The sequence below is a fragment of the Campylobacter sp. 1569 genome, from assembly GCF_024723675.1.
GTDB classification, from domain to species: domain Bacteria; phylum Campylobacterota; class Campylobacteria; order Campylobacterales; family Campylobacteraceae; genus Campylobacter_D; species Campylobacter_D jejuni_C.
The window spans coordinates 115,344-172,134 of record NZ_JANQDB010000001.1 but is presented as its reverse complement, the minus strand read 5'-3'; the positions used below and the strand labels follow the sequence as shown (position 1 = coordinate 172,134).

General features: G+C 28.9%; 59 protein-coding genes and 1 pseudogene (2 of these 60 only partly in view). 37 read left to right on the top strand and 23 right to left on the bottom strand.

The window, feature by feature from the left end:
- From CAMP5060_RS00915 to CAMP5060_RS08270, 9 genes and pseudogenes are all read left to right on the top strand, one after another.
- Window positions 1-898 carry the 3' portion of a Na+/H+ antiporter NhaC family protein gene (locus tag CAMP5060_RS00915; protein WP_337217728.1) on the top strand. The gene continues 815 nt to the left of window position 1, outside the view, so the window shows 898 of its 1,713 coding nt (coding positions 816-1,713); its start codon lies off the left edge, out of view; it ends in the stop codon at window positions 896-898.
- Window positions 899-1,939 carry a tRNA (uridine(54)-C5)-methyltransferase TrmA gene (gene trmA / locus CAMP5060_RS00910; protein ID WP_337217727.1) on the top strand — a complete coding sequence of 347 codons (1,041 nt, stop codon included), beginning with the start codon at window positions 899-901 and terminating at the stop codon, window positions 1,937-1,939.
- Between the two features lie 54 nt (window positions 1,940-1,993).
- Complete coding sequence (locus tag CAMP5060_RS00905) at window positions 1,994-2,416, top strand: MarR family winged helix-turn-helix transcriptional regulator (protein ID WP_087700618.1); 423 nt, start codon at window positions 1,994-1,996, stop codon at window positions 2,414-2,416.
- 11 nt (window positions 2,417-2,427) lie between these two features.
- Entirely contained in the window at window positions 2,428-3,600 is a 1,173-nt protein-coding gene (locus CAMP5060_RS00900) for an MFS transporter (protein WP_214125467.1), read from the top strand.
- Window positions 3,601-3,668: 68 nt separating this feature from the next.
- A complete protein-coding gene (locus CAMP5060_RS00895) occupies window positions 3,669-4,028 on the top strand; it encodes a CoA-binding protein (RefSeq protein ID WP_192866647.1) in 360 nt (119 codons plus the stop codon).
- A gap of 2 nt (window positions 4,029-4,030) precedes the next feature.
- Window positions 4,031-5,242, top strand: coding sequence for a threonine ammonia-lyase (gene ilvA, locus CAMP5060_RS00890; RefSeq protein ID WP_087700621.1), 1,212 nt, complete (start codon window positions 4,031-4,033; stop codon window positions 5,240-5,242).
- 43 nt (window positions 5,243-5,285) lie between these two features.
- A complete protein-coding gene (gene cetC / locus CAMP5060_RS00885) occupies window positions 5,286-5,777 on the top strand; it encodes an energy taxis response protein CetC (RefSeq protein WP_087700622.1) in 492 nt (163 codons plus the stop codon).
- 85 nt (window positions 5,778-5,862) lie between these two features.
- Window positions 5,863-6,354 (top strand): PAS domain-containing protein, encoded by a 492-nt coding sequence (locus tag CAMP5060_RS00880; RefSeq protein WP_087700623.1) that lies wholly within the window; start codon window positions 5,863-5,865, stop codon window positions 6,352-6,354.
- Window positions 6,355-7,041: 687 nt separating this feature from the next.
- A pseudogene (locus tag CAMP5060_RS08270) lies at window positions 7,042-7,743 on the top strand (methyl-accepting chemotaxis protein); the annotation flags it as partial.
- 17 nt (window positions 7,744-7,760) lie between these two features.
- Here CAMP5060_RS08270 and lon read toward each other — a convergent pair.
- Together lon and CAMP5060_RS00865 are read right to left on the bottom strand one after the other, a co-directional pair.
- Window positions 7,761-10,139, bottom strand: coding sequence for an endopeptidase La (lon, locus tag CAMP5060_RS00870; protein ID WP_337217265.1), 2,379 nt, complete (start codon window positions 10,137-10,139; stop codon window positions 7,761-7,763).
- The gene (locus tag CAMP5060_RS00865; RefSeq protein WP_214125471.1) at window positions 10,139-10,795 is read right to left on the bottom strand and encodes an outer membrane protein assembly factor BamD; all 657 of its coding nucleotides are present in this window, start codon (window positions 10,793-10,795) and stop codon (window positions 10,139-10,141) included. The genes lon and CAMP5060_RS00865 overlap by 1 nt, the downstream gene beginning before the upstream one ends.
- 177 nt (window positions 10,796-10,972) lie before the next feature.
- Between CAMP5060_RS00865 and fliW the strand changes: the two genes are divergently transcribed.
- The 5 genes from fliW to CAMP5060_RS00840 all read left to right on the top strand — a co-directional run bounded on the left by fliW (window position 10,973) and on the right by CAMP5060_RS00840 (window position 13,526).
- Complete coding sequence (fliW, locus tag CAMP5060_RS00860; RefSeq protein WP_012661666.1) at window positions 10,973-11,368, top strand: flagellar assembly protein FliW; 396 nt, start codon at window positions 10,973-10,975, stop codon at window positions 11,366-11,368.
- Window positions 11,368-12,096: a pyrroline-5-carboxylate reductase gene (locus tag CAMP5060_RS00855; RefSeq protein ID WP_214125473.1), complete on the top strand. Its 729-nt coding sequence runs from the start codon at window positions 11,368-11,370 to the stop codon at window positions 12,094-12,096. The genes fliW and CAMP5060_RS00855 overlap by 1 nt, the downstream gene beginning before the upstream one ends.
- Window positions 12,093-12,389, top strand: coding sequence for a hypothetical protein (locus CAMP5060_RS00850; RefSeq protein WP_337217726.1), 297 nt, complete (start codon window positions 12,093-12,095; stop codon window positions 12,387-12,389). The genes CAMP5060_RS00855 and CAMP5060_RS00850 overlap by 4 nt, the downstream gene beginning before the upstream one ends.
- The gene (locus CAMP5060_RS00845) at window positions 12,373-13,101 is read left to right on the top strand and encodes a type II secretion system protein (protein ID WP_337217725.1); all 729 of its coding nucleotides are present in this window, start codon (window positions 12,373-12,375) and stop codon (window positions 13,099-13,101) included. Before CAMP5060_RS00850 ends, CAMP5060_RS00845 begins: the two co-directional genes overlap by 17 nt.
- A gap of 98 nt (window positions 13,102-13,199) precedes the next feature.
- The gene (locus CAMP5060_RS00840; RefSeq protein WP_337217724.1) at window positions 13,200-13,526 is read left to right on the top strand and encodes a hypothetical protein; all 327 of its coding nucleotides are present in this window, start codon (window positions 13,200-13,202) and stop codon (window positions 13,524-13,526) included.
- On the opposite strand, the gene CAMP5060_RS00835 is transcribed toward CAMP5060_RS00840, so the two are convergent.
- The 6 genes from CAMP5060_RS00835 to CAMP5060_RS00810 form a co-directional block, all read right to left on the bottom strand.
- Entirely contained in the window at window positions 13,502-14,143 is a 642-nt protein-coding gene (locus CAMP5060_RS00835; protein WP_087700631.1) for a MarC family protein, read from the bottom strand. The two genes, CAMP5060_RS00840 and CAMP5060_RS00835, sit on opposite strands and share 25 nt — an antisense overlap.
- Before the next feature lie 48 nt (window positions 14,144-14,191).
- On the bottom strand, window positions 14,192-14,452 hold the full coding sequence (rpsR, locus tag CAMP5060_RS00830) for a 30S ribosomal protein S18 (RefSeq protein WP_039618521.1): 261 nt from the start codon (window positions 14,450-14,452) through the stop codon (window positions 14,192-14,194).
- Between the two features lie 11 nt (window positions 14,453-14,463).
- On the bottom strand, window positions 14,464-14,991 hold the full coding sequence (locus CAMP5060_RS00825; RefSeq protein ID WP_087700632.1) for a single-stranded DNA-binding protein: 528 nt from the start codon (window positions 14,989-14,991) through the stop codon (window positions 14,464-14,466).
- A 3-nt stretch (window positions 14,992-14,994) separates the two neighbouring features.
- Window positions 14,995-15,369: a 30S ribosomal protein S6 gene (rpsF, locus tag CAMP5060_RS00820; RefSeq protein ID WP_012661658.1), complete on the bottom strand. Its 375-nt coding sequence runs from the start codon at window positions 15,367-15,369 to the stop codon at window positions 14,995-14,997.
- Window positions 15,370-15,460: 91 nt separating this feature from the next.
- The gene (holA, locus tag CAMP5060_RS00815; protein WP_337217723.1) at window positions 15,461-16,426 is read right to left on the bottom strand and encodes a DNA polymerase III subunit delta; all 966 of its coding nucleotides are present in this window, start codon (window positions 16,424-16,426) and stop codon (window positions 15,461-15,463) included.
- Window positions 16,419-18,359 (bottom strand): ribonuclease R family protein, encoded by a 1,941-nt coding sequence (locus CAMP5060_RS00810; protein WP_337217722.1) that lies wholly within the window; start codon window positions 18,357-18,359, stop codon window positions 16,419-16,421. The genes holA and CAMP5060_RS00810 overlap by 8 nt, the downstream gene beginning before the upstream one ends.
- Window positions 18,360-18,466: 107 nt before the next feature.
- On the opposite strand from CAMP5060_RS00810, the gene ilvC reads away from it, so the two are divergent.
- Genes ilvC through CAMP5060_RS00785 form a run of 5 tightly spaced genes read left to right on the top strand, consistent with a single transcriptional unit; the run spans window position 18,467 to window position 22,572 of the window.
- Window positions 18,467-19,489, top strand: a complete 1,023-nt coding sequence (gene ilvC, locus CAMP5060_RS00805) for a ketol-acid reductoisomerase (RefSeq protein ID WP_337217721.1) — start codon at window positions 18,467-18,469, stop codon at window positions 19,487-19,489.
- A gap of 28 nt (window positions 19,490-19,517) precedes the next feature.
- Window positions 19,518-20,555, top strand: coding sequence for a divergent polysaccharide deacetylase family protein (locus tag CAMP5060_RS00800; RefSeq protein WP_337217720.1), 1,038 nt, complete (start codon window positions 19,518-19,520; stop codon window positions 20,553-20,555).
- Window positions 20,542-21,309 carry a DNA-processing protein DprA gene (locus tag CAMP5060_RS00795; protein WP_337217719.1) on the top strand — a complete coding sequence of 256 codons (768 nt, stop codon included), beginning with the start codon at window positions 20,542-20,544 and terminating at the stop codon, window positions 21,307-21,309. The genes CAMP5060_RS00800 and CAMP5060_RS00795 overlap by 14 nt, the downstream gene beginning before the upstream one ends.
- Window positions 21,306-21,692 carry a Holliday junction resolvase RuvX gene (ruvX, locus tag CAMP5060_RS00790; protein WP_337217718.1) on the top strand — a complete coding sequence of 129 codons (387 nt, stop codon included), beginning with the start codon at window positions 21,306-21,308 and terminating at the stop codon, window positions 21,690-21,692. Before CAMP5060_RS00795 ends, ruvX begins: the two co-directional genes overlap by 4 nt.
- The gene (locus CAMP5060_RS00785; RefSeq protein ID WP_337217717.1) at window positions 21,679-22,572 is read left to right on the top strand and encodes an RsmB/NOP family class I SAM-dependent RNA methyltransferase; all 894 of its coding nucleotides are present in this window, start codon (window positions 21,679-21,681) and stop codon (window positions 22,570-22,572) included. Before ruvX ends, CAMP5060_RS00785 begins: the two co-directional genes overlap by 14 nt.
- A gap of 189 nt (window positions 22,573-22,761) precedes the next feature.
- Here the strand turns inward: CAMP5060_RS00785 and rpsO are convergent, their stop codons facing one another.
- Window positions 22,762-23,034 (bottom strand): 30S ribosomal protein S15, encoded by a 273-nt coding sequence (gene rpsO / locus CAMP5060_RS00780; RefSeq protein WP_039618506.1) that lies wholly within the window; start codon window positions 23,032-23,034, stop codon window positions 22,762-22,764.
- A gap of 179 nt (window positions 23,035-23,213) precedes the next feature.
- Between rpsO and CAMP5060_RS00775 the strand changes: the two genes are divergently transcribed.
- Genes CAMP5060_RS00775 through CAMP5060_RS00755 form a run of 5 tightly spaced genes read left to right on the top strand, consistent with a single transcriptional unit; the run spans window position 23,214 to window position 27,678 of the window.
- Entirely contained in the window at window positions 23,214-23,618 is a 405-nt protein-coding gene (locus CAMP5060_RS00775; RefSeq protein ID WP_214125483.1) for an Rrf2 family transcriptional regulator, read from the top strand.
- Window positions 23,611-25,770 carry a flagellar biosynthesis protein FlhA gene (gene flhA / locus CAMP5060_RS00770; protein ID WP_337217716.1) on the top strand — a complete coding sequence of 720 codons (2,160 nt, stop codon included), beginning with the start codon at window positions 23,611-23,613 and terminating at the stop codon, window positions 25,768-25,770. Before CAMP5060_RS00775 ends, flhA begins: the two co-directional genes overlap by 8 nt.
- A 9-nt stretch (window positions 25,771-25,779) precedes the next feature.
- The gene (locus tag CAMP5060_RS00765; protein WP_214100374.1) at window positions 25,780-26,832 is read left to right on the top strand and encodes a DHH family phosphoesterase; all 1,053 of its coding nucleotides are present in this window, start codon (window positions 25,780-25,782) and stop codon (window positions 26,830-26,832) included.
- On the top strand, window positions 26,816-27,052 hold the full coding sequence (locus CAMP5060_RS00760; RefSeq protein WP_337217715.1) for a hypothetical protein: 237 nt from the start codon (window positions 26,816-26,818) through the stop codon (window positions 27,050-27,052). Before CAMP5060_RS00765 ends, CAMP5060_RS00760 begins: the two co-directional genes overlap by 17 nt.
- Entirely contained in the window at window positions 27,049-27,678 is a 630-nt protein-coding gene (locus tag CAMP5060_RS00755) for a hypothetical protein (protein ID WP_214125487.1), read from the top strand. The genes CAMP5060_RS00760 and CAMP5060_RS00755 overlap by 4 nt, the downstream gene beginning before the upstream one ends.
- On the opposite strand, the gene CAMP5060_RS00750 is transcribed toward CAMP5060_RS00755, so the two are convergent.
- Window positions 27,667-27,798, bottom strand: coding sequence for a hypothetical protein (locus CAMP5060_RS00750; RefSeq protein ID WP_256374638.1), 132 nt, complete (start codon window positions 27,796-27,798; stop codon window positions 27,667-27,669). The two genes, CAMP5060_RS00755 and CAMP5060_RS00750, sit on opposite strands and share 12 nt — an antisense overlap.
- 240 nt (window positions 27,799-28,038) lie before the next feature.
- Between CAMP5060_RS00750 and CAMP5060_RS00745 the strand changes: the two genes are divergently transcribed.
- From CAMP5060_RS00745 to dnaK, 3 genes are read left to right on the top strand one after another with little or no spacing between them, the layout of a single operon-like run.
- The gene (locus CAMP5060_RS00745) at window positions 28,039-28,821 is read left to right on the top strand and encodes an HrcA family transcriptional regulator (protein WP_214100376.1); all 783 of its coding nucleotides are present in this window, start codon (window positions 28,039-28,041) and stop codon (window positions 28,819-28,821) included.
- Window positions 28,818-29,327: a nucleotide exchange factor GrpE gene (grpE, locus tag CAMP5060_RS00740; protein ID WP_087685043.1), complete on the top strand. Its 510-nt coding sequence runs from the start codon at window positions 28,818-28,820 to the stop codon at window positions 29,325-29,327. The genes CAMP5060_RS00745 and grpE overlap by 4 nt, the downstream gene beginning before the upstream one ends.
- A gap of 22 nt (window positions 29,328-29,349) precedes the next feature.
- The gene (dnaK, locus tag CAMP5060_RS00735; protein ID WP_087700645.1) at window positions 29,350-31,212 is read left to right on the top strand and encodes a molecular chaperone DnaK; all 1,863 of its coding nucleotides are present in this window, start codon (window positions 29,350-29,352) and stop codon (window positions 31,210-31,212) included.
- Between the two features lie 31 nt (window positions 31,213-31,243).
- Here dnaK and CAMP5060_RS00730 read toward each other — a convergent pair whose 3' ends face one another.
- Genes CAMP5060_RS00730 through CAMP5060_RS00720 form a run of 3 tightly spaced genes read right to left on the bottom strand, consistent with a single transcriptional unit; the run spans window position 31,244 to window position 33,307 of the window.
- Window positions 31,244-31,897: a DNA/RNA non-specific endonuclease gene (locus tag CAMP5060_RS00730; RefSeq protein WP_047208365.1), complete on the bottom strand. Its 654-nt coding sequence runs from the start codon at window positions 31,895-31,897 to the stop codon at window positions 31,244-31,246.
- On the bottom strand, window positions 31,894-32,337 hold the full coding sequence (locus tag CAMP5060_RS00725; RefSeq protein ID WP_087700646.1) for a GatB/YqeY domain-containing protein: 444 nt from the start codon (window positions 32,335-32,337) through the stop codon (window positions 31,894-31,896). Before CAMP5060_RS00725 ends, CAMP5060_RS00730 begins: the two co-directional genes overlap by 4 nt.
- Window positions 32,338-32,347: 10 nt before the next feature.
- Complete coding sequence (locus CAMP5060_RS00720) at window positions 32,348-33,307, bottom strand: Ppx/GppA phosphatase family protein (RefSeq protein WP_337217714.1); 960 nt, start codon at window positions 33,305-33,307, stop codon at window positions 32,348-32,350.
- A gap of 55 nt (window positions 33,308-33,362) precedes the next feature.
- Here CAMP5060_RS00720 and CAMP5060_RS00715 point away from each other — a divergent pair, with 55 nt between their 5' ends.
- The 3 genes from CAMP5060_RS00715 to CAMP5060_RS00705 are packed head-to-tail and all read left to right on the top strand — an operon-like array spanning window position 33,363 to window position 36,794.
- A complete protein-coding gene (locus tag CAMP5060_RS00715) occupies window positions 33,363-34,130 on the top strand; it encodes a pyridoxine 5'-phosphate synthase (RefSeq protein WP_087700648.1) in 768 nt (255 codons plus the stop codon).
- Window positions 34,127-35,227 carry a 4-hydroxythreonine-4-phosphate dehydrogenase gene (gene pdxA, locus CAMP5060_RS00710; protein ID WP_337217713.1) on the top strand — a complete coding sequence of 367 codons (1,101 nt, stop codon included), beginning with the start codon at window positions 34,127-34,129 and terminating at the stop codon, window positions 35,225-35,227. Before CAMP5060_RS00715 ends, pdxA begins: the two co-directional genes overlap by 4 nt.
- A gap of 46 nt (window positions 35,228-35,273) precedes the next feature.
- Window positions 35,274-36,794: an inorganic phosphate transporter gene (locus tag CAMP5060_RS00705; protein WP_039628409.1), complete on the top strand. Its 1,521-nt coding sequence runs from the start codon at window positions 35,274-35,276 to the stop codon at window positions 36,792-36,794.
- On the opposite strand, the gene mnmH is transcribed toward CAMP5060_RS00705, so the two are convergent.
- The 7 genes from mnmH to CAMP5060_RS00670 are packed head-to-tail and all read right to left on the bottom strand — an operon-like array spanning window position 36,789 to window position 42,042.
- Complete coding sequence (mnmH, locus tag CAMP5060_RS00700; protein ID WP_337217712.1) at window positions 36,789-37,772, bottom strand: tRNA 2-selenouridine(34) synthase MnmH; 984 nt, start codon at window positions 37,770-37,772, stop codon at window positions 36,789-36,791. The genes CAMP5060_RS00705 and mnmH overlap by 6 nt on opposite strands.
- The gene (locus CAMP5060_RS00695; protein ID WP_087700651.1) at window positions 37,765-38,253 is read right to left on the bottom strand and encodes an HIT family protein; all 489 of its coding nucleotides are present in this window, start codon (window positions 38,251-38,253) and stop codon (window positions 37,765-37,767) included. The genes mnmH and CAMP5060_RS00695 overlap by 8 nt, the downstream gene beginning before the upstream one ends.
- Complete coding sequence (locus tag CAMP5060_RS00690) at window positions 38,253-38,855, bottom strand: indole-3-glycerol-phosphate synthase TrpC (RefSeq protein WP_214136017.1); 603 nt, start codon at window positions 38,853-38,855, stop codon at window positions 38,253-38,255. The genes CAMP5060_RS00695 and CAMP5060_RS00690 overlap by 1 nt, the downstream gene beginning before the upstream one ends.
- The gene (locus CAMP5060_RS00685; protein WP_214125501.1) at window positions 38,840-40,075 is read right to left on the bottom strand and encodes a tetratricopeptide repeat protein; all 1,236 of its coding nucleotides are present in this window, start codon (window positions 40,073-40,075) and stop codon (window positions 38,840-38,842) included. The genes CAMP5060_RS00690 and CAMP5060_RS00685 overlap by 16 nt, the downstream gene beginning before the upstream one ends.
- A complete protein-coding gene (locus CAMP5060_RS00680) occupies window positions 40,051-40,422 on the bottom strand; it encodes a YkgJ family cysteine cluster protein (RefSeq protein WP_087700654.1) in 372 nt (123 codons plus the stop codon). The genes CAMP5060_RS00685 and CAMP5060_RS00680 overlap by 25 nt, the downstream gene beginning before the upstream one ends.
- Window positions 40,412-41,104: a tRNA1(Val) (adenine(37)-N6)-methyltransferase gene (locus CAMP5060_RS00675; protein WP_214136016.1), complete on the bottom strand. Its 693-nt coding sequence runs from the start codon at window positions 41,102-41,104 to the stop codon at window positions 40,412-40,414. Before CAMP5060_RS00675 ends, CAMP5060_RS00680 begins: the two co-directional genes overlap by 11 nt.
- On the bottom strand, window positions 41,098-42,042 hold the full coding sequence (locus CAMP5060_RS00670) for an NAD(P)-binding domain-containing protein (protein ID WP_214100388.1): 945 nt from the start codon (window positions 42,040-42,042) through the stop codon (window positions 41,098-41,100). The genes CAMP5060_RS00675 and CAMP5060_RS00670 overlap by 7 nt, the downstream gene beginning before the upstream one ends.
- Window positions 42,043-42,294: 252 nt before the next feature.
- On the opposite strand from CAMP5060_RS00670, the gene CAMP5060_RS00665 reads away from it, so the two are divergent.
- Entirely contained in the window at window positions 42,295-43,545 is a 1,251-nt protein-coding gene (locus CAMP5060_RS00665) for an MFS transporter (protein ID WP_214100389.1), read from the top strand.
- The gene (locus CAMP5060_RS00660) at window positions 43,542-45,551 is read left to right on the top strand and encodes a CocE/NonD family hydrolase (protein WP_263667166.1); all 2,010 of its coding nucleotides are present in this window, start codon (window positions 43,542-43,544) and stop codon (window positions 45,549-45,551) included. Before CAMP5060_RS00665 ends, CAMP5060_RS00660 begins: the two co-directional genes overlap by 4 nt.
- A 29-nt stretch (window positions 45,552-45,580) precedes the next feature.
- Here the strand turns inward: CAMP5060_RS00660 and CAMP5060_RS00655 are convergent, their stop codons facing one another.
- Window positions 45,581-49,093, bottom strand: a complete 3,513-nt coding sequence (locus CAMP5060_RS00655) for an acyl-[ACP]--phospholipid O-acyltransferase (RefSeq protein ID WP_337217711.1) — start codon at window positions 49,091-49,093, stop codon at window positions 45,581-45,583.
- Window positions 49,094-49,162: 69 nt separating this feature from the next.
- Window positions 49,163-49,771 (bottom strand): NAD(P)H-dependent oxidoreductase, encoded by a 609-nt coding sequence (locus tag CAMP5060_RS00650; protein WP_263708170.1) that lies wholly within the window; start codon window positions 49,769-49,771, stop codon window positions 49,163-49,165.
- A 127-nt stretch (window positions 49,772-49,898) separates the two neighbouring features.
- Here CAMP5060_RS00650 and CAMP5060_RS00645 point away from each other — a divergent pair, with 127 nt between their 5' ends.
- The 4 genes from CAMP5060_RS00645 to gltS all read left to right on the top strand — a co-directional run bounded on the left by CAMP5060_RS00645 (window position 49,899) and on the right by gltS (window position 55,625).
- Window positions 49,899-51,032: an efflux RND transporter periplasmic adaptor subunit gene (locus CAMP5060_RS00645; RefSeq protein ID WP_261529705.1), complete on the top strand. Its 1,134-nt coding sequence runs from the start codon at window positions 49,899-49,901 to the stop codon at window positions 51,030-51,032.
- On the top strand, window positions 51,029-52,960 hold the full coding sequence (locus tag CAMP5060_RS00640) for an ABC transporter permease (RefSeq protein WP_214125512.1): 1,932 nt from the start codon (window positions 51,029-51,031) through the stop codon (window positions 52,958-52,960). The genes CAMP5060_RS00645 and CAMP5060_RS00640 overlap by 4 nt, the downstream gene beginning before the upstream one ends.
- Window position 52,961: 1 nt before the next feature.
- A complete protein-coding gene (locus CAMP5060_RS00635; RefSeq protein WP_261529706.1) occupies window positions 52,962-54,302 on the top strand; it encodes a TolC family protein in 1,341 nt (446 codons plus the stop codon).
- A gap of 114 nt (window positions 54,303-54,416) precedes the next feature.
- Complete coding sequence (gene gltS, locus CAMP5060_RS00630; RefSeq protein WP_087699901.1) at window positions 54,417-55,625, top strand: sodium/glutamate symporter; 1,209 nt, start codon at window positions 54,417-54,419, stop codon at window positions 55,623-55,625.
- Window positions 55,626-55,653: 28 nt separating this feature from the next.
- Here the strand turns inward: gltS and nth are convergent, their stop codons facing one another.
- The gene (gene nth, locus CAMP5060_RS00625; protein WP_214136143.1) at window positions 55,654-56,277 is read right to left on the bottom strand and encodes an endonuclease III; all 624 of its coding nucleotides are present in this window, start codon (window positions 56,275-56,277) and stop codon (window positions 55,654-55,656) included.
- A gap of 78 nt (window positions 56,278-56,355) precedes the next feature.
- Between nth and CAMP5060_RS00620 the strand changes: the two genes are divergently transcribed.
- On the top strand, window positions 56,356-56,791 hold the 5' portion of the coding sequence (locus CAMP5060_RS00620; protein ID WP_087699905.1) for a peptidylprolyl isomerase. 380 nt of this gene lie beyond the right edge of the window; only the first 436 of its 816 coding nucleotides appear in the window; it begins with the start codon at window positions 56,356-56,358; the stop codon falls past the right edge of the window.

Genomic DNA, 56,791 nt, shown 5'->3' with positions numbered 1-56,791 from the left:
TCATGAGCAAATTGATAATATAGAAGATAAAGTTTTAGAGCCAAAAGAACATGTAAAATTGCAAGCTTCTAATGCTATTATACCTTTGGCTGTTTTGATTGTATTTTCATTTATAGGTTTTTATTTTAGCGGTTATAACGCCTTAGATGATGCAAGTATTAAAGCACAAATTGATGCAGCACCACTTAGTTTATTTGCTTTTAGAGAAACTTTTGGCGCAGCTGATGCTTCTGTAGTATTATTTCAAGCAGCACTTTTAGCTACCATAGTGGCTATTATTTTGGGAATGTATAGAAAAATATTTACTTTAAAAGAAGCTATTGCAGTTTGGACTCATGGTTGGAGAACTATGATTATGACTGTGATTATTTTACTTTGCGCATGGTCATTAGCTTCTGTGATTAAAGATTTAGGAACTTCTAAATATTTAATTGATTTATTTTCAGATAAAACACCTATTTACTTGCTTCCTACGGCAATTTTTATTTTTGCTTCTATTATTTCTTTTTCAACAGGAACTAGTTATGGGACTATGGGTATTTTAATGCCTTTAGCTATTCCTTTGGCTATGGCTGTTGGGGTTCATAATGAATTAAGCGGAGCAGAGTTGCACCAATATATGATTATTAATATTTCAGGGGTTTTAACAGGGGCTATTTTTGGAGATCACTGCTCACCAATTTCTGATACCACGATACTTTCATCTATGGGGAGTAAGTGCGATCTTTTAGCTCATGTTAGCACGCAAATGCCTTATGCTTTGAGTGTTTGTGCTATTAGTATACTTTGTGGTTATCTACCAGTGGCACTAGGACTTAATGTATGGCTAGGACTTGTTTTTGGAATCTTAGCTATGATAGCTTTACTTTTTGTGGTTGGCAAAAAGGTAGATGCATAGATGCATTTTGAAGAAAAAATTGCTTTAAATAAAGCATTGTTTTCTTCTTTATATGATGGAGAAATTCAGTGCTTTAAATCACCTTTAAAAGCTTATAGAACTAGGGCAGAATTTTCTATATATCATCATGAAAATGGGAAAATTTCTTATGCAATGTTTGAAAATAAGAAAAAAATTCCTATTGAAAAATTTGATATAGCAGATGAAAAAATTCAAAAATACATGCCTATTTTATTAAATAATCTAAATGAAAATTTAAAACATAAGCTTTTTGGAGTAGAGTTTTTAGCTACAAAATTAGATTTAAGTGTAACTTTACTTTTCCATAAAAATATAGAGCTAATTACACAAGATTTACAAAAATTAGCAGAAAAATTAAATCTCAAGCTCATAGCAAGAAGCAGGGGTAGAAAACTTGTATTTAATGGGGAAAATTTAAGACAAGCTCTAAAAATCAATACAAATGAATTTTTATATGAGTTTAATAATGATTGTTTTATCCAGCCCAATACTTATATCAATGAAAAGATGATTGAATGGGTTGTATCTTGTGTAGAGAGTGATTTTAAGCAAGATTTATTAGAGCTTTATTGTGGTTATGGAAATTTTACCATAGCCTTAGCAAGAAACTTTAACAAAGTTTTAGCAACTGAAATTTCTAAAAAAAATATCGAATTTGCTTTAAAAAATTGTGTTTTAAATTCTATTGAAAATATAACTTTTACAAGGCTTTCTAGTGAAGAATTAAGTCAAGCTTTGAAAAAAGAAAGAGAATTTAACCGCTTAAAAGGCATAGATTTAGATAGCTTTAGAATATCTCATGTTTTAGTTGATCCTCCAAGAGCAGGACTTGATCTAAGTGTGATTGAACTTATTAAAAATTATGAAAATATCATTTATATTTCATGCAATCCTATCACTTTAAAAGAAAATCTTGAAATTTTATGTCAAAGTCATGAAATTTTAAATTTGGCCTTTTTTGATCAATTTGCCAATACTCCTCATCTTGAATGTGGGGTGCATTTAAGAAAAAAAGCTTAGTATAAGTTAGAATTTATACAAGCTTTGTTACTATAAAAATAGTTGATTTAATCAATTAATTTTTATAAAGGATTTCTCATTTTATTTCAAAAAATTACCTATACAAATAGAAAAATACTCTATAAAGTCAATGAAATTTTAAAACCCTTTGGATTAAAATCAAGTGATTGGAGGGTTTTTGTGTATTTAAATCAGCATGGTTGTAGCACTTTAGCTCCAATATGTGAGTTTTATCAGATGGATAAAGCTATACTTTCTAGAGTTGTTTCTAAATTAGCAAAACTTGAATATATAGAGTTTTTAAAAGCAGATGATAAAAGAGAAAAAATTATTACTTTAAGTGCTAAAGGTAAAGAAATTTTTTTTGATGCAAATGTTTGTATAAGAAAATATGAAAGAAAGATTTTAGATATCTTAGATGTAAAAGATCAAGAAAGACTTTTAAAATTACTTGATTATATCAATGAGAAAATTTAAAAGGTTTTTTCATGGGATTAAGTAAAAAATATAATTTATTTAATATAAATTTTTTCTGTATTTTTGGGATAAATTTTGCTATTTGTCTTGTTTTTTATATGAGTACTATTTCTAGTACAGATTATGTTTTGGGTGTTTTAAACCTTCAAACTAGCACCGCAGGTCTTATTATGGGGGCTTTTGTTATAGGTGCTTTACTCTCTAGACTTTATTTTGGTTCTATAATCGATGATGTTAATATAAAAAAGGTTATAGTGTTTTCGCTTTTGTTTTATCTTTTTATTAATTTAATGTATTTGAAATTTTATAATGTATATTTTTTGATTTTAATACGCTTTTTAGCAGGGGTTTGTTATGGAATTTGTTCTTGTGCTTGTGGGGCAGCTATTGCTAGGATAATACCTAGCAATAAAAGAGGAGTTGGTATAGGATATTATGCTACAAGCGTTGTTTTAACTTCAGCTTTAGGTCCTTTTTTGGCTATAAAACTTGACTCTATCAATCAATTTTGGCTTAGTTTTTTAATAGCTTGTTTGAGTATTGTCTTTGCATTGGTCTTATCTATTTTTTTAAAAGTAAGAAGATTTAAAAAACATCATCATATAAAAAGAAAATTTAGTATTTATAATTATTTTGAAAAATCAGTTTTAAATTTAGCCTTGGTAACCTTTTTACTCGCATGTCCTTTTGGCGCTATTATAGCTTATATGAGTGCTTATACCCAAAGTTTAAATTTAGCTTTTGCTGGATCTATGTTTTTTGTGGTATATGCTGGATTTTCTATGGTTTTTAGACCACTTGCTGGTAAAGTGTTTGATAAATATGGTGCTAATATAGTGATGATTTTTTCCTTTTTAAGTTTTATAGTGTGTTTGCTTTTACTTACCTTTGCCTCGAGTTTTTATATGATTATTTTAGCTGGAGTTTTTTGTGCACTAGGTTATGCTAATGCTACTTCAAGTGCTCAAGCTTTAGCTATAAAACTTGCACCCAAAGAAAAAATGGGTTTGGCTAATTCTACATTTTTTATAGCCTTAGATTTTGGTATAGGAGTGAGCCCTTATTTACTAGGTATTATAGAACCAAGTATAGGTTTTGCTAATGTTTATGCTTTTTGTGCTTTGTTAGTTGCAATAGCTTTGATTTTATATTATTTGTTGATTGTAAAAAAAGCTTCTTGTTAATTTGATTTTGGATACAATGCTTTAAAAAGGAAAAAGCATTGAGTGATAGTCATAAAATACTAAGTTCTATGAAAAATATAGCCATCATAGGACTTAGCCCTAATCAAGATAAACCTTCTCATTTTGTAAGTAAATATTTACAAGATTTAGGTTATAAAATTTATCCCATCTATCCTAAAGAAGATTTTATTTTAAAGGAAAGAGTTTATAGAAACTTAAAAGATATTCCTTTTGAAGTTGATACTGCTATAATGTTTAGAAAAGCAAGTTTTGCAAATGAAATTTTTGAAGATCTTTTGAGTAAAAAGATTAAAAATTTTTGGATGCAACTTGGCATTATCAATGAAGAAATAATGCAAAAATGTAAAAAATATGGTATAAATTGCGTTCAAGATCGTTGCATTAAAATAGAACTACAAAAAGGATAAACATGGTTGAATTAAATAAAATTTATCAAGCAAAACAAAAAATTGCAGATTTTGTATTAAAAACTCCTTTTGTGCACTCTTCTTTTTTGAGTGAGTTTTTGGAAACTGATGTTTTTTTAAAATGTGAAAATTTACAAAAAACAGGTGCTTATAAAATCAGAGGAGCTTATAATACAATAGCTAATTTAACTAAAGAACAAAAACAAGCAGGTGTAATAGCTGCAAGTGCTGGAAATCACGCACAAGGGGTAGCAATTAGTGCTAAAAAATTTGGTATAGAAGCTGTGATTGTTATGCCTGAAGCTACGCCTTTGTTAAAAGTAAGTGCGACTAAAAATTTAGGTGCAAAGGTGATTTTAAAAGGAGATAATTTTGATGAGGCTTATGCTTATGCACTAAATTACGCCAAAGAACATCATTTAAATTTCATTCATCCTTTTGAGAATGAAAGTATTATAGCGGGGCAGGGTACTTTAATGCTTGAAATGCTTGATGAAATAAGTGATTTAGATATGATTTTGGCTCCAGTTGGTGGGGGAGGTTTGATTAGCGGTGTGGCAAGTGCCGCTAAGCAAATTAATCCTGCTGTAAAAGTTATCGGAGTGAGTGCTAAGGGAGCTCCTGCGATGTATGAGAGTTTTAAAAGTAAAAAAATAATCAATTCAAAAGCTGTTAGAACTATAGCTGATGGTATAGCAGTGCGTGATGTGAATAAAATTAATTTTGATATTATTCTTGAATGTGTTGATGATTTTATTCAAGTTGATGATGAAGAAATAGCTAATGCAGTATTGTATTTACTTGAAAAACATAAAATCACAGTTGAAGGTGCTGGAGCATCAGCAGTTGCTGCACTTTTGCATAAAAAAATAGATTTAAAAAATCATAAAAAAATCGGTGTGATTTTAAGTGGTGGAAATATTGATGTGCAAATGTTAAATATCATTATAGAAAAAGGTTTGTTTAAGGCATTTAGAAAAATGCTTATCAACGTTACTTTGATTGATAAACCAGGTGCTTTAAGTGCTTTAAGTGATGCGATTAAAGAGGCTCAAGCTAATATAGTTAAAATTGACTATGATAGATTTTCAACCAAGCTTGAATATGGCGATGCGATGATTTCAATTACCTTAGAAACTAAAGGAAAGGAACATCAAGATTTAGTTAGAAAAATACTTTATGATAAAGGATTTAATTTCAATGAAATTTTATGATAAATAAAATATAATATTTTGTAAATAAATAATAGGAAAAAAAATGTCGCAAGAAAAAATTTTAGAGCCAGATACTTTAATAACCTCTAAAACAGATTTAAAAGGGGATATTATTTACGCTAATGATGATTTTTTGAAATATGCAGGTTATAAAATGGAAGAAATCTTATACAAACCTCATAATATTGTGCGTCATCCTGATATGCCAAGAACTGTTTTTAAGTGTTTGTGGGATTATATACAAGATGGGAGAGAAATTTTTGCTTTTGTAAAAAATAAAACCAAACAAAATGATTATTATTGGGTTTTTACTAATGTTACAGCTTCGTTTGATGAGCAAGGAAATATTATAAATTATTATTCAGTAAGAAGAAAACCTAAAAGAGAAGCTATACCGACAATAGAGCAAGTGTATAAAATTCTTTTAGAGGCTGAGGAAAAGGGCGGTATAAAAGCTGGAGTTGATGAGCTTGTTAAAATAGTTAGCTCTTATGGTATGAGTTATAATCAGCTAATCTTAGAGCTTCAAAAGTGATTTTTACAAATTTTATTTATAAATTGTTGTTTGTATATAAGATATAATCACTCTCTTTTTTGATTAAAACTGAGGAGATCAAATTATGTCTGTAGAAAAAATTCTAACATCAGATGTTTTGATAACATCAAAAACAAATTTAAAAGGTGAGATTATTTATGCAAATGAGGATTTTTTGAAATATTCTGATTATAAAATAGATGAAATCTTATACAAACCTCATAGTATTATGCGTCATCCTGATATGCCAAGAACGGTTTTTAAATATTTATGGGATAACATTCAACTTAAAAAAGAAGTTTTTGCTTTTGTAAAAAATAAAACAAAATATAATGATTATTATTGGGTATTTGCTAATGTTACTGCTTCGTGTGATACAAACGGAAGTATTTTGAATTATTATTCAGTAAGAAGAAAACCAAAAACAGAAGCCATTAAGACAATGGAAGAAATATATAAGATACTTTTAATGAAAGAAAAGGATAATGGTGTTAAATCCGGGATTGAAGAGTTGGAAACAATAGTGAAATCTTATGGAATGACTTATAATGAACTAATGATGGAAATTCAAAAATAACTAAAAAGGATTTTTATGAAAAATATTATGTTTATCGGTATTATTTTAAGTATGTTAGGCTGTGGAATTTCTTTGTTTTTTACAGAATTTATTTCCTCTGGATTTTTTTTAGTTTTGTTTTTGTTGCTTATATGCAATTTATTTATCTTAAAAAAGGAAGAGGAATTTAGTGATAAAATTTTACATCTCAGCAGAGAGCTAAAAAATGGTAATTTTGATTCAAGAATTGTATATATTAAATGCAATAATAAAAAACTAAAAGAAATTGCGGATAATCTTAACAATACTATAGATGGTTTAGAAGCTTATTTGAGAGAAATTAATACTTCTATTGCTTGTTCGCAAAAAGGAGAATATTTTAGAAGGGCTATTCCTGAAGGTTTAAAAGGAATTTTTGTTCATAATATTAATTTTATCAATAAAGCTTTGGATGATATAGAAAAAACAGGAAAATCTGTTTTTAAAAATGCTTTATCGAGAGAATTGATGGATTTAAGTTTAAATAGTCAAAATAAAAATTTAAATGATTTATCTTCTGCATTAAACGGGATTATTAAATTAATGAGAGAAGTTTTTGGTGATATTAAGATAATATCAGATACTGCTCAAAAAAATGGTCTAGAGGTTGGCAACTTGCAAGATTCAATTTCCTCTATGATGCAGGTAGCTGATGAAAGTAAAAACGCTGTTGATACTTTTGCTTCAAATGCTCAAAGCATTAATGCGATTGTTGAAGTTATTAGAGATATAGCAGATCAAACCAATCTTCTTGCACTAAATGCGGCTATTGAGGCTGCTCGTGCAGGAGAGCATGGTAGAGGTTTTGCGGTGGTTGCGGATGAAGTAAGGCAACTTGCAGAAAAAACTCAAAAAGCAACAGGTGAGATTACTTTAGCAATTCAAGTAATGAATCAGGAAATTAGCTCTATACAAGAAAATAGTGAAAAGGTATTTGATATTGCAAATTCTTCTAATAGTAAAATTGCTGATTTTAGTGAAGCATTTAGGGAATTAGAGGATAAAAGTTCCCATTTAGGAAAAGAATTTGTTAATTTTGCTTCTGATTTGACTTTATCAGCTATGAAAATAGATCATATTTTATATAAATCAGATGTATATTTAACACTTAACGGTTCACAAGAGAAACTTCAAAATTTAGATCCTATTTCTACTTTATGTAAAGATGAAGATGCTAAAAGTATTTTCTGTCCTTTAATTTCTCAAAGCGAAATGGACTCTAAAAGTGAAAAAATACAACATTCTGCAAATAAAGCCATAGAAGTAGCTAAAAAAGAAAATATAACAAAAGAAGATTATGATTCAATTATTAGTGATATAAGAGAGTTAGAAAAAGACAGCAAGTTGATTATGGATAAACTAGAAGCTTAATAAGCTTCTAGTTTTTTTTACACAAGAGCTATTTTTAATACTTCATTTAAAGTTTTTACCCCAATTATTTTCATATTTTCTATTACTTCCTCTGGGATATCTTTTAAGTCTCTTTCGTAATTTTTATGTGGGATTATGGCCGTTTTAATATCAGCTTTGTAAGCAGCAATTAATTTTTCTTTTAAGCCACCTATTGGTAAAACATTACCCATTAAGTCAATCTCTCCTGTCATTGCAACATCAGATCTTACTTTTTTATCACTAAAAATAGAAGCAATAGCTGTAGTAATTGTTATGCCTGCACTTGGTCCATCTTTTGGTGTTGCGCCATCTGGAACATGAATATGAAGATTATATTGATTGTAAACACTCTCATTTTCTTTATAAAAAAGATTTTCAGGTACTATAATTTGCTTTTCATCAATTAAATTTTTAATAAGACTTTGGGCAATTTTTGCTGATTCTTTCATTACATCACCCAAACTTCCTGTAAGAGTTAGCTCGCCTTTACCTTTGATTTTAATAGTTTCTATTTTTAATACATCTCCACCCACTGCAGTCCATGCAAGTCCATTTACTTGTCCGATTTTGTTTTCTTTTTCATGTTTTTCTATTTCAAAGACTTTTTTGCTTAAAAAATCTTTTAAATTTTTAGTATTGATTTGAATGTGTTTAGTATTTTCCTCTAAAAGAAGTTTTTTAACACATTTTCTACAAACTTCAGCAATCTTTCTTCTTAAATTTCTTACACCTGATTCTCTAGTATATTCATTTACTATTAATTCTATAGCATCATCATCAAAGCTAATTTCTTTTTCCTTGAGTCCATGTTTTTTTATTTCATCAGGTATGAGATAGTTTTTGGCTATTTGGAATTTTTCTTGAGGAGTGTAAGAGCTAAGCTCTATAAATTCCATTCTATCTTTTAAAGCAGCAGGTATTAAGCTTGCATCATTTGCAGTAGCTATGAAAATGATTTTACTTAAATCGATGTTGAAATTTAGATAATAATCCCTAAATTTAGTATTTTGTTCAGGATCTAAGATTTCAAGTAAAACCGCACTTGGATCTCCTCTATGGTTGCGACTTAGTTTGTCAATTTCATCAAGCACAACAACAGGATTGCTTTGTTTAGCTTCTATAAGTCCTTGTATAATACGTCCTGGCATAGCTCCTATATAGGTTCTTCTATGTCCTCTTAATTCATTAACATCCTCTAAACCGCCTAAAGCTATGCGCACTAACTCTCTTTTTAGTGCTTTTGCGACCGAATTTGCTAAAGAAGTTTTACCAACACCTGGAGGTCCAACTAAACATAAAATAACTTTAGCACCATCTCTATCTTTGATTTTGCGTTTTTCTAAAAGTTCTTTAACGGCAAAGTATTCTTCAATGCGTTCTTTTGGTTTTTCTAATGCATAATGATCACTGTTAAGCTGTGAAGACACATCTTTTAAATTAAGTTTTTTCTTTGAAGAGTGCTCAAAAGGTATATCTAAAACTGTCTCTATGTAAGTTTGCACCATAGATGCTTCTGAATTATCTTGATGAATTCTTTCATATTTTTGAATTTGTTTTTTGATTTCTTTGTAAGCTTCTTCATACATAAAAGCTTTTTTCTTTTCTAATTTTTTATTATATTCTTCTACTTCACTTTCTTTTTGTATATCACTTCCAAGTTCTCTTTGAATTTGTTTGAGTTGTTCTTTTAAGAAATATTCTTTATTGACTTTGTCTATTTTAGAATGAACTTTGTTTTTGATTTCTTTTTGGATTTTATTTGCTTCAATTTCTTTAGCTAAATGATCAATTAAATTTAAAAGTTTTGTTTCCAAGTTTGTTTCAATAAAAAATTCATATGCTTGTTGCTTTTTGATTTTGATAGAATTTAGTATCAAATCACAAATTCTACTAGGCTCAACATCTTCTTCTATGGTTCTTAAAAGATCAGGTGGAAAATAATGACTCACAGTAGATAAAGCTTTAGCCTTTTCTCTTACTACTTCAATGATAGCCTCTTTTTTTGTGTTGCATAATGGTTCTTGGTGGATTAAATCAACTAGAGCAAATAAAGGATCATCTGAGATCTTCTCAATAATCTTAGCTTTAGCATAACCTTGAAATAAAATTTTAATCCTGCCATCAGGCAGCGGAACCTTTCTCATTATAGTCCCTATTACCCCGCAATCATAAATATCATCAAAACCACGCCCACCTTCAATTTTTGATGGCGCTACAAAAATCATGCTTTCATTTTGCAAAGCAGTATCTAAGGCTTTGATATTTTGCATGTCATTTAAAAAAATCGGTGTTATCATAAAAGGGTATAAAAAAAGCTCATCTTCCACAAGAACAGGAAGTTTTGTTGGATAGTTTTGAGTATTTTCTAATTTCATTACATTATACCTTCTTCAAATATTTTTCTATACCATGGAAGTTCTGGTTTGATCATATCGATTTTATTAAAATCGGAATTTTCTATTTTTTGCTTATAAATCTCATAGCTTTGCTCTCTATTTTTTTTCTCGTACAACTCTGCTATACTTGTATCAAGATAAAAAACTGCAAGATTAAATTTAGTAAGCATGGTGTCAATTAGATCATTATATTGCACATTAGGGTAGTTTTGATTGTATTCATTGATTTCTTCTATTGTTTTTAGCATTAGTGCTTGGTTGCGATTTGGCACAGCAAAAGAGTCGAATTTGGCTTTGATTTTTAAATATCTTATATAAGCTACATTTTTTGAATCACCAAATTTATTTAAGTATTCATCAAGATAAAAATTTGCCATTTCATATTCTTCTTCGCTTATATGAGCTTGAGCTAATATAAGTAAAGTTTGCTCTAATAATGGATCAGCAATATGCTCAGCTGCCATTGAAGTATAGTGTTTATCAGCTGCTTCAAGATTTTTTTCTTGTAAATCTTTTATAATTTGTTGATACCATTCCATTGAGCTTAGATTATATAAATCTTCAGCTTTTTTTGAGCTGCATGCCCCTAAAAATAAACTCGCAATAATAAGTGAAAAAATAAAAAGTTTTTTCATAGTGTTACCTTATAAATTTTTGATAATTTATAATTATAGTGTTTTTATGTTTATGAAAATGTTAATTTTTAAAACTAAAATTATATTCAAAAACTCTTAATTAGTGTAATTTTAAAGTTGGAACTAAAATTGCTTTATGAGTTGTAATTTCTTAGTCAATAGATTTTAGGAGGCAAGATGAACTTAGAGGTTAAATGTCCTATTTTAGGGTTTGAAGATACCAAAAATATGAACTTTTATAAAATAGATGAGGTTTTTTATAGACTTAAAAGCCTTGATGGTAAAGATTTTTCTTTTGTGATGATTGATCCTTATATGATCCGTCCTGATTATGATTTTGAAGTACCTGATTATTATCAAGAATTGCTAGCTTTAAATGAGCAAACTAATTTTGGAGTATTTGTTATCGTAGCTATTAATGAACCATTAGAAGAATCTACGGTAAATTTTTTAGCACCTGTTGTGATGAATTATGATAATAATTCTTTAGTGCAAGTGATTTTAGATACAAGTAAATATCCTAATTATTTTCAGTCTGAAAAGATTTCAGCTTTTATTAAACAAACAAAATAATGTCTGAAATTTATATTTTAGGAAATGGTGCTATGGCAAGTGCTATAGCTAAAGGTTTGAAAGATACTTATAAAGTAGTTGTTGTTGCTAGAGATTTAAAAAAAGCTAGTAGCTTAAATCTAGAAGTTTTATCTTATGAAGAATTTGACATAGAAGATAAAAATGTTATTTTAGCATTTAAACCTTATGCTTTAGAAGAAGTAGCTATAAAATTAAAAGGTAAGGCAAAGTGGCTCATTTCAGTTTTAGCAAATACTACTTTTGAGCGACTTCATTGTATTGATGCGCAAAATTATATAAAAATTATGCCAAATACAGCAGCTGAATTTAAAGCCTCAGCGACTGCGTATTTAATGGAAAATGATTTATATAAAGATGAAATTTTATCTTTGCTAAATACTTTTGGTAGAGCCATAAATTTACAAAATGAAAAAGAATTTGATGTGGCTATGGTTTTAAGTGGTTGTGCTCCTGCGTTTTTGGCTTTGGTCGCAGAAAGTTTAGCAAATGCAGGTGTGAAAAATGGTTTAAAAAATGAACTTAGTTATGAACTTGCTCGTGCAAGTTTTGAAAGTTTTAGCACTTTGTTTAATCATGCACATCCTGCTATTATTAAAGAAAAAATTTGTTCTCCGGCAGGAGTAACTATAAAAGGAATTGAAGCTTTGGAAAAAAGAGCTTTACGCGGTGCTTTTTTTGAAGCTTTTAATGCAAGTTTAAATAAATGAAGCAAGCTTTTAGTCTCCTAGAGCTTGCTTTTTGTATTGTAATTTTATCTTTTATTTTTGGATCTTATTATCTTGTATTTGCAAATAAATTTTTAAATGTTATATGGCAAAATCAAACCCTTTTTAATGAAGAAAAAGAATTATTTATGCAAAATCCTTCATATAAAGCAAAAGAAATACATATAAATACTTATAACTTTTTAGAATACACTAGTAATGAGTTTAAACTTAAATCTTTAAAAATAAAAGATTTATCCTACAAAGAAGCTTTTATAGATGAAAAAAGCTTTTAGCTTGTTAGAGCTTGCACTAAGCCTTGTTATCTTGGGTGTATTGATTACCATCTTAAGCAATCCGGCTATACATCTTTATAATCATAGTTATAAAATTAAAAATTCCAACACAGTATTTTTAAATTTAAACCAAACTTTGCTTAGTATGGAAAAATTTTATCATTCTTGTTTAAATGTGACATTGACAAGTAGCTCTTTTGAATGTTATATGAGTGCAAATGATGATATTTTTTATGATATATCGTTAAAAAAGTTAAATTTTAGTGGTGTTATTTTAGAAAATAATGAAAGTTTTTTTAGTCCAAAAAGCAATTTGCATTTTGTAGAAAATGGAAGTTCTAAAGGAATTTTAAGTAATTATAAAGATATGCATAGTGAAAAAAAGTTAAAAATATATGCTAATGATTATATGTATTTTTATGATATAAAAAATTCAAAAATTTATAAAGTGCTAGTTAGCGATAGAGAGAAAATATATTTTATTAATGATAATTTTAGTGGATTTTATACTATTTTATATGCTTATATTAGGGTGTATTTAGAAAATGAAAATATTTATATACAAATAGATGATTTAAATCATAACAAACGATCTTTTTTGCTAGCTCAAAATATTTCAAAGTTTATTTTCAAGCAAGATGATAAGGCACTAAAAGTTTTAATATGCGATAAAAGTCAAAATGAATGTTTATCTAAGTGGATGTTTTTATGAAAAAATCTTTTGCTATGATTTATACAATATCTTTTATTATATTTATCTCTTTTGTTATGATATTTATAATAAAAATTTCTTCATATTCTCCAAGAATTATGAAAGATTTAACTCTTTATACTCAAGGAAAGATTTTACTCCATGATGCAAAAGAGCTTTCTAAATATTTTTTATATCAAGCTTATTTGGAGGATAAAGAATGTTTAGATGAATATAATTTTGAATATAATAATATAAAAATACGAATTGATTATGCTTATCCTTTAGGTGAGTGTAAAGGATACAAATTGATAGCAAATAATGCTAATGCAAAAAGCATTGTAGCAATAAATATTAGTGTTTTGTTAAATGATAATAAAGCAGTAAATGAAGAAGTGTTTTTGCAAAAAAGTTTTTTTATTTATCCTAAATTAGATTGGATGTAAGTTTGAACCCCAATAGCTATCATTTTCACTCCCATAGCCATAATAAAAACTAAAGCAATGCGTGAAAAAACATAAAGCACAAGCTTTCCTATGACTTTTTCAATGGTAGCTGAAAAGTGGAACAAGGCAAAAATAAAAGCAAAGGTAAGCAATACAGAAGCTACAGCTATGGCTAAATTTTGATCTTCTGAAATAACCACTATAGTAGAAAGTGTTCCAGGACCTACTAGCATAGGAAATGCCATTGGCACTATACTTTTTTTTAATAATTCTTTATGGCTTAATCCTTGATAGTGTTGAAATTGAGAACTTGATGGAGTAAAAAGTAAGTTTTTAGTGCTCATAATGATTAAAATCAAACCACCTGCAACTCTTAAATCATTAATATCTATTTTAAATAAATATTTCATGATAAACGGTCCAGAAAGTAAAAAAACTAAAACAATACAAAATGCAGTATAAATGATATTTCTAAAAAGTTTTTTTCTTGTATCAGCATCTAAGCCCTCAGTCATTGCGAGAAATTGAGGAAGATTTCCAAAAGGATTTAAAACTGCTATAATAGCAACAGAAGCAAGCAAAATAACATAAATTTCAGATTCTATATCTGAAAACATAAAACAACCTTTTATTTTCCCAAGCTAAAAAGCTTGGGATTGATTTAATTATAATCCTTCAAAAGGATTGGTAACAACTTCTTTTCTATCTACGATATAAGGGATCAGTGCTACATGTCTTGCGCGTTTAATAGCAACTTCAACCATTTCTTGGTGTTTTTTGCTAGTGCCTGTTAAACGGCGTGGCATGATTTTAAATCTTTCTGATAAAGCATGTTTTAACAATGCTGTATCTTTATAATCGATGAAATCAACTTTAGCTTCAGTGTATTTGCAATATTTACGTGAATATTTTCTTTTTTCTGCCATGATTTTTTCCTTTAAAATGGTAATTCTGTGTCATCATCATATTTATCAATATCAATTTCCTTCATAGGAGTTTCTTTTTGAGGATTTTGATAAGTATTTGATGGGTTTGTTCTGGTTTGTACTTGAGCATAAGGATCAAAGCTTTGTTGTTGATTAAAATTTTGATTATAACCATAATTTTGATTGTCAAAATTGTTTTGCTGACTATTTTGTACGGTTGAACCTAACATTTCTAAATTCTCAACTTGAATACTGTGTTTTGATCTATTTTGTCCATTTTGATCACTCCACTGCTCAAATCTTAAACGACCTTCAATTAAAACTTTACTACCTTTGTTAAGATATTGATTAGCAATCTCTGCTGTTCTACCAAAAAAACTAATGTCGATAAAGCAGGTTTCTTCTCTTTTTTCTCCTGTATTTGTACTAAATCTTCTTGTTACAGCTATAGCAGAAGAGCCTATTGCACTACCTGATGGAGCATAGCGCATTTCTATATCCCTTGTAAGATTACCTACTAAAACGACTTTATTAAACATTAATTAGCCTTCTGTACTTTCACTAGCTTTGATTTCTTTTTTATTTTGTTTGATACCTTTGCTTAGTTTTTCCCAAGCTGCAATTTCTTTTTTATTTTCATATTTTACGATTAAAAATCTAATTACTTCTTCAGTGATTCTTAATACCCTTTCAAGCTCTGCAATTAAATTTGTAGGAGCCTTGAAATAAATTACAAAATAAGTTCCTCTTTCGTATTTTTTAATTTTGTACGCAAGTTTTCTTGTTCCCATTGGAACTACGCTTTCAATTTCTGCGCCATTTTTTGTAAGGACTTCTTTTACGAATTCCAACTTAGCACTTACTTCTTCTTCTGTAAGTGTTGGTTTTAATATGAATAAAACTTCATAATGTCTCATTTAATTTCTCCTTGTGGATATAAAGCCTAAATTTTTTAGGCAAGGATTTCGCATAAAATGCGAATTTTATTCTACCATAAGTTTTCTTAATTTAACTTTTTAACATGGAGCTAAGTTGCAAAAGTGTTGCGATTAAAAACTCTTTTTTTTCTATTTTAGAATTCTTTTTTAATTCGTATTCGCAATTACAAAGTATTAAAAAGATATTTTTATATTGTGATATTTTGATCATAAGAGCTTGTTTTTGAAGATTTTGTGCCACAGAAATAGGCGGGGTATAGCCTAAAATTTCCTTTAAGTCTAAATTTCCATAAATTTTAATATGTAAAGCTATTTTAAAAAGTCTATAAAAATTTGCATATAAGGCATTAATCAATGCTATTTCATTGTAATTTTCTAAAATATTTTCAAGTTCGTTTCTTAAATCTTTTTTTTGCATTAATTTATCAAAAAAACTTTCAAAACTAATAGTACTTAAACTATAACAATGCTCTTGGATGATTTTTTCATCGATATTTAGACCACTAAATTTATTTAACTCATTAGCCGCTAAATATAAATTTTCATTAAAATTATAAAAAAGAGCATAAAGGGCATTTTGAGTAATGTTAATATTTAATTCTTTAGCTTTTAAAGCTAGTAATTCCATGCCTTCCTTAGCTGAATTTACTTTATAAAATCTACAAAAATTATTAGCAAAAATTTTCTCCGCTTCACTTTGTTTGGAGCTTTCATCATAAATTTCAAGTAAAAAATAATTATCTTGCGAATTTTGACAAAGCTGTAAAAGTTGCTTGAGTTCTTTACTTGGGATTTTCTTTTGAGTTTTGATTTCTAGCAATTTTCTTTCACTAAATAAGGAAGCGCTAGATAAATAATCATATGCTTGCTTAAAATCATATTCTTCAAAATAAAATCTTAAACTCTCATCAAAAGAGTATTTGTCTTTAATAAATTTAGTATAAAGCTCTATTTGGAAATTATCCGCTCCATAAAGTAAGAAATAATTAGGAAAATTATTGCTATTAAGTAAGCTTTGGAGTTGATTTTTATACATTTTGGTTTCTTTCTAAACTAAAATGCTTGGTGATTTTGCCAAAAATTTTAGCACTAATAATATCTACTTCAGTGATTTCCACTTCTATATTTTCTAATAAATTTGCCCTTGAACCTATGATGGTAATCAAAGCTCCCTTAATTTCATCATTTAATTTTACTTGCAATGAACTTTGATTTTCTACCACTAAAGCCTTAAATCTTTTTCCTATATTTTCTTTTGCCCATCTTGCAAATTTTCTATCCATGAAATGCCAAGCAACTTTATCTGCTTCTCTTTCTAATAAGCTTAATTCCTCACAAGTGCTTTGTATGTTTAAAAGCAAATAATTAAACATTTTTTCATCATTGTTGATTTTAGCTTTTAAAAGTCTATGTAATATAAGATCAGAATATCTTCTAATAGGACTTGTAAAATGGGTATATTTATCAAAACCTAAGCCAAAATGCCCTGCATTTTCACTAGAATATTCTGCTTTTTTTTGCGCCTTGATGATGAGTTTATCTACTTCTTCTCTTATATTTAGCTCATTTGCTAAGACTTGAATGTCTTTAAATAATTCTATGACATTATTTTTAGGATCAATATCTATACTAAGTGTTGAAAGATCAGCTAGCAATTGATCTATTTTTTTATAATCAGGACTTAAATGATTTCTAAAAACTCCTATATCAATGAATTTTGCTGCAGCTTTATTAGCTAAAAGCATGCAATCTTCGATTAAATTATGCGAGGCAGTGTCATTTTCAAGGCGTGTTTTTATGAGTTTATTATTTTCATCTAAAGTCATTCTTAGCTCTTGGGTTTTAAACTCACAAGCATTTTTCAGACGTTTTTTACGTAAATTTTGAGTGATTTTAAAAACTTCATAAAGCCAATTGATTGCGCCTAAATCTTCTTGCGTTTGTAAATACTCATCAACTTCATCGTAATTAAAACGGCGTTTTGAGTTGATAATAGCCTCAAAAAGCTCTTCTTTAATCACTTCATTGTTTTGATCTAAACTTATTTTAAAACAAAATGCTAATCTATCTTCGTTAGGTTTTAGTGAGCAAATATTTTCACTCAAAGCTCTTGGTAGCATAGGTATGGCAATATGAGGAAAATAAATCGAAAAACCCCTTGATCTTGCTTCTTTATCAATAGCACTATAAGCATGCACATAAGCGCTTACATCAGCTATGGCTACATAAATGGCATGTTCATTTTTATCATAATAAATTGCATCATCAAAATCTTTTGCATCAATTGGATCAATGGTGCAAAAATTTAAATTTCTAAGATCTTTTCTTGATGGATACATGCTTGCATCAACTTTATCTCCATAAGCTTTTGCTTCATTTTCACATAAATTATCAAAAATTGCATTTTTATTAAAAAGCGCTAAGGAAATTTTTTCATCCACAAAATCATCATCAATATGCCCTATCACTTCAGTGATATTATTATCATGATTTTCTATTTTTAAAATAGTTCCCAAAGGCAGAGCTTTTAAGGATTTTTGAGAGGCTTTTAAGGCACATGTGAGTCCTGTTTGAATATTTACCCCAAGGACTGCTTCGCCGTATTTTTTGGTCATAACTAAAGAAGTTTCATGGGCTCTTTTAAGTATTAAAATAACTTTAGCACTTGGACGCTTTTTTTTAAGAGGGAGTAATTTTGCTACAACTATATCAGCATAATTTGCTCCTTTTAAATTTTTATTTTCTATGAGCAAATCACGCTTAAAAGCAGGATTAAAACTTTCTAAAAATCCCGTTCCATTAACAGAAATATCAATCTTACCAAAAGTAAAGCCATCTTTTAAATAGTACTTGTTTTTATAAAATTTAATAATATCACAAGTTAATAATTCTCTAATGATTTGCTTGTTTTTATTGGTAATTTCATCAGCATTTAGACCATAGCTTAGTTGATTAAATAATTCTTTCATAAGACTCTTTATAGTAATTTTTCAAAACTTAAATTTTATCATAAAAGGATTAAATTTATATTTTTTAGTTATAATCTTTGCTTTAATTTTAATTTTAGGAGTGCATAATGGCTGTGTCAATTTATTATGATAAAGATTGTGATATCAATTTAATAAAATCAAAAAAAGTAGCTATTATAGGTTTTGGCTCTCAAGGTCATGCTCATGCTATGAATTTAAGAGATAGTGGCGTAGAAGTGATCATAGGCTTAAAAGAGGGTGGACAAAGTTGGGCAAAAGCTCAAAAAGCAAATTTTATAGTAAAAAGTGTAAAAGAAGCTACTAAAGAAGCAGATTTGATTATGATTTTAGCTCCTGATGAAATTCAAAGTGAAATTTTTAATGAAGAAATTAAACCTGAATTAAAAACAGGTAAAACTCTAGCATTTGCACATGGATTTAATATCCATTATGGACAAATTGTTGCTCCAAAAGGTATAGATGTGATTATGATAGCTCCTAAAGCTCCAGGTCATACTGTAAGGCATGAATTTAGTATAGGTGGTGGTACTCCTTGTTTAATTGCTATCCACCAAGATGAAAGTAAAAATGCTAAAAATTTAGCTTTAAGTTATGCTAGTGCTATAGGTGGTGGTAGAACAGGTATTATAGAAACGACTTTTAAAGCTGAAACTGAAACAGATTTATTTGGCGAACAAGCGGTGCTTTGTGGAGGACTTAGTGCTTTAATCCAAGCTGGTTTTGAAACCTTAGTTGAAGCAGGGTATGAACCTGAAATGGCGTATTTTGAGTGTTTGCATGAAATGAAATTAATTGTAGATTTGATTTATCAAGGTGGTATTGCTGATATGAGATATTCTGTTTCTAATACTGCTGAATATGGAGATTATATCACAGGGCCTAAGATTATTACCAAAGAAACTAAAGAGGCTATGAAAGGTGTTTTAAAAGATATACAAAATGGAAGTTTTGCTAAAGATTTTATCTTAGAAAAAAGAGCGAATTTTGCAAGAATGCACGCAGAGCGTAAATTAATGAATGATTCTTTGATAGAAAAAACAGGACGCGAACTTCGCGCTATGATGCCTTGGATTAGTGCTAAAAAATTAGTTGATAAAGATAAAAACTAATTTGAAAACTATAAATAAAAAATACAAAGTGCTTTTAGCACTTTGTCTTGTTATATTTGGAATTTTTCTTTTTGCATTTGGAGCTTTGTTTTTAAAAAAAGAAGAAAATAAAGGTTTAGATTACAATCAAACAATAAACAAAAAAGAACCATTATCTATAATAGAACAAGAAAATAATTTTAGTTTTAATGATATAAATTTGACTTTAGAAAATGAAAATTTAGAATTTTTAGATAAAAATATTAGTGAAATTTTAAATTTAAACCCTGTAAATACAGAGTTAAATCAAACCAAAGAAGATAATCAAACTTCAATTTTAGAAGTAATAGATCAAAATATAAGCAAAGAATCAAAAAATGAAGAGCAAAATATATCAGATAAAAGCGAGGATAACAAAACTCAAATTCTAGTACAAAAAAATACCAAGCCTCGTCTAGCAATTATCATAGATGATATGGCAAGTCACACTCATGTAGATATGCTTAAAAAAACAAATTTAAAATTAATCCCATCTTTTTTTCCACCTGATAAACGCCATCCTTATACAGCTGAGTTTGCAAAGGATTTTGACTTTTTTATGGTGCATTTGCCTCTTGCTGCTATAAAATATGACAAGGCAGAATTAAACACTTTACACCCTAGTGATGATATGGAAAAAATAAGCAAGCGCATTGCTTTTGTAAAAGAACAATTTCCAAAAGTAAAATTTATTAACAACCATACAGGAAGTTTATTTACTGCAAATAAGCAGGCTATGGAAAAATTATTTAATGCTTTTAAACAAAATGATTTTATTTTTGTAGATTCAAGAACCATAGGAAATTCTAAAGCTAAAAAATTAGTAAGTCAATTTAATCAGCCTTATATAGCTAGAGATGTTTTTTTGGATAATGAAGATGATATAGCATATATTAAAAATCAACTCAAACAAGCAGTAGAAGAGGCAAGAAAGAAAGGTTTTGCTATAGCTATTGGTCATCCAAGAGAAAAGACTTTTAAAGCTTTGGTGCAAAGTAAAGATTTGTTAAATTCAGTTGAACTTGTATATTTAAATGAAATTTATTGAGAATATTGAAAATTTTAAAAATCTTTTAAATCCACCTTCAAAGATTTATTATAAAGGCAATTTAGAGCTTTTAAATGCTAGAAAAGTAGCTATTATAGGTTCTAGAAAAATGAGCGTTTATACTAAAAATTGTCTCATTGAGTTAGTATCTTTGTTAAAAAAAACTAAGGTTTGTGTAGTAAGTGGTGGGGCTTTGGGTGTGGATATCCAAGCAGCTAAAATAGCTTATCCTCAAACTATAGCTATATTTGCTAATGGACTTGATGAGATTTATCCAAAAGCTAATACAAATGAAATTTTAAATATTTATGAAAATGCATTAGCTTTAAGTGAAAATGAAGCAAAATATAAAGCAAAGCCATATGATTTTTTATTAAGAAATAGGCTTATTATTGCTTTAAGTGAGGTTGTTATAATAGCTCAAGCTGATTTAAAAAGTGGTTCTATGCAAAGTGCAAGGCTTGCTTTGAGTATGAATAAACCTATATATGTATTACCTCATAGAAAAGATGAAAGTGAAGGAACAAATTTGCTTTTAGCCACAAAAAAAGCAAATTTAATTCATAATTTTGAGGAATTTGCAAAAATGTTTGGAGAGCTTTATCAAGAGCAAAGTGAGGATGATTTGTTAAGCTTTTTAAAGCATGAAAATGATTTAGAAAAAGTTTTGAAAAAATTTGGTGATAGAGTTTATGAATATGAACTTGAGGGTCTGGTGGAAATTTCTGGAGTGAAAATAAGAGCTTGCATATGAATACTTTAGCATTAGATATAGGTTTAAAGCGTATTGGTGTTGCTTTGTGTGTTAATAAAAGTATAGCTATGCCACTTGAAGCTATTATTAGAAAAAACCGTAATCAAGCAGCAAATGAAGTAAAAAAGTATATCAAAGAGTATGGTGTAAATACTTTAGTAGTAGGAGTTCCTTTAGGTGGATCTAGCGAGAATGAAATGCGAAAAAGGATAGAACATTTTATATCTTTACTTGATTTTGACAAAGAAATTTTTTTTATTGATGAGAGTTTTAGTTCTAAAAATGCACAAGAACTTGGCATGGTAAATTTAAAGAAAAAAGATGGCAAACTTGATTCTTTGGCTGCATATTTATTTTTAAAGGATTTTTATGGCCTTGCTTGATTTAAATACAGCTTTAGATGAAATTTATACAAAAGAGCAAAAAGAACAAATCCTTCAAAGTTTTAATCAAGAAAAATATGTCAATATTTTTAGAAATTCTTTACTTATTGGTAATGATGAATTAGAAGAAATTTTAAATAATGAAAATATAAAATTTGAAAAAATTGATCCATATTGCTATAAAATACCTAGTATTTTTAAAAGCAAACTAAGCTCAATGAAAGCTTTTAATGAGGGTAAGTTTTATATACAAAATTATTCTTCATATTTATGCGCTAAAACTTTAGGTGTTAAAGCTGGTGAGAATGTGTTAGATATGTGTGCAGCTCCTGGTGGAAAAAGCTTAAATTTAGCTAATTTTATGCAAAATGAGGGTTATTTAGCAAGTTGTGAATTATCTAAAACACGTTTTTTTACCTTAAAAAAAACTATGGAAAATTATCAAGTTAAAATTGCAAAATGCTTCTTAAAAGACGCACGCACTATAGGCAAGGCTTGTCCTTTAAAATTTGATAAAATTTTACTTGATGCACCTTGCTCAACTTTTGCAAAAATGGGTTTTGAAATCCAAAAAAACACAAAAGAAATTAAGCAAATTGCAAATTTACAAAAAAAACTTTTGCATTCAGCATTGCTAGCTTTAAAACATGGTGGAGAGTTAGTATATAGCACTTGTACATTTTTAAGAGAAGAAAATGAGGCAGTTTTAGAAAACGCACTAAGAAATGAAAATTTTAAATTAGAATTGCTTGATTTTGATTTAGCTAATGTTAATTTTATTTACTCAAGAAGTGATGAATTTGATTTATCACTTGCTAAAAGAGTTTTGCCAGATGACTATGCAGATGGGTTTTTTATAGCAAAAGTGAAAAAACATTAAAAATCAATAAATTTAAATGTGAAAAATATTTTTATTTATAAAACTTAAAGTGCTATTTTTAGATACTTAGAAGACAAATTCACATTGTGAAACTCTTGTGAATAAAATATCAAAATTTTGAAAGCTTAAATTAAAGTAGTAGTAAATAAATATAATAAAAAATATATTAAAGACAAATAAGCACGAGGCTTATTTATCTCTTAAGTTTAATTCGCTGATTAATTTAGTGTAAGCTTGATAATCTTTTCTTTTTAGATAAGATAAAAGTCTTTTTCTTTGACCAACAAGCTTTAAAAGACCTAAACGAGAAGAAAAATCTTTTTTGTAGATTTTTAAGTGTTCTGTTAAATCTGAAATTCTTGCACTTAAAAGTGCGATTTGAACTTCTGGAGAACCTGTATCTCCTTCTTTTCTAGCAAATTTTGCAACTATTTCTGCTTTTTTAGCCGAATCTAAAGCCATAATAGACCTCCTGAGCGGTATTTAAATTAAAAGGTGTAATTATAACCAAAAAACCAAAAAAAATGCTGAATTTTAAAAAATATGAAATTTAATATTTATCGATACTTATTTTTGATATAATAAAAATTTTTATTAATAACCAAAAATAATATATTATATTTATAACTTGAAAGGAACAAATGTTATTTACCAAAGCTAGCGAATATGCTTTATTGTCTTTAATTCATATAGCAAAATCCCAAGAACCACAAGATGTAGATACTATGTCAAACGTTTTGGATATACCAAAAAGTTTTTTAGCAAAAATTTTACAAGCTCTTGCTAAAGATGCACTTTTGAAATCTTATAAGGGTGCTAAAGGTGGATTTATGCTTGTTAAAAAGCCAAGTGAATATACTTTAAAAGAAATTATTAATAGTGTAGAGAAAAAATCTATTAATGTATTTGAGTGTAGCAATGGAATTTGTCCTTCTCAAAAAGAAGATAATTGCAAAATTATGCCTATTTTGGTGAAACTTCAAAATAAAATCGATGATTTTTTAGTTTCTATTACTCTAGAGGATATTATTCAAAATAATGGCTAAAAGGGATATTTTTAGCTTAGTATTGCCTTGGATTGCTCCGCTTGTTGCACCTATTTTAAAGGCAAAGAGTCTAACTATAGTAGCTGTAATTATTGCAATTTTAGCAATTATTATAGTGCCTTTACCAAGTATAGTTTTAGACTTTTTTCTTGCTTTAAGTATTGCAATTTCGGTTTTAATTATTTTAATTTCTTTATATATACCAAAACCTACAGATTTAACAACTTTTCCAACGTTGATTTTGATCATCACGCTTTTTAGACTTTCACTTAATATTGCCACAACGCGTATGATTTTAAGCGAGGGTCATCAAGGTCCAACTGCTGTTAGTGATATAGTGGCAAGTTTTGGTGAATTTGTTGTTGGTGGTAATTATGTTATAGGTATGGTTGTTTTTTGTATTTTGGTTTTGATTAATTTTATGGTTGTAACCAAAGGTAGTACAAGGGTTTCTGAAGTTCAAGCAAGATTTACTCTTGATGCAATGCCAGGCAAGCAAATGGCTATTGATGCGGATTTAAATGCAGGTTTGATTGATGAAAAAACTGCACGTGCAAGACGTCAAGAAATCATAGCTGAAGCAAATTTTTATGGAGCAATGGATGGTTCTTCTAAATTTATAAAAGGGGATGCTGTTGCTGGGATTATTATCACTATTGTAAATTTAATTGGTGGGTTTATGATAGGTTATTTTCAGCATGATATGGAGCTTGGAGAATGTGCTTCAACTTATACTATATTAACAATAGGTGATGGACTTGTTTCTCAAATTCCTGGACTTATAACTTCAACAGCAACTGCAATTATCATCACGCGTGCTAGTAAAGATGAGGATAATTTTGCTGAAGGTTCTATTAATCAGCTTTTAGGGGAATATAAAACACTATTAATTGTAGGCTTTGTTTTATTTATTTTTGCTTTAGTACCTGGTTTACCACATTTTTCTTTGGGCTTTATGGCTTTAGTGTTTTTAGGACTTGGTTATATGATAAAACAAGTACAAGAAGGTAAAATTCAAATCAATGCAATTTCAGCTAAAAAATCCCAAGAAGCTGATGATCAAGAGCAAGCTAAACCTCAAAAACGTAGCGAGGAAGAAATTTTAAAAGAAGAAGAAAATAAAATCACAGATATTTTAAAATTAGAAATTTTAGAATTAGAATTAGGCTATGGACTTATTAAGTTAGCAGAAAGTGAATTAACAGAGCGTATTAGATCAACAAGACGCAATATAGCTCAAAGTTTAGGCTTTTTAATGCCAAAAATTAGAATTAGAGATAATTTACAATTAAAGCCTAATGAATATACTTTTAAACTCAAAGGTGTGGGTATAGCTAGTGCTGAAATTTATCCTGATAAATATCTAGCTATGGATAGTGGATTTATCACTGAACCTATCGAGGGCATAGCTACTAAAGAACCTGCCTTTAATTCTGATGCTTTGTGGATAGAATCATCTTTAAAAGATGAGGCAACACTGAATGGTTATATTGTAATTGATCCAGCAAGCGTGATTTCAACCCATATGAGTGAGCTTATAAAAGCCAATGCTTCAGAGCTTTTAACTAAACAAGAGGTTCAAAATTTATTGGATAAAATCAAAAATGATTATCCTATCGTGGTAGATGATTGTTTAAGGGTTGCTAGTATAGGTTTGATTCAAAAAGTTTTAAAAGCTTTACTTAAAGAGCATATTCCTATTAAAGATATGCTTACGATTTTAGAATCAATTAGTGATATAGCTGAAGTAAGCAAGAGTTTGGATATGATTATTGAGCATGTAAGAGCTTCTTTAGCAAGAGCAATTACAAATTTATATGTAGATGAAAAAGGGCAAATTAGCTTTTATATTTTTGATGCAGCTGCTGCTGCAAAGTTAATGGAGCATGTGCAGTTTAAAGATGGTTCGTATCATTTAATGATAAATGTAGCTCAAACTGGTGTTTTAGTGGAGGCTTTAAAAGCTGAACTTGCAAGTGTAGCAAATACAAGAATTAAGCCTTTCTTGCTTTGTGTTGAGCCGCAACTTAGAAAATTTATAGCCGATATTTGCTCTAATTTTGGTATTAATATTACGGTTTTAAGTTTTGCTGAGATTGCAGAAAATACCAAATTTGAAACAGAAGGTATCATAAAAGTTGATAATTTATAAAGGAAAAATATGAAAATTTATCATCTTTCACATACGGATTTAGATGGCTATGCTTGTCAGTATGTGCTAGATTTTTATTTTAAGAATTGTTATTTTTATAATTCTAATTATGGTAAAGAGATTAATGAAAATTTTAATGTGATTTTTAAAAATATAGAGGAAGATTTAAAGCAAAATCCTAATGAAGAATTTGTGATTTTAATCACGGATTTAAATTTAACTTTAAGTCAATGTGAAGATTTTCAAAAAGCTATAGAAGGTAAAAAAATCAAACTTTTACTTTTAGATCATCATCAAAGTGGCTTAGAATGTATGCAAAAATATCCTTGGTATTTTTTAGATGATAAAAGATGTGCTACTAAGATTGTTTATGATTTTTTTAGTAAATGTTATGGCGAAAATAAAGCTTTGTCAGAATTTGTAGATGTGGTAAATGCAGTAGATATTTGGTTGAGTGAAGATGGGAATTTTGAACTTGGAAAAGTATTGCTTGGTATGGTTTCTGGAGCAAAAGAAATCAATAGAGTAATGTTTGCACAAGAAAATATCAAATATCTTTTTTATCTTTTTGATGTTTGTAGAAAATACATTCATCAAAAAAATGCTCATATTAATTTAGATGATGATTTGCATGGCTTAAAAAAATCTTTTTTCAAAAAAGAAAATGATGACACCTTAAGCAATTTAATTTCTAAATTTGTGGTAGAAAGACTAAGTGTAAATAAGGAAAAATTTAGTGTATTCTATAAAGGAAGTAAAGGTTTATTAACTTCAAATATAGGCAATACTTCTGTAATTGGAAATGATTTTTTAATGCAAAATCCTGATTTTGATTTTTTTGTTGATCTTAGTTCAAGAAAAACCTTAAGTTTTAGAGCAAATAATAAAATCGATGTGAGTTTGATGGCTAAAAGCTTGGTCAATGGGGGAGGGCATAAAAATGCTAGCGGTGGATTGTTTGCTGCGTATAAAGATAGCTCTAATTATGATTTCATAAAAGCACAATTTGTGGATTTGATTAAAAGCAAAGAATTAAAGGAAAATAATGAAAACAAATCATGATTTTAAAGAAGAAATAGAAAATTTACAATATGAATTAAGCATAGTTTTAGAGGCAATGCTTTTGTTTGCTGGGGTAAAAAGAGCAAAATTAGAAAAAGCAATTGAGGTTTATATTGATTGTATTGATGAAGTTTGTCATAATACCCAAAAAGAAGGAGTTGATGAGATCTTAGAAGTAGTAGAGTACTTAAAAAATCATCATAAAGATTTATTTGAATGAAAATTTTATTATTGCTTTTTGCGGGAATTTTTTCTTATGCAAATATCTATGAAGATTTAAGTGATTTTGCTTACAATAAACAAAACACGCTAAATTTAAGCTCAAGTCAAGCTTTATTTTTAGAATACAAACAAAACAAACAAGCTTGTGTGGATATAGTGCTTGCTAAAAATAAGGCTTTCGTGGTTAAAATTTATCCATTGTGTGAAAATCTAAACGAAAAAAGTCTAAATGAATACTTAAATACGCAATTTATAAGTTTATACACTAAAGATTTGTCAAAATTAAGAAAAGAAATTATTGATATTAAAAATATAATGCGTGATTTTATGATTTATTATACCTTACATCAATCTTTTGCAAATGAAATTAAGAAAATGAGTAAAAATGATAAACTACAAGCGTATAAACTAGATGAGAAAAAAGGTGGAAAAATTCTTTACAAGGTTAATAATCAAGCTTGTGTAATTTTTGATTTATATTTAGATGAAAATTTGCAAGCTAGTATGCAAGTAAGTGGAATGGAAAATTTGGATAAAACTTGTATGGAATTAATCTCATCCCCTGATTTTAAAGACTTATCTTTCACAAAAGAGGGTATGAGAAAATATAAATTAAAAAACTAATCTAAAAAATCTTAAATAATACAACTTTAAAATTCTACTTAAAGCCATTTTTTTTCTTTCTATATTGGAAAACACATAAGCTTCAAGATCTTGCTTTTCTCTTAAAGTAAGATTTTTCATTATTGTAAACCTTTTAAAAAATATTGCTAGACGCAATTATATTATCTTTTCTTTTAAAAAAACTGAAAAATAAGTTTTTATATATTATATTTAAATGACTAAATAAACTTTAGTTATATAGACTAAATAAATTTAAATATTTTTATTTAAAAATAACTTGACATTATTATACTAAAGTTGTATAATTATTTTGTCACTTAAAAACATTGAGTGCTAAATTAAAAAAACTAAGGTTTTATAGTGAAGTCTTATAGTAAAAAAGATTTAATTTTAAAAACCATCATTGAGACCTATTTAGAGGGTAATAATCCTGTGGGTTCTAATGAGTTAAATCATAAAGTTAGCATACCTGCTTCTACTATAAGAGTTTATTTTAAAAAATTAAGTGATGAAGGTGTATTAACGCAACTTCATATTAGCAGTGGTCGCATACCAACTTTTAGTGCTATGAAGGCTTATTGGTATGAGCAACTTTGCGAAAATGAGATTGTGATTAATGATCTTGCCTTGTTGGAGTTTTTGCTTGATAAGTTTGAAATTTATACCTTAGTTTATGGTGGCGATGAGCTTATTTTGCAAGATATTGCCAAGGTTAATGATAAATTTATCATACTTGATTTTGGACAAAATGAGTTGGTTTTAAGATTTAGTCAAGATGGTTTTATTTTTTTGCAAAGACTTGTAGGACTTGATCTAAAAAGTATTGAAAATTTAGCTTTTAGAGTTGAGTTTAAAGAGTTGTTAGAGAAGATAGCTATGCTAAAAGAAGCTATGGTTTATTATAGATATAATGAGAGCAAAGCTTATCAAATTTATCAAAATGATGAATTTGCTAAGCTTTTATCTCCTCAAATTGGATTTTATTTTAACGATAAATTGCAATTTGATCCTTTGTTTGAAGAGGGTTTTATGGGATTAAAGCTTAAGGGTACATTTTTAGGTAAAGAATCTAATGTGGTTTTTGCTGGTAGTGTGTATTCTGATTTTAAAACAATGTTAAATATTATAAAGGAGGCTGCGTGAGCGAAGAAAAGCAAAATGAGCAAATGCAAGAAGAAGCAGTGGAAAATTCAGAAAATCAAAACAATGAATTAGAAAAACTTCAAGCAGAGTATAATGAGTTAAAAGATACTTATTTAAGAGCAAATGCTGAATTTGAAAATATCAAAAAAAGAATGGAAAAAGAAAAAATTTCAGCAACAATTTATGCAAATGAAAGTTTTGCTAAAGATTTGCTTGATGTAGTTGATGCATTAGAGGCGGCTATTAATGTAGAAGCTAATGATGAATTAAGTTTAAAAATCAAAGAAGGGGTTCAAAACACTTTAGACTTGCTTTTGAAAAAACTTGAAAAACATATGGTTAAAGTTATAGAAGCAAATGGTGAGTTTGATCCAAATTTACATGAAGCAATGTTTCATGTTGAAAGCGCTGATCATGAAAGCAACCATATCGTTCAGCTTTTACAAAAGGGCTATATGATGAATGATAGGGTAATTAGATCAGCAAAAGTTAGTGTTGCAAAATAAAATTTAATAAAAAGGATAAAAAATGGCAAAAGTTATAGGTATAGATTTAGGTACAACAAATTCTTGTGTGAGTGTGTATGAAAGAGGTGAGAGTAAAGTTATCCCAAATAAAGAAGGTAAAAATACTACTCCTTCGGTAGTTGCTTTTACAGATAAGGGAGAAGTTTTAGTTGGAGATAGCGCTAAGCGTCAAGCTGTGACTAATCCTGAAAAAACTATTTATTCTATAAAAAGAATTATGGGTTTGATGATCAATGAAGAAGCAGCAAAAGAAGCTAAAAATCGCTTACCTTATCATATCACAGAAAGAAATGGGGCTTGTGCGATTGAAATAGCAGGTAAAATTTATACTCCACAAGAAATTTCAGCGAAAGTTTTAATGAAATTAAAAGAAGATGCAGAGGCTTTCTTGGGTGAAAAAGTAGAAGATGCGGTTATTACTGTTCCAGCGTATTTTAATGATGCACAAAGAAAAGCTACAAAAGAAGCAGGGCAAATTGCAGGATTGAATGTATTAAGAATTATTAACGAACCAACTGCAGCAGCTTTAGCTTATGGACTTGATAAAAAAGAAAGTGAAAAAATTGTAGTTTATGATTTAGGTGGTGGTACATTTGATGTTACCGTGCTTGAAACAGGTGATAATGTTGTAGAAGTTTTAGCAACCGGTGGTAATGCATTTTTAGGTGGCGATGATTTTGATAATAAGTTAATCGACTTTTTAGCAAATGAGTTTAAAGATGAAACAGGTATTGATCTTAAAAACGATGTAATGGCTTTACAAAGATTAAAAGAAGCAGCTGAAAATGCTAAAAAAGAATTAAGTTCAGCTAATGAAACTAATATTAATTTACCATTTATCACAGCTGATGCAAGTGGTCCAAAACACTTAACTAAAACTCTAACAAGAGCTAAATTTGAAAGTATGATTGATGGTTTGGTTGCTGAAACTATTAGTAAGATTAACGAAGTAGTAAAAGATGCAGGGCTTGACAAAAATGAAGTAAAAGAAATCGTTATGGTGGGTGGTTCTACTCGTGTTCCACTAGTACAAGAAGAAGTTAAAAAAGCTTTTGGAAAAGAGCTTAATAAATCAGTAAATCCTGATGAAGTTGTTGCAATAGGTGCAGCAATTCAAGGTGCGGTTATTAAAGGTGATGTTAAAGATGTATTATTGCTTGATGTTACTCCACTTTCTTTAGGTATTGAAACTTTAGGTGGTGTGATGACTAAAATCATCGAAAAAGGTACAACTATACCAACTAAAAAAGAACAGGTTTTCTCAACTGCTGAAGATAATCAAAGCGCAGTTACTATCAATGTTTTACAAGGTGAGAGAGAATTTAGCCGTGATAATAAATCTTTAGGAAATTTCAATCTTGAAGGAATTCCACCAGCACCTCGCGGCATGCCACAAATTGAAGTAACTTTTGATATTGATGCAAATGGTATTTTAACAGTTAGTGCAAAAGATAAAGCTACAGGTAAAGCTCAAGAGATTAAAATCACAGGTTCAAGTGGACTAAGTGAAGAAGAAATCAACAACATGGTAAAAGATGCAGAGCTTCACAAAGAAGAAGATAGAAAACGCAAAGAAGCAGTAGAAGCTAGAAATGCTGCTGATAGTTTGGTACATCAAGTAGAAAAATCTTTAAGTGAGCTTGGAGATAAAGTAGGCGATGATGATAAAGCAAATATCCAAAAAGCTTTAGATGAGTTAAAAGAAACATTGAAAAATGCTAATGCTTCTAAAGAAGAAATCGAAGGCAAAATGAAAGCTTTAAGTGAAGTTTCTCATAAATTAGCAGAAAATATGTACAAAAAAGAAGAACCAAATGCTCAAAAGAAAAAAGATGATGATGTAATTGATGCTGAAGTTGAGTAAAAACTAAACTAGAGGCCTTGTTGCTTCTAGTTTAATCAATATATTTTTTACAATCTTCCTTAAAATAATTTCTATCAAATCTTGCAAAATTATCATTATTTGGCACTTTATAACATTCGCTGAAATTTTTTGCCTTAAGAATTTTGACATAAAAACTAGGAATGGCTATGTTGTTTTTAATGCGTTTTGGCTTATCATCATAAAGTACTAAATTTAAGACTTCTAATTCTTTATTTTTCTTTGCTAAATATCTTTCTCTTTGTTCGATTTCATTCCAAATTTCTGCATTAATATCTTTTTTTTGCGGAGTTATGTTGCTCATTAAAAAAGTGCTAAGTTGGGCTTGTGGGGTCGCATTCATGGATTGATTTGGCACGACATGCCCTCTTGTATAACCACTTCTTAGATAATCCTCCCAATAAGTTCTGTATTTTTTAGGTATATTGGTATCTTCTTGAAATCTTGGGCGTTTTTTGATGTGTCCTTGATTTAAAATTTTAGCTTCTAGTTTATAAGCAATAGCCTTAGTGCCTTTATAATTATAATCATAACAATTAATATAATAATATTTATCCATTAATAAAGAGCAGTCTTTAAAATAAGCTTTAAAGCTAGGATGCAATTCATATTGGGTATAAGCAAAAGAGCTTAAAGCTAAGGCGCAAAGTGTTAAAACTTTTTTCATGCTAAAAGCTTTCTTACCATTTCATTAAGTCTTTTACCATCAACGCTTACGCCAAAAGCTGCTTTAGCTTCTTTCATCAAAATACCTTGTTCTTTTAAAGAGCTAATTTGTAATTTATCTATAAGTTTTTTTAGCTCACTTTCTAATTCCTCATCGCTAAGTTGTTTTGGCAAATAAGCACTTAAAATAGCTACTTCTTGGAGTTCTTTTTGTGCTAAATCTTCTCTAGAGCCTTTAGAAAAAGCCAAAGCTGCTTCATTTCGTTTTTTAATCTCACTCGCAATGATTTTGTATATTCTTTCATCACTAAGCGTAATTCTCTCATCAACTTCTATTTGTTTAAAGCTAGCATTAAGCGTTCTTAAAGTGTTTCTTTTAAAATCATCTTTATTACGCATAGCTTCTTTAATATCTTCTAAAATTTGATCTTTTAAACTCATTTTTTCTCCTTTAAAATTTGATATTTTTAAAATGTGCTATACACACACCTTCTCTAACACCATCATCAATCACAATGAGCTTTTGATTATTAAATAAAGCAAAAAGTATCATTGAGCCTGCTATGAGGTATTTTTTTCTATTTTCTCCAAGATAAATTTTAGCTTTTTCTTGTTCTAAATTCCAAATTTTTAATGCAAAATCAAAAAAATCTTTGCGTTTGAGTATTTTACCATTTACACTTTCTTCTAGGTAATCTTTGTATTTTATGTTTTGTTTATAAGCACAAAGTGTGGTAGGTACTCCTGAATTTAGTATGAAAAAATTCCCTTTTAATTTTATATTTTTACTAAGATTAAAAGCTTTTAAGGCAAGTTGCTTTAAATGTGCAGGGTAGGGGCTTAGATGAATTTTTAATTTTTCATCTTTAATATGCGCAAGATTTTGTGGATATTTTTTTAAAAATCTTACATAAGCACTTGGTTTTATGGCTTTAAAATGCATTCTTTCATAAAAACTAATAATTCCAAAATCATAACTTTTGCTAAACTTATCATTTGAAATTTCACAAGAAGCACCACCTAAATCACAATAGTTTAGGTCTTTTCTAAAAAGTTTAAGAGCTTTAAGACGCTCTTGCATACCCAAAATACTTAGTTTTGCTTCGGTTTTTGCATCGATTAATTTTACATCAAGTTTAAATTCTTTTTGAATTTTTTCAAAAATAAACTCAGTATTTTTTGCTTTTCTAAAAGCAGCTGTGGCGACTGCTTTGGCTTGGCTTAAGTCATAATTTTTTTCTTTTAAGATTTTTAAAGCGCTAAAAATTCTTTCTATAGCTTCATCACTAATGGTATCATTTTGCATATTTTTAGCTGCCCCTATGATAAATTCTTCGCTTTTTAATTTATTAAAATTCTCATCCATTAAAACAGCTCTTAATGTATTTGAACCCATATCAATACCTAGCACTAGCTCTCCTTAAAAAATTTAAAGTATAATAGCAAAAAACTTATAAGGAAAACTTATGCTTTTAGGGGTTAATATCGATCATATAGCAGTTTTAAGAGAAGCTAGAAAAGTAAATGATCCTGATTTACTTGAAGCTGCATTTTTGAGTGCAAATTTAGCTGATCAAATCACTATCCATGTAAGAGAAGATCGTCGCCATGCTAATGAGTTTGATTTAGAAAATATTTTAAAATATTGCAAGTGTGTAGTGAATTTAGAATGCTCTATTGATATGATAGAATATGCTTTAAAATACAAACCCTCACGCGTTACTTTAGTACCTGAAAAAAGACAAGAGCTTACAACAGAAGGTGGTTTAAATTTAGACAATGAAAAACTACAAGAAGCTATTAATGCTTTAAAGCAAGAGCAAATCGAAGTTTCTTTATTTATTGATCCAAATTTAGAAGATATCAAAAAATCATCTTCTTTAAATGCTGATTTTATAGAGCTTCATACAGGTTTGTATGCTAATATTTATAATGCATTATATACTAATATCAATCAAACTTCTTATGCATTGCCTAAATTAATTTTAAGTAAGAATGAACTCAAAAAGCTTTTAGAAAATGAACTCCAAAGATTAAAACAAAGTGCAAGTTTGGCTAAGAATTTAAATTTAAGAGTAGCTGCTGGACATGGGCTTAATTATAAAAATGTAAAAAATATTGTAGATATTTTAGAGATAGAAGAGTTAAATATAGGTCAAAGCATAGTAGCAAGATCGGTTTTTGTGGGCTTAGAAAAAGCTATATTGCAAATGAAAGCTTTGATTAAAAGATGAAAAAAATTGCTATTAGTATAGGGGATTTAAATGGCATAGGTATACAGATTTTATTAGCTTGTCATGATGAGCTAGTAAAAATTTGCGAACCTTATTATTTTGTACATTATGAATTATTTCAAAAAGCAAGTAAGCTTTTGAAAATAAATCCTAAATCCAAAATCAATTTAGTTGAAATTTCTAATGCTTCAAAACCACAATTTAGTTTTAAAGAAGAAAAAGAAAATTTTTTAATTTATGAGTTTTCATATCAAGCTAGCAAAATTATTGATTTTGATTTTGAGTTAAATCCTGCGAATTTAGACGCTAAAAGTGGGGTTTATTCTTTTTTAAGTTTTGAAGGAGCTAGTTATTGCACGCATTTATTTTTAGATGCTTTGGTAACTTTACCGATTAATAAAAAGACTTGGCAAATGGGGGGAGTGAACTATAAAGGTCATACTGAGGCACTAAGAGATTTTTTCAAACAAGATGCTATTATGATGTTAGGGTGTGATGAGCTTTTTGTGGCTTTGTATACTGAGCATATGGCTTTAAGAGATGTTTATAAAGAGATTAAGGCTTTTGAGCTTGCGCAATTTTTAATTAATTTTTATCAATGCACTTTATTTGAAAAAATTGGAGTTTTGAGTTTTAATCCTCATGCAAGTGATAATGGCGTAATAGGCGGAGAAGAAGAGAGGGAAATAAAAAAAGCTATAAGAATGGCAAATGTATTTTTAAAAGATTACACGTTAAATTTACAAAATTTAGAAAATGAAGATTTTTTAAGTCAAAAAGAAAAAGAGTTTTCTTATAAGGAAAATATTTATTTAAGTGAGCCTTTAGTGGCTGATAGTGCTTTTACCCCTTTTGCGTTAAGTAAATGCAAGTATTTAGTGAGTATGTACCATGATGTAGGCTTAGCGCCTTTAAAGGCTTTGTATTTTGAAAAAAGTATTAATGTAAGTTTAAATTTACCTATAATTCGTACTAGTGTTGATCACGGAACAGCTTATGATAGGGCCTATAAAAATGAAAAAATTAATTTACAAAGTTATATGCAAGCAGTGAAATCTGCTTTGCAATTTTTAAAAATCAAAGAAAAAACTAAGTAAAAGTTACTAAAATTAATTCATTGAAATAAATTCTTAAGGAGAATGCTTGAGTAAAGATAATGCTATTGCATTTTTTATTTTTATTGTGAGTGTTTTATGCTTTTTTGTTTGGGGGTATAATTATATTCCTAATAATTCCATGATATTATTTATCCTTGCTAGTGTATTTGGTATTTTCATGGCCTTTAATGTCGGTGGTAATGATGTTGCAAATTCATTTGGTACTAGTGTGGGTGCTAAAACAGTTACTATAAAACAAGCTTTGATTATTGCAGCGGTATTTGAATTAAGCGGAGCTGTGTTTGCAGGAGGAGAAGTAACAAATACTATAAGAAGTGGTATAGTAGTTTTACCTGATGGAATTAATCCCATGGTATTTGTATGTGTAATGCTCTCAGCTTTGCTAAGTTCAGGAATTTGGCTTTTTGTAGCGACTAAAAAAGGACTTCCAGTTTCTACTACTCATAGTATTATAGGAGGTATTGTAGGCTCAAGTATTGCTATGGGCTTTGTATTTTTTGATCAAGATCAAGCATTATCTATGGTAAATTGGAATGGTATTTATAAAATAGCTATGAGTTGGGTTATTTCGCCTTTGCTTGGTGGGCTTGTGGCGTATTTAATTTATGCTTATATTTATAAAAAAATTCTAAAGCCATCAGAAGAAATAACTCTTGTGGTAAAAGAAATCAAAAAAGAAAAAAAAGCATTTAAAGAAGAATATTTTAAAAATTTAAAAAACAAAAGTCAAGAAGAGCAAATCAAAGAACTTAGTGCTATTGTTTTAGATGATGATGAAAAAAGAAGTGAATATAAGTTAAAAATCAAAGAATTAAAAGAAAAAGAAAAAAACATAGATGTTTTCTCAAGAATGAAATTTCATGTTCCTTTAATAGCAGGTGTAGGCGCATTGACTATTGCTTCTATGTTTTTATTTAAGGGTTTAAATAATGTTTCTACTTTAGATGTAATGCAAAATTTATGGATAGTTTCGATCATTTCTATTTTTGCTTATATTGTTACTTTAGCGGTTGTGAGATTGATGAAAAAAACGCAGGTTAATAAGACCATAGAAAAGATTTTTTCGTGGTTTCAAATTTTTACTGCTTCAAGTTTTGCTTTTTCACATGGAGCTAATGATATAGCTAATGCTCTTGGGCCATTTGCTGCTATTTTAGATGTACTTAAAAATAATACCATTAATCCTAGCTCACCAGTGCCTTTTGCTGTAATGCTTATGTTTGGCATAGCTTTAGTTATTGGACTTTGGTTTTTAGGTAAAGAAGTTATTCAAACTGTGGGTTCAAAACTTGCTGAAATTAAACCAACAACAGGCTTTAGTGCTGAACTTGGTGCAAGTATTGTTATACTTTTAGCCACTCAACTTGGAATTCCAGTTAGCTCAACCCATATTTTAATCGGTGCAATTTTAGGTATAGGAGTGTTTAATAAAGATGCTAAATGGGCTATGATGAAGCCTATTGGTTTAGCATGGGTGATTACTTTACCAGTTGCTGGAATTCTTTCAAGCATTATTTTTATTATCTTTGTAAATACAATCTTATGAGTTTAAACTCATAAGATGTTTTTTAGCTTCATCTAAATTAGAACTATTGATAAAATAATCAATTTTTGCAGGTTTTTTATATACTTTATCATAATATTCAAAAAGCATTTTTACACAAAGTTCTAAATTGTTTTCTTCATAATTTTGACAAAGTTTCATTTTGAAATCTTTACTGATATAAGGTGATATTTTTTCAACACATTGATAAAATACTTTTTTATCCATAGGAGTGTAGTTTTTTAAAACTCTTTGAATGCGTAAATTCGTGTCGCATTCACACCAAATTTTCTTAGCTTTTTGCATGCTATTGTATAAATTTAAAGGAATAGTTAAATTTCCAATTTGTCTGCTTTCAGCTTCTATAAAACAAGTTTTATGAGTATAATCTTTTAAAAAATAAAACAACTCATCTTCAAAAGCTTTTTGACTTGGTTGTTCTCCATAAATTTTACCAAAACTTGATCCTTGGTGGTTAGCTAGTTTTTCTAAATTTAAAGCATTGTCTAAAGTTTGGATTAAATCACTTTTACCACTTGCTGTATTACCACAAAGACATAAAAACTCAATATTTAAATCTTTGGTAAAAAACTCACTCACATAGCTTCTATAAGCTTTATATCCACCTTCTAATCTTACAACCCTATAACCAAGTTCAGCTAAGATTAAAGCAATGGCTTTTGATCTTTTACCACCCCTTGCACAATAAATTCCCACTAAAGAGCCTATTTTATAATTTTGATAAATTTTATTAATATGCTCACTCATATTTTTACAAATATAACTTGCACCTTTTGCTTTAGCTAGGCCTTTGTTTTTCTTATAAAGTGTGCCTATTTCTTCAAATTCATTATCATTGAGTGCGTAGTAGTTTTGCGCAGATTTTATATGAGCAAGTTTGTATTCTTTAGGACTTCTTACATCGATTAAAAGATCAAAATTAAATTTTAAAAAATTTTCAAAATCAACTTCTTTATACATAGTCTTTAAAAGCTTTACATAAGGTGGTATAAACTTTTTCTAAATCACTCCCGCAAACTCTAGTTTGCCCTATGGTAGTGATAAAATTTGTATCGCCTTGCCATCTTGGGATTAAATGATAATGACAATGTGGTGCTATACCAGCTCCTGCTGCACTGCCTAAATTCATACCTATATTAACACCCTTAGCGTGAAAGTTTTCTTTTAAAATTTTAACTCCAATACGCACAAAATGGCTAATTTCTAGCCATGTATCATTACTTAAATCTTCTATATTTTCTAAATGCTCATAAGGGATAATCATAAAATGACCCGGACTATAAGGGTATTTATTCATAATACCAAAACATTCTTTAGCTCTAAAAATCACCCCAAGTTTTTCATCTTCATTAAGTTCATGCTTGCAATGACAAAAAGGGCAAAAATTTTTATCTTTATTGTTAAAATAAACATCCCTCCAAGGTGCGTATAAATACTCCATCAACTCTCCTTTATGCAAGCATGTAGATTTTTAATATTTTTACTTATAAGAGCTTTATTTTTTGGTATCAAAGGCAATAGCTTTTCATCTTCTAATAAAAAAATTCTAGCTCCTGCTAAAATAGCATTATTAAGATCGCTTTTGCTTTCAAGGTAAAAAATAGCCTCTAAGCCAAGATGTATTGTAAAATTATAGAGTTTTTTTAGTTGCATAGTTTTTAGCATTTTAGGAAATACAATAAACGCATCAGCTCCATACACCAAGCTTTCTAAAATTTGATATTCATCAAAAATAAAATCAAATTGCACAATAGGTTTTTCATTATAGCGCCTAAAAAGACTTAAATTTTGTATGTCTTGATGAAGCAAAGGGCTTGTTGGTAAGATGATGGCATCAAAATTTTCATGATTAAAATTTAAATCTTTAGAATATAAAAAATGTGAAAGTTTTCCTTCAAGTAAAAGTGTATAAATATCTTTAGGATAAAAGGCATTAGAAGCTAGACTTCTACCTAGCATATCATAAGGAAAAATTTCTTTTTTATTTTCAAGAATTTTTTGTGTTTTTGAAAAATGATTTTTTAAATCTATTGTTTTAAACATTTTTCAATGGCCTTTAAATGCTCTTTACTTTCATCTGAGCTTGAAAATTCTTTATCATGCAGTGTTTTTTGCAAAATTTCATAAGCCTTTTTGCAATCTTTAAGTTTATAATAGCCCCAAGCTAAAGAATCAAGATAATAAAGATTTTGTGGTTCTTGTTCAAGTGCCCAGCCTACTAGCTCCATACCTTTGGCTATATCAATATCATATTCAATCAAGGCATAGCCATAGTAGTTTTGATATAAAGCATCACTGCGTACATCTACGCTTTGTTCAAATTTTTTCATGATAGAAGCTAGAATTTTTGGGTCCGTGACTTTTTTACTTTTAGGATCCATATGAATTTCAAATTCTAAAACACCTGCCATAGAAAGATATTTTTTATCTTTACTAAGTTCATAATGTTTTAAAGCTATTTCATAAGCTTTTTTATAATCTTTTGTTTGTGTATATAAGAAAATTTTAGTATCAGGATCTATGTTATATTTTTGGGTTAAATTTAGAGCTTGAGTATAATTTTTTTCTTGTACTAGTAATTCTATCATAGCGTAGATGTATTTAATATCATTGTTGAGTTTATATAGCTTTTCAAGGGTTTGAATACTTGCTTTATAATCTTTTTGCTCTTGATAAATTTTTAAAAGTAGGGTGCATGTTTTAAGGGTGCAATGTGAGTTTTTTACAAATTCTTCTAAGGCCTTTTTGGCTTGGTTGATATTTTTATTTTTGATATTAATTTCAACTATTTTAAGTAATAAATTTTCATGCTCAAAAAGCTTATAAGCAAGATTGTATTGCTCTAAAGCTTTAGTGTATAAAGCTTTTTTGGCAAAAATATCGCCTAATATTTCATAATTTCTATAATCTTGTTCCTCTTTAATGAGTTTATAAAGTATAGCTTCAGCTTGTTTATAATCTCCTATTTCAAAAAAATATAAAGCATTTAATCTTGCAATGGCTGTGTGTTCTAAAAAGTCTTTAGAAGCTTTTAAAAGCTCATCTTTTTGTTTTAAATTAGCACTTAAAGCTAAAAGTAAAGCCTTTTGTAAATAAATACTTTCATTATTTTCATGAAATAAATTTGTATAAATATCACATGCTTTTTGAAATTGTCCATGCTCTTCATAAATAAGTGCTTGTAGGATTTTATCTTCTCCTTTAGCTAAAGCAAGGCTTGTTAGGATAAAAACTATAATTAGTGAAAGCAAACCCCTATACATTCTTTTTTTAACTCCTCTTTGTGTGTTTTAAAATACTCCCAAAATGGAAAAGTTCTACATTGTTTTGGTCTATGCTTGTAAATTAAACATTTTTTATACATTGTATCAAAAAAAATACAACGATAGCCATTTTCATACTTTGCTTCTTTAAAGCTATATTTAAACCCAACTTTGATGAGGTATTGTTCTTTAAAGACTTCAAAGCTTAATTTTAAAAAACTAGCAATAGCTTCTAGTTCTTCTTTGCTAGCATAGATATATCCACTTTCTCCAGTGCAACACCTCCCGCCACATTTTTCACAAGCACTTTCATCAAAAGAATAATCAAAACCTTTTTCACACATCATAGCTTATAGTTCCTGTATTTTTATAAATTTCACTAATTTTTGGATTTAAAACATCATTTTCATACATAAAAAGCGTAGGCATTATCGCACAAGGGCTTTTGCTGTTTTTTTTAATATGCATTAAAACAAGTCTTGCGTTAGTTTGTGTATTGGTATGAATGCATTGAAGTGAAACTAGTTTTAGTTTAAATTGTCTTAAATAAGCACAAATTGCATCTATAAAACTTGCCTCATAACACATAAAAAAACTACCATTTGGTTTGATTAAAGTATTTATTTTAGCAAACATCTTCTCAAGTGGCATAAATTCTTGATATCTTGATATACATAAATGTAAATCTTGGCTTTTTTGCGTATTTTTTTTATAAAATGGAGGGTTAGAGATTAAAAAATCAAATTTTGTATTACTTTTATAGTTTAAAAAGTCTTCACAAATGCCTTGAATTTCAAGTTTATTTTCTTTGGCATTTTTATAACTTAGTTTGATATTTTGCTCTTGGATATCTAGTAGATAAACATTTGAATTTGGAAATTTTTGCTTTATCAAAAGTCCTAAAATTCCACAACCACATCCTATATCAAGGATATTTCCTTTTAAATTATATTTAGATAAAAAGTCAAAAAGCAAAAGACTATCGTTATTATAGCGATAGCCTTTTGAATATTGAAAGAGTTTTAGCATTTATAAAGATGATCGCAGATTTTAAATGAATCATTTAAACCCACTACAATAGAAGCTCCGTTTTTACTCGCTATATCACCTGCTACGAATAATCCTTTTACATTGCTTTCTTTATTTTCATCAAAGCTTGGTACACCTTTTTCATCAACTTCTATAGAGCATTTTTGTAAGAAATCAAGTGGAGTTGAACCACCAATAGCATAAATAATACGATCATAAATCTCATTTGTATCATTAGTAAAATTTACTTTAGCTTTACCGCTTTCATCTTCAATGCTAGTTATATCTATGCCAAGTTTTGCTTTTATGCTGCCTTGCTCAAAAGCTTTTTGAATATCTTCAAGATTGATATCGTTTAATCTCGAGAAGGTTTCTCTTCTATAGCAAAGTGTCACATCATTATTTTTAGCTAAATCTATAGCATATTCTGCTGCTGAATTTCCACCACCTACAACTAAGATTTTTTCACCTTGGCTTGTTGAGTTTGCATTAAAATTGATGATTTTAGTTAAAGTTATAGGTAGAGTATAGCTTGGTTTATTTGGTTTACCCATTCTACCTATGGCAATAACTGCATTTTTGCAAATATAATTTTCATTTGCAGTACTAACGATGAAATTTTCTCCATCTTTTTTAATGCTTTCAACTTCACTAGAAAGTTTTACTTCAAGGTTATGTTCTTTAATGGCATTTTGGAAAGTTTCTATTGTGCTTTCTCTAGTCCCATCTTCAAAATTTATATGTCCGTGATTTGTACTATCGCAACCTTTATAAGCTTTGTCTACTCTTTTACCTTCTTTGTAAAATTTTACTAAGGTTTGACAAATCGCATCAGCTTTTTCTAAAACAACAACTTCTTTATTTTTTATTTTAGCTTCTACTCCTGCTGCAATACCTGCAGGACCAGCGCCGATAACTACCATATCAAAAATTTTCATTATTTCCCTTTTTTAGTATTTTTAATATGTAAATGTATCAAAAAAATGATAATGAAATATAAAAATTATCTGTAATTTTTATATTTCATAGAATTTTTATCGTAATTATATTTTATTTAATTAATAATTTTTTTTAAAAAATATCTTAAATGTGTAAAAAAATATATCAATTTTTAATTTTTATCTAAAAATATTTATTTTTGAATAAAAAAATAAAAAAATCATATATAGTATAAAAAAGGAGGTTGGTTGATGTATCAAAATGAAAAACATAGTTTAAAAAATAATTTTTTTACACTTTTACTGTTATCTTTTTGTGGATCTATTATTTATGGTTTGCCTTATTTTAGAAAGTATTATTATGATGATTATATGAGTCTTTATCATTTAAATAATTTTGAAATGGGGCTTTTGGGTAGTGCTTATGGATTGCTTGGTTTGTTTTCTTATGCTTTAGGAGGTTATTTAGCAGATCGTTTTGCACCAAAAAAATTATTGATTTTTTCTTTAATTGCTACAGGGTTTGGTGGTTTGTTGCATTTATATTTTACTTCTTTAAATGCGCTTTTGATTATTTATGGAATCTGGGGAATTACTTCATTATTAACTTTTTGGCCTTCTTTGATGAAGATAGTAAGAAGTTTGGCAAATTCTAAAGAGCAAGCAAAAGCTTATGGAATTTTTGAAGGTGGTAGAGGTGTTGTTGGTGCTGCACATTTGGCTATAGCTACAAGTATTTTTGGATATTTTCAAACAAAAGCTTTAGCCGCACAAGGTATAGAAATGGTTATTATTTTTTATTCTATAGCTCCTATTGCAAGTGCTGTTTTATTATTTTTTCTTTTAAAAGATGAAGTTAATGAACAAAGCGAGAAGATTAAAATCAAAGATTTAGTTTTTCTTTTGAAAAATTCTGCTCTTTGGCTTGTGGTTGCTATTACTTTTTGTACCTATTTTTTTAATATGAGCTTTTATTATTTTACTCCTTATGCAAGTAATGTGATAGGGGCTTCTGCTGTTTTTGCAGCTATTTTAACAGTATTAGCTCAATATATTCGTCCTGTTTCTTCTGTGGTAGGTGGGTTTATAGCAGATGGATATGGAAAGGCTAAAATAATGATGATAGGCTTTATTTTAATGGGAATTGGTGTTATTTTTTTAATGCTTAGTTCAAAATTAAATGGATTTTTGCAAATGAGCGTTTTAACTTCTGCTTGTGTGGTAATTTATGTAGCTATGTATTCTAATTTTGGAATTTATTATTCTTTACTTAGTGAGGGAAAAATTCCTATTCATTTAGCAGGTATGGCCATAGGTATTGTATCTACTTTTGGATATTTACCTGAGGTTTTTGCACCTTTGCTTGCTGGAGATTTATTAGATAGATATCCAGGTGTAAAAGGTTTTCATATATATTTTACTATTATGATAGCTATGGCTATTTTGGGTGTAATGTTTTGTTTGATTTGGATTAAAAAATACAATAAAAAGGAGATGAAATGAAAGAAATTATTTTTGATTTTAAAAATAAGGTTAGAGTGATAGAAAATGAATGGATAGTTTTAAAAGATGGCACCAAACTTTCATCACGAATTTGGCTTCCTCAGGTAAAAGAAAAAGTTCCTGCTATATTAGAATACATTCCTTATAGAAAAAATGATGGAACAAGAGGTAGAGATGAGCCTATGCATGGATATTTTAGCGGTAATGGCTATGCGGTTGTTAGAGTTGATATTAGAGGAAGTGGGGAATCTGATGGTTTATTAGAAGATGAATATTTAAAGCAAGAACAAGATGATGCCTTAGAAGTTATTGAGTGGATAGCAAAGCAAGAATGGTGTAATGGAAATATTGGTATGATGGGTAAATCTTGGGGTGGATTTAATTCTTTACAAGTTGCAGCAAGAAGACCTAAAAATTTAAAAGCTATTATAGTGGTAGGTTTTACTGATGATAGATTTAATGAAGATATTCATTATAAAGGTGGATGTTTGCTTAATGATAATTTTTGGTGGGGTAATATCATGCTTGCATATCAATCACGCTTTGTTGATCCAAAAATTGATCCAAATGGTAGAAATAAATGGCTCAATAGGCTTGAGAATATGCCTTTATGGCCCACATTGTGGCTTGAGCATACTTTAAAAGATGACTATTGGAAGCATGGATCTGTTAGAGAAAATTATGATGATATACAAGTTCCTGTTTTTGCATTAGATGGGTGGGCTGATTCTTATACTAATCCTGTTTTTACTCTAATGAATGGTTTAAAAGTTCCAAAAAAAGCTATCGTTGGTCCTTGGGCTCATGTTTATCCTCATGATGGCTCTCCTTTACCTGCAATGGGCTTTTTACAAGAAGCACTTAAATGGTGGGACAAATGGCTTAAAAATGAAGAAAATGATGCGCTTGAAGCTCCTATGATACAAGCATATATTGAAAATAGCTCTAAGCCAAATTCAAAAACAGAGAAAGTAGAAGGTCGTTTTGTTGGTTTAAATGATTTTAAAAATGATATTAGCTATAAAAAATACTATTTAAATCCGTATAAACTAATATGCAAAAAATCAAGTGAATTTATCAAAATCAACACTCCATTAAATCATGGGCTTTTATCCGGAGAGTGGATGGGGGCTGGTGTTTTAGGAGAAAGTCCTAGTGATCAAAGGCTAGATGATGGGATGGCAGTTGTTTTTGAAAGTGATTTTTTAGAACAAGATTTAGATATTTTGGGTTTTCCAGTTTTAAATGTAAAAATTGCAAGTGATCAAGAAAAAGCTATGCTCTTTGCTCAGCTTAGTGAAGTTAGAGCTGATGGTTTTGTAAAAAGAGTAAGTTATGGAGTGATCAATCTTGCATTAAGTGATGATAAAGAGCAATTTATACCTTTAAAAAAAGATGAATTTATCCAAAAGCAAATCAAACTTGATGCTTGTGGATATAGATTTGCTAAGGGTTCTAAGATAAGATTATCATTAGCGAATTCTTTTTGGCCTATGTTTTGGCCTATGCCAAAAATTTCAACCTTGACTTTAGATTTAAATGAGTGTGAATTTAATTTGCCATGTTTTAGTGGTCAAGATAGCGATAAAATCAATATGCAAGCACAAAGTGCTCCTTTGACCCCAATAACACTTTTAGAAGAAGGTAGGGTAGATAGAAGCATTTCTTATGATATTTTAAACGATACTTGGACTTGTATTACAGATGGTGTTGGTGGAGTTTTTGGAGAAGGTATTTATAGGTTTGATGAGGTTGATGTTTTAGTAAAGCATAATTTAAAAAGAGAATTAAAACTTCAAAATGAAAACCCATTAAGCGCGCAATATACCATTACTCAAACAATGCAAATAGGACGTGAAGGTTGTATGATGGAGGCGGATATAATCTTAACACAAACTAGTGATTTGGAGTATTTTTATATTAAGGGAAAAATAGCAGTCAAAGAAAACGATAAGCTTGTTTTTGATAAAAAATATGATTATAAAACTAAAAGAAATAGTTTGTAAAATTTCCCAAAGTAAAATTACTTTGGGAATTAATTTTCTTGTAAGATTTTAGCTAAATCTTTAGCGCCCTTTAAATCCACTTTACCAGAACCTAAAAGCGGAATTTGTTCTACTTTAAAATATTTACTTGGTTTAAAAATAGCAGGCATAGTAGAGTTTTTAATCACTTCGCAAATTCCATCAAAATCTTGCTCTTGACATTCTACTAATAAGCATACCATTTCACCTTTTTTATCATCATCTAGTGCCACTGCACAAAATTTTACTATATCTGTATTGATAAATTTAGCAATTTCTTCTTCTAAAGCTCCTAAAGATATCATTTCTCCACCAATTTTTGCAAAACGAGAATAACGATCTACTATATATAAAAAGCCATCCTCATCTACATGACCTTTATCACCGGTATTATACCAGCGTATGCTATCGATTTCTTTGATAACTTCATCGGTTTTTTCTTTATTGTTTAAATAGCCTACCATAACCTGATGGCCACCAATGAGTATTAATCCATCTTCTCCATGATTTAAACTTTCATAAGTAGATGGATCTACTATGCGTATAGCACTTCCTGGTAAAGGCATACCTACGCTACCTTCTTTATTTGCACGATGTAAAATCCAATAATCAGGATCAAATTTATTCGGTAAATTCACACTTGCAACCGGAGTGGTTTCAGTAGCTCCATAGCCTTCAAAAATAGGTTTTTTAAATTTCATTTCAAAGGCGCTTCTTACTTCGCTTTTGAGTTTTTCAGCACCTGAGACGATAATCCTTAAGCTTTCAAACATAATCGCATCAAGTTTTTTATTTCTTGCATAAATACCTAGAAAAGTTGAAGTAGCACACATAATGCTAACATTATTTTTTACTATAGCTTTTGCTACACCTAGCGCATCTGTTGGATCAGCATGTGTTATGCTTTTAATCCCTTCTAATAAAGGCATAAAAGTAGTTACAGTTAATCCAAAAGCATGAAAAGGTGGCAAAGAAGATAAGACAACATCTTCATTTTTTGCACATAATACATCTGAAATTTGAGCTATATTGCTTAAAATATTGCGATTATTTAACATTACTCCTTTAGGCGTTCCTTCGCTACCACTACTAAATAATATAGCAGCTATGGCAAGGTTTTGTTTGTTAGGTGCAAATAATGCTTTTATTAAACAAGTAGGTAAAATACTTACCAAAGCAAGTATAGAAAAGATTTTGAGTTTTTGTTTTTTAAAGCTTGCGATAACATCTTCCATAAAAATGATTCTAACATGCTCTTCAAATTCTAGTTTTATACCTTTATTTTCTAATTTTTCCATAAATTTTCTAGAAGTATAAATTTGTTGAATTTGAGAACTTTGAATGGCTTGATTAATCGCTTTTACACCTGCTGTGAAATTTAAATTTACCACGATTTTATTGGCAAGTAATACAGCTAGATTACAAAGAGAGCTAGCCATAGAAGCAGGGAGTAAAATTCCCACGCATTCTTCTTTTGGAGCATAGCTTCCTTGGGTAGGTTGTATATTTAGCTCATGCGATTTATTTTTTATGAAAGAGCTAAAAACTAAACTTAAAGCAAGCATTTTTCTATAAGTAATACCACCTATTAAAGGATCAACAATAGCTATTTGACTTAAATTTCTTTTAGCGCTATCTATCCAAGCTCTGGCTATAGTATGCATACTTTCACATTGAGATTTCCAAGCAATAAAAGAAAGTTCAAAAACTTTTGCTTTAACCACTTCTTTTTTAGTGTGTATTGGTAAGCTTTTTCCAAAAGCAATAGCGATTTTTCTTTTGCTTATTTTGCGGTTTCTTGCTGAAAATTCTTCATCACTTCTTGAAAAAGCACTTCCCCAAAGTCCTCTAATATAAAAAGGCAAAATCACTCCATCTTGTTCTTCTAATTTTGAGCAAACTAACTCAAATCCACCTTTAAATTCATTAAGCTGTCCATGGCGTGAAAGTACTCCTTCTGGGAAAAGACAAACTAAATTTCCATTTTTAATATGCATAGCAATAAGCTCTAAGCTTGATTTGCTAGAAGCACTTGAAACAGGAATAACTCCAAATTTATCAAGAAAAATTTTAATATACCACTTAGAATAAATGCTTTTTTCCATAACAAAATAAATTTTTCTTGGTATAGCCATTTGTACAATAGCCCAATCTATAAAAGATATATGATTACCAAGCAATAATGCTCCACCTTTTTCAGGAATATTTTCAAAACCTTCTACTAATAAACGATAGCGTTGAAAAAACGCTATGCTCATTAATAAACGCACCAAAGAAAAAGGCAATTTACTTAGCACATAAATGCTTCCAAAAAATGCCACAGCGATGATAAAATAAAACAAATTTATCACTTCAAATTTAGCATATGCAACAAAAGTAGCTAGTGCTAAAAAGCCTAACATAAAAATATTTTGTATAAAATTATTACCCGCTAAGACTTTTCCTAGTTCATTTTCTTTTGCATGAAATTGTATGAGAGAATTTAAAGGTATGATAAAAAATGCCCCGCTTAAACCAAAAATAAAAAATATCACACTATAACTTAGTAAGTTTTCTAAAAATGGCATTAAAATGCTCATTAGAAAAATCCCTAAAGCACCTAGTGGTATAAGACCTAATTCGATATAATTTTTAGAAAACTTACCACTAATAAGCGATCCTATAATCACTCCTATACCAGAAAAAGCTAAAGAGCATTGTACGTAAAAGGTATTTTCTATGAAAAGATCATTTTTTGCATATACAGGAAAACTCACTAAATAAAGTTGTGATATGGCCCAAAAAAGTGAAATTCCTACAATGCAAAGCCAAATGATTTTATGAGAAAATATTGTTTTTAAATTAGAGGCTAAAAGCTTTCCTTGAAAATATTGTTTTTTATCAAAACTTAAACTTTTATCTTCTTCTTTTAAACAAGGAAGTTTATAAGCTAAAAAAAGTTCTAATAAAGCAAAAGCTATTAATACAAAACCCAAAGGTGCAATTTGTATTAAAATATCTGAAGGAGTGTTAAAATTTGGATCAAAAAGCATTTCAAAGCTTAGAGAAAATACCGCCATACCCGCTAAAATAGCCACAATACTTACTGCGTTTACAGCTCCATTTCCCATAGCTAAAAGCTCTTTTCCTACTAATTCTTTTATAAAACCATATTTTGCAGGAGAGTATAAGGCAGATTGTACTCCCATGATAAAAGTCATTACAAAAGCAAGCCAAAATGCTCCAAGATAATAACACAAACAAATAATACAAGTTAATATTACTGAAAATAATGCAGATATTTTCATGATTTTATTTTTAGGAAATTTATCTGCTAAAAATCCAGAAGGTGAAAGCATAAGGATAAAAGGTAAAAGCATCAAAGCATTAACAATAGCAGTTAGAAAAAGTTGGGTGCCATCTTCATAAAATTTATAGATAGTGTTTTGTATAATGATTTTGTGTCCTAAATCTACAAAAGCATTAATAAAAGCTACTGCTAAAAATGGCAATACGCCAAAAATCTTTAAAAAATTTCCTTGCATTTAAAACTCCATTTTATTTTAAAAATATTATTTTATTATATAAAATTTAAATGGAGTTTTGATATTTGATTAATCTTTAAATTCTACCACTTCATTAAATGCAAAACGAGCTTTTTCTACGCTAGTATTTTCTTGGGTATGTCCTAAAGTAATGAGCATAGAAACTCTTTGTTTAGTGGTGTCTAAATTTAAATATTGATTGATTTTATCTTTATCAAAGCCACCGATAATACATGAGCCCAAATTTAAACTATAAGCAGCGTTGATAATATTTGCAATAGCAAGATAACTTTGTTCTTTGGCATAAATAAAACTTTGTTCTAAATCCATTGCGTCTAAAAATGGCTTATAAGTTTGCAAGCGTTTGTTTAACTCTTCTTGGCTTAAACCTCTCTTTTTTAGTTTTTCTTCAAAATAATCTTTAAAATCAGCCCTTGAAATTACAACTATAATAGCAGCACAATTTGCTACATGGCTTTGATTATTAGCTATTTTAGCAATTTCTTTTTTATGTTCATCTTTTTGAAAAACTAAGAATTTCCAAGGTTCAAGTCCTAAGGAACTAGGAGATAATCTAGCGCATTCTAAGATATATTCTAAATTCTCTTTAGAAATTTTTTCTTGGGTGTAAGCTCTAATAGAAGAGCGATTTTGCATTAAATTTAAATAATCTTGCATTATTTTTCCTTTTTTTGATTTATCTTATATCTTATAAGCTTTAAAATTGTTAAAATTATATTTTATTGTTACAATTTTATTTTTACTTCATACAAATGTTTTATTATATGATTTTTAAAGGATTAAAATGAAAAAAATAATTTATTTAAGCATATTTTTGATTATACTCATTATAGGGGTGTATTTTTTCTTTTTTGCAAATAAGGAAGAATATAATTATCTAACTTATGAAGTTAAAAAACAAGATATTACTCAAAGTATAGAGGCAATAGGCGAAGTTTATGCAAAAACACAAGTTGATGTTGGTGCGCAAGTTAGTGGGCAAATTACTAAACTTTATGTAAAATTAGGTGATCATGTTAATGAGGGTGATTTAATCGCACAAATTGATAAAGATAAGCAACAAAATGATTTAGATATTACCAAAGCTCAGCTTGAAAGCGCAAAGGCAAATTTAGAAAGCAAAAAAATCGCTCTTGATATAGCTACTAAACAATACCAAAGAGAGCAAAAGCTTTATGCCAAAAAGGCTACTTCCTTAGAAAATCTAGAAAATCTTAAAAATACTTTTTATGCCCTAAGGGCAAATGTGGCTGATTTAAAAGCTCAAACTACTCAACTTGAAATTTCTTTAAAAAATGCTCAAAAAGATTTAGCTTATACCACTATAACTGCACCTAGTAAGGGTGAGATTATTAATGTAGCAGTTGAAGAGGGGCAAACTGTAAATGCAAACCAAAATACACCAAGTATAGTGCGTTTGGCTGATTTAAGTGAAATGGAAATTCGTATGCAAATAGCTGAAGCTGATATTAATAAAATCAGTGTTGGAAAAAAGGTTAAATTTAGCATTTTAAACGAACCTGATAAAAAATACGAAGCAACTATTTCAAGCATAGATCCAGCAAATACTACTATAAGTGATGCAACAAGTAATACAAATTTAAACTCAAACTCAAGTACTAGCGCTAGTGCTGTGTATTATTATGCAAGGGTTTTTGTAAAAAATGATAATAATTTTTTACGTATAGGTATGAGTACAGAAAATGAAATTGCCATTAAAACAGAAAATAATACTTTAGTTATACCAACTTTAGCTATAAAAAGCGATACAAGTGGTTATTATGTAGAAATTTTAAAAGCCAATAATATAAGTGTGAAAACACCTGTTAAATTAGGTATTAAAGATAGTTTAAATACTCAAATTTTAGATGGTATTAATGAGGGTGATTTAGTTATCATAGGTAAAAATAAAAAATGATATGCTTAGAAAATATACAAAAAAAGATTAATAATACAACTATTTTAGAAAATATTAATCTTTATATTCAAAAAGGAGAATTTGTAGCCATTATAGGACAATCAGGAAGTGGTAAAACCTCTCTTTTAAATATTATAGGCACACTTGATGAACCAAGTAGTGGAAAATATTTTTTAGATGCATATGAAGTAACTAATTTAAGTAAAGATGAAAAGGCAAGGATTAGACGCGAAAAAATTGGTTTTATTTTTCAAAGATATAATTTGCTTAGTCTTTTAAATGCTAAAGATAATGTAGCCTTACCTGCTGTTTATGCAGGTAAAAACAAACATGAAAGATCACAAAAGGCTAAGGAACTACTTTCTTTTTTAGAGCTTGATCATAAAGAATTATCAAAGCCAAATGAACTAAGTGGCGGGCAACAGCAAAGAGTTTCTATAGCAAGAGCTTTGATGAATGGTGGTGAGCTTATTTTAGCAGATGAGCCAACGGGTGCACTTGATTCTAAAAGCGGTAAGATAGTTTTAGAAATTTTAAATAAACTAAATGAGCAAGGACACACTGTAGTTTTAGTCACTCATGATAGAGAAATAGCTGCTAGAGCAAAAAGAGTTATTGAAATTAAAGATGGTAAGATTATAAGTGATAATGGTGTAAAAAAAGCAGACGAAATAAAAGCTAAGTTAATGCCAAAAGAGAAAAAAAGCTTTAATTTGCTTAAAAATCAGCTTTTTGAAAGTTTGAAAATGTCCGTAGCTTCCATTGTAGCACACAAGCTACGTTCTTTGCTTACCATGCTTGGTATTATCATAGGTATAGCTTCAGTAGTTTGCGTGGTTGCTTTAGGGCTTGGAGCCCAACAAAACATACTTGCTTCTATTAGCTCCATTGGAACTAATACCATAGAAGTTGTTTCAGGGCGTGGCTTGGGGGATATTCGATCAGGTAGAACAAGGCTAAATTTAAGTGATTTAAAAACCTTAAGTTCTTTGCCTTATTTAGAAGCAGTGGAAGCTGATGTAGGTAAAGTGGGGGTTGTAACTTATAAGAATAATTCTTTGCAGGCTAGAATTTATGGAGTAGGGCCAAATCATCTAAGACTTAGAGGTTTTGTGATGGTAGATGGTAGATTTATTAATAATGAAGATATAAAAGATAATACTAATATTTGCATTATAGATGAAAATGCTTTGAGAATTTTATTTGATAATATCAGTGCTAAAGATGTTTTAGGTAAAAGTGTGATTTTTAACAAGCAACCTTTAACCATAGTTGGTGTTTTAAAAAAAGAAAGAGACAATAAAGGCTTTAGGGCTGATGAAAATACTATTAAAATTTATACTCCTTATTCTACTTTGATGAATAAAATCACAGGAGATAAGCAAATAAGAGCTATAGTAACTAAGGTAAAAGATGAGGTAAATCCTGCTTTAGCTGAAGAGGCTATGGTAAAAATTTTAGAAATTAAACGCGGAAAAAAAGATTTTTTCACTATAAATTCTGACGCGATTAAAAATGCTATTGAGGAAAATACTGCTACTTTAACTTTACTTATTTCCTCTATTGCAGTGGTATCTTTGATAGTAGGCGGCATTGGTGTGATGAATATCATGCTTGTTTCGGTGAGTGAGCGTACAAGGGAAATTGGAGTTAGAATGGCTATTGGGGCTAGAAAAGAAGATATTTTAATGCAGTTTTTAATAGAAGCTGTATTGATTTGTTCTTTAGGGGCTATTTTTGGAGTAATGCTTTCTTTTATCATTATTGAAGTATTTAATTCTTTAAATTTTGGTTTTACAATGATACTTTCGTTAAATTCAGTATTTTTAGGGCTTTTAAGTTCAGTTTTAATCGGAGTGGTTTTTGGATTTTTCCCAGCAAAAAATGCAGCAAATTTAAATCCTATTAGTGCTTTATCAAAGGAATGAGATGAGAATATTTTTATTATTTTTTATAGCCTTTTTTTTAAATGCTTGCGTAGGAGTAAAATTAGAGCAAGTATTTCAAGAGCAAATAAAAAAAGAATATTTTGAAGATTTTAACGCAAGTAAGGCTTGGTGGGAAAAATATAATAATCAAGATTTAAATAATATCTTAAAAGCTATTATTGATAATAACAAAGATTTAAATGTAGCAAGAGTTAATTTTTTAAGCACTTTAGCTAGATATAAGCTTTTAAATTTAGATCTTTATCCTACTTTGAGTGGAAATTTAGGTGCAAATATAAGAAAAAATTTAAACAATGGCACAGAAATGCATAGTTTTTCAAATGGCATTATATTAAATTATGAGCTTGATATATATGGAAAAATTTCAGATCAAGTTGCTAGTTCTGAATTTTTAGCAAAAGCAAGTGAATATGAGTTACGCTCTTTAGAGCTTGATACGATTAATTTAGCGATTAATAGTATTTTTGAATTGATTTATTTTAATGATGTAGATCGCTTACTAAATAATCATTTAAAAAATCTTGAGCAAATGCTAGAAATTTATACTACTAAATTTGATTATGGCAAGGTTGAGTATATTGATCTTTTAAATATCAAAAAGTCTTTATTAAATACTAAACAAAACATCATTACAAATTTGCAAAATAAAGACTTAACACTTAAAAATATAAAAGATTTGTTAGGTAAAGATGATGAGTTTTTGATTAATAAAATGCTAAATTATACTCTTGAAGATTTTTCATTGCAAAAAATTAATTTTGATATAGAGCTAAAAATACTTGCTTATAGACCACAAGTTCAAGCAAAACTAAATCAACTTATGGCTTCTTATAAAGATTATACAAGTGTGCAAAAAAGCATTTTACCTAGCATAAAAATATTGGGAAATTTAGATGGGAGTGATAAAAATTTTGATGAGAGTTTTAAATTTTTAATCTTAGGTGGAAATGTTGTTATTGACTTACCATTTTTAGACTTTTATAGAGTAAGACAAAATGTAAAAATTTCTGAATTTGCATACCAAGCACGCTTATATGAGTATAAGGATACATTGCAAAGAGCTATTCATGAGTTTAAGCTTTGTTATGAAAATGATAAATACTATAATGATTTGTTAAATTTAGTAAAAGACATTAATATTAATCAAGCAAAAATTACACAATTATATTTTGAAAAATATGAATTAGGGCGTAATGAGCTAAAAGATTATCTTGATGCAGATGCTTTGCTTATTAATTCACTTCAAGAGCTTAATAGAGCAAAACTATCTTTGCTTAAAAATATTAATTTGTATCATAATATAGTCTTGATTTCAGAGTAAAATAGACTTAAAAATGTTTCATTTTGTAATATTTAAGTAAAGAGTGGTATTTAATTGCGTTGTTTTAAAGTCATTTAGAATACAATTGAGAAATAAATCAAACAAAGGAGAGGTATGAAATTTGATTTTTATGCAACGCTAGTTACTATGGTTATAGTATTGCTTCTAGGCGTTTTTGTCATTAAAAGGGTAAAATTTCTTCGTGATTATAATATCCCTGAACCAGTTGTTGGTGGTGGAATAGCTGCGATTATTCTTTTAATCTTACATAGTTCTTTTTCATTAAATATTAAATTTGATGAATCTATGAAAGATCCACTAATGCTTGCATTTTTCTCAAGTATTGGTTTGTTGGCTGATTTTGCTTCACTTAAAAAAGGTGGTAAAAAGTTAGCAATTTTTTTAGTAGTAGTTGTAGGTTTACTTTTTGCACAAAATATAGTTGGTATAGGTGTGGCAAGTGCTATGGGACAAAATCCACTTATGGGGCTTATAGCAGGTTCTGTTACAATGAGTGGTGGTCATGGTACAGGTGCAGCTTGGGCAGCTGAATTTATCAAAGAACCTTATTTATATTCTAGTGCAACTACTGTTGCTATTGCTTGTGCAACTTTTGGACTTATTTCAGGTGGTATTATAGGTGGTCCTGTTGCAAGATATTTAGTCAATAAATATAAACTAGTGGTTCCAAAACAAAATGATGATAAAGATGCGATTTTAAATTTCCAATCTCCAGAAAAAGAAAGATTGATCACTCCATCTTCTTTTATAGAGTCTTTAGCATTAATTGCTTTATGTTTATTAATAGGTAATGCTTTATCTACTTATATTAAAACAAATACAGGTTTTACTTTGCCAACTTTTGTGTATTGTCTTTTTGTAGGTGTTGTTTTAAGAAATGTTTTATCAGCTACAAAAATTCACCATGTGTTTGATAGAGAAGTTTCAGTTTTAGGTAATGTAAGCTTATCTTTATTTCTAGCTTTAGCGTTAATGACTATTAACCTTTGGGATCTAGTAACCCTTGCACTGCCGATGTTGGTAATTTTAATAGTGCAAGTTGCTATGATGGCTGCTTTTGCTATATTTGTAACCTTTAGAGTATGTGGAAAAGACTATGATGCAGCGGTTTTAGCAGCAGGTCATTGTGGTTTTGGTTTAGGTGCTACTCCAACAGCTATGGTCAATATGCAAACTGTAACAAATCACTATGGTATGAGCCATATGGCATTTATTATTGTACCTTTAGTAGGCGCATTTTTCATAGATATAGTAAATGCCTTAGTGATTAATGCTTTCTTGTATCTACCATTCTTTCATTAAAATCATCTAGCACTAAATTGGTGCTAGATTAAATTTTTTTATCTTTACTCTTACATAAATGATTTAAAAAACACTCTTTACATAAAGGATTTTTAGCCTTGCATGTATAGCGTCCAAAAAGCACCATAGCTTGATGAAGATAGTTTAGATTATCTTTAAAAATTTTAGTTAAGTCTTTTTCTGTTTCTTCAGGAGTTTTAGCTTTGCTAAGATTAAGTCTGTGAGAAACTCTAAATACATGGGTATCTACAGCCATACAATTAGCCCCACACCATTCTATCATCACCACATGTGCAGTTTTTTGTCCTACTCCTGCTAGAGTTTTTAAATCTTGCTCGTCCATTGGAATTTCACCATTAAATTGCTCGCAAACTGCTTGAGCCATTTTGATTAAATTTTGTGCTTTATTATTATAAAATGAGCAAGAATTAATCAAAAGCTTTAAAGATGATAAATTTGCTTTAGCTAAATCTTGCACGCTAGGATAAGCTTTAAATAAAGCCGGCGTGATGAGATTGACCCTTTTGTCAGTACATTGTGCTGAAAGCATAACACAAACTATAAGCTCGTAAGCATTGCTAAAAACTAATTCTGTTTTTGCTTGTCCAAAATGCTCTAAAAACAATTTTTTAATTTCTAAATTTCTTTTCATAAACTTATTGTATGTTAATCGGCTTTAAATAAAGTTTAGATATAATAAAATCAACAAAACTATTTCAAAGGAAAAACAATGAAAAAAATTTCTTTAGTTGCCGCGGCTTTATTAACAGGTTTAAGTTTAAATGCTGCGGTGGTTGCAACCCTTGATGGAAACAATATTAGTGATACAGAGGTAAATGAGTTTTTTGCTCCTATGTTAAGAGGTGCTAAAATCACTGATTTGCCGGCTGAACAAAAAAAAGCAATTATTGATCAATATATCATTCAACAACTTGTATTAAAAGATGCTAAAGCTCAAAAAATAGAAAATGATCCTTCATATAAAGAAGAATTAGAGCGTGCTAAAGAAGCTATTTTGGTAAATATCTATCAAAAGAAAATTTTTGATTCAATTAAAAACAATGATGCTAAAGCTAAAAAATTCTATGAAGCAAATAAAGATAAATTCACTAAACCAGCTCAAGTAAAAGCTAAACATATTTTAGTAACTAGTGAAAAAGAAGCTA

Coding starts and splice junctions, on each gene's coding strand:
- trmA (WP_337217727.1), top strand. CDS start 899: ATGCATTTTGAAGAAAAAATTGCTTTAAATAAAGCATTGTTTTCTTCT.
- CAMP5060_RS00900 (WP_214125467.1), top strand. CDS start 2,428: ATGGGATTAAGTAAAAAATATAATTTATTTAATATAAATTTTTTCTGT.
- CAMP5060_RS00895 (WP_192866647.1), top strand. CDS start 3,669: ATGAAAAATATAGCCATCATAGGACTTAGCCCTAATCAAGATAAACCT.
- ilvA (WP_087700621.1), top strand. CDS start 4,031: ATGGTTGAATTAAATAAAATTTATCAAGCAAAACAAAAAATTGCAGAT.
- cetC (WP_087700622.1), top strand. CDS start 5,286: ATGTCGCAAGAAAAAATTTTAGAGCCAGATACTTTAATAACCTCTAAA.
- CAMP5060_RS00880 (WP_087700623.1), top strand. CDS start 5,863: ATGTCTGTAGAAAAAATTCTAACATCAGATGTTTTGATAACATCAAAA.
- lon (WP_337217265.1), bottom strand. CDS start 10,139: ATGAAATTAGAAAATACTCAAAACTATCCAACAAAACTTCCTGTTCTT.
- CAMP5060_RS00865 (WP_214125471.1), bottom strand. CDS start 10,795: ATGAAAAAACTTTTTATTTTTTCACTTATTATTGCGAGTTTATTTTTA.
- fliW (WP_012661666.1), top strand. CDS start 10,973: ATGAACTTAGAGGTTAAATGTCCTATTTTAGGGTTTGAAGATACCAAA.
- CAMP5060_RS00855 (WP_214125473.1), top strand. CDS start 11,368: ATGTCTGAAATTTATATTTTAGGAAATGGTGCTATGGCAAGTGCTATA.
- CAMP5060_RS00850 (WP_337217726.1), top strand. CDS start 12,093: ATGAAGCAAGCTTTTAGTCTCCTAGAGCTTGCTTTTTGTATTGTAATT.
- CAMP5060_RS00845 (WP_337217725.1), top strand. CDS start 12,373: ATGAAAAAAGCTTTTAGCTTGTTAGAGCTTGCACTAAGCCTTGTTATC.
- CAMP5060_RS00840 (WP_337217724.1), top strand. CDS start 13,200: ATGAAAGATTTAACTCTTTATACTCAAGGAAAGATTTTACTCCATGAT.
- CAMP5060_RS00835 (WP_087700631.1), bottom strand. CDS start 14,143: ATGTTTTCAGATATAGAATCTGAAATTTATGTTATTTTGCTTGCTTCT.
- rpsR (WP_039618521.1), bottom strand. CDS start 14,452: ATGGCAGAAAAAAGAAAATATTCACGTAAATATTGCAAATACACTGAA.
- CAMP5060_RS00825 (WP_087700632.1), bottom strand. CDS start 14,991: ATGTTTAATAAAGTCGTTTTAGTAGGTAATCTTACAAGGGATATAGAA.
- rpsF (WP_012661658.1), bottom strand. CDS start 15,369: ATGAGACATTATGAAGTTTTATTCATATTAAAACCAACACTTACAGAA.
- holA (WP_337217723.1), bottom strand. CDS start 16,426: ATGTATAAAAATCAACTCCAAAGCTTACTTAATAGCAATAATTTTCCT.
- CAMP5060_RS00810 (WP_337217722.1), bottom strand. CDS start 18,359: ATGAAAGAATTATTTAATCAACTAAGCTATGGTCTAAATGCTGATGAA.
- ilvC (WP_337217721.1), top strand. CDS start 18,467: ATGGCTGTGTCAATTTATTATGATAAAGATTGTGATATCAATTTAATA.
- CAMP5060_RS00795 (WP_337217719.1), top strand. CDS start 20,542: ATGAAATTTATTGAGAATATTGAAAATTTTAAAAATCTTTTAAATCCA.
- ruvX (WP_337217718.1), top strand. CDS start 21,306: ATGAATACTTTAGCATTAGATATAGGTTTAAAGCGTATTGGTGTTGCT.
- CAMP5060_RS00785 (WP_337217717.1), top strand. CDS start 21,679: ATGGCCTTGCTTGATTTAAATACAGCTTTAGATGAAATTTATACAAAA.
- rpsO (WP_039618506.1), bottom strand. CDS start 23,034: ATGGCTTTAGATTCGGCTAAAAAAGCAGAAATAGTTGCAAAATTTGCT.
- CAMP5060_RS00775 (WP_214125483.1), top strand. CDS start 23,214: ATGTTATTTACCAAAGCTAGCGAATATGCTTTATTGTCTTTAATTCAT.
- flhA (WP_337217716.1), top strand. CDS start 23,611: ATGGCTAAAAGGGATATTTTTAGCTTAGTATTGCCTTGGATTGCTCCG.
- CAMP5060_RS00765 (WP_214100374.1), top strand. CDS start 25,780: ATGAAAATTTATCATCTTTCACATACGGATTTAGATGGCTATGCTTGT.
- CAMP5060_RS00760 (WP_337217715.1), top strand. CDS start 26,816: ATGAAAACAAATCATGATTTTAAAGAAGAAATAGAAAATTTACAATAT.
- CAMP5060_RS00755 (WP_214125487.1), top strand. CDS start 27,049: ATGAAAATTTTATTATTGCTTTTTGCGGGAATTTTTTCTTATGCAAAT.
- CAMP5060_RS00750 (WP_256374638.1), bottom strand. CDS start 27,798: ATGAAAAATCTTACTTTAAGAGAAAAGCAAGATCTTGAAGCTTATGTG.
- dnaK (WP_087700645.1), top strand. CDS start 29,350: ATGGCAAAAGTTATAGGTATAGATTTAGGTACAACAAATTCTTGTGTG.
- CAMP5060_RS00730 (WP_047208365.1), bottom strand. CDS start 31,897: ATGAAAAAAGTTTTAACACTTTGCGCCTTAGCTTTAAGCTCTTTTGCT.
- CAMP5060_RS00725 (WP_087700646.1), bottom strand. CDS start 32,337: ATGAGTTTAAAAGATCAAATTTTAGAAGATATTAAAGAAGCTATGCGT.
- CAMP5060_RS00715 (WP_087700648.1), top strand. CDS start 33,363: ATGCTTTTAGGGGTTAATATCGATCATATAGCAGTTTTAAGAGAAGCT.
- pdxA (WP_337217713.1), top strand. CDS start 34,127: ATGAAAAAAATTGCTATTAGTATAGGGGATTTAAATGGCATAGGTATA.
- mnmH (WP_337217712.1), bottom strand. CDS start 37,772: ATGTATAAAGAAGTTGATTTTGAAAATTTTTTAAAATTTAATTTTGAT.
- CAMP5060_RS00695 (WP_087700651.1), bottom strand. CDS start 38,253: ATGGAGTATTTATACGCACCTTGGAGGGATGTTTATTTTAACAATAAA.
- CAMP5060_RS00690 (WP_214136017.1), bottom strand. CDS start 38,855: ATGTTTAAAACAATAGATTTAAAAAATCATTTTTCAAAAACACAAAAA.
- CAMP5060_RS00685 (WP_214125501.1), bottom strand. CDS start 40,075: ATGTATAGGGGTTTGCTTTCACTAATTATAGTTTTTATCCTAACAAGC.
- CAMP5060_RS00680 (WP_087700654.1), bottom strand. CDS start 40,422: ATGATGTGTGAAAAAGGTTTTGATTATTCTTTTGATGAAAGTGCTTGT.
- CAMP5060_RS00675 (WP_214136016.1), bottom strand. CDS start 41,104: ATGCTAAAACTCTTTCAATATTCAAAAGGCTATCGCTATAATAACGAT.
- CAMP5060_RS00670 (WP_214100388.1), bottom strand. CDS start 42,042: ATGAAAATTTTTGATATGGTAGTTATCGGCGCTGGTCCTGCAGGTATT.
- CAMP5060_RS00665 (WP_214100389.1), top strand. CDS start 42,295: ATGTATCAAAATGAAAAACATAGTTTAAAAAATAATTTTTTTACACTT.
- CAMP5060_RS00660 (WP_263667166.1), top strand. CDS start 43,542: ATGAAAGAAATTATTTTTGATTTTAAAAATAAGGTTAGAGTGATAGAA.
- CAMP5060_RS00655 (WP_337217711.1), bottom strand. CDS start 49,093: ATGCAAGGAAATTTTTTAAAGATTTTTGGCGTATTGCCATTTTTAGCA.
- CAMP5060_RS00650 (WP_263708170.1), bottom strand. CDS start 49,771: ATGCAAGATTATTTAAATTTAATGCAAAATCGCTCTTCTATTAGAGCT.
- CAMP5060_RS00645 (WP_261529705.1), top strand. CDS start 49,899: ATGAAAAAAATAATTTATTTAAGCATATTTTTGATTATACTCATTATA.
- CAMP5060_RS00640 (WP_214125512.1), top strand. CDS start 51,029: ATGATATGCTTAGAAAATATACAAAAAAAGATTAATAATACAACTATT.
- CAMP5060_RS00635 (WP_261529706.1), top strand. CDS start 52,962: ATGAGAATATTTTTATTATTTTTTATAGCCTTTTTTTTAAATGCTTGC.
- gltS (WP_087699901.1), top strand. CDS start 54,417: ATGAAATTTGATTTTTATGCAACGCTAGTTACTATGGTTATAGTATTG.
- nth (WP_214136143.1), bottom strand. CDS start 56,277: ATGAAAAGAAATTTAGAAATTAAAAAATTGTTTTTAGAGCATTTTGGA.